Here is a 57,671-nt window from a genome sequence, read left to right as displayed (position 1 = left end):
AAGCTCATTTTACCTTATATTTTTAATTTTCATTGCCCCTTTGCTTGTGCTTTCTGTTCTGAGAGTGATGAAGACAGAAAAAGGGTAATTATCGGAGAGGCTCATAAGGTAGTAGATGATATTGAAGGCCTCATTGAAAAGTATAAAACTAGTTATTTTTATTTTTTTAATAATGCTGCCAATGCCTCCGGAAAGTTTATTGACGAATTTTGTAATCACATAATTGATAGAAGAATAGATATTAAATGGTCTGACTGTGCCAGATTTAACAATCTTACCTTTGAAAGATTAAAGCTGATGAGGGACGCAGGGTGCCAGAAATTGGTATTTGGTTTTGAGACAGCAAGCCAGAAGCTTATTGATTTGGTGGAAAAGAAAATTGATCTTTCCCATGGAGAAAGAGTTTTGAAATGGTGTAAGGAGCTGGGGATTATAGCTGATTTAGAAGTTATAACAGGCTTGCCTCAAGAAAAGGATGAAGATTTTCAGGAAACGGTACAATACGTAACTAAAAATAAGCCATATATCAACTACATGACAATTAACGAATTCTTTGTAGTACCCAACAGTAAAATAGGCCGCTATCCTGAACGTTATAATATAGAATTAATAAGGAATGTAATAAGCTATAGTAAAATCCTTGAAAGAAGCTGGAAATATTTTAAGGAGATGAAGGGTAAACAAACAGGAAATTTCAAGGTTTATAAATATAACGAAATTGGTGGTCGCAACTATAAAGAGGTTGCAGATAAAACAAAATCATATATAAAGGCTTTGAATAATTTGCAAAATAAAGAATTTGCAGAAGTGGAATACGTCTACCGTATTCTTGAGCAAAAATCATAAATAATTAAATTAAAAAACAGATAGGAGAGGTTTAATAATGATGGATGAGAAGAATGGTATGGAAATGCAGGAAGATAGCTCTGGAATAAAGATGGTGATAATACGCATTTTATCAGACGAAGACTTCAAACAAGAATTAATTGAAGATCCTGATACAGCCCTGGAAGGATATGAACTTACAGAAGTTCAGAAAATACTTATTAAATCATTAAGCCCGGAAGATCTGGACAATCTTTCTCCAGATAACATTGAAGAATATTTTTCTGCTGATGCTGCTGTATATACACCTGACGAGGGTGCAAGTCTTGATGAATTTGACACCTTTGAGGGTGATGACTTATTAGATGAGGATGAAGATAAAAAATAAGAATAGGTGGTATTTAGGATGCGATATATAACCAAAAAGGATGAAGAGCTGATAAAGACAATCAACTTGATTTTTAATTTTCCAGTCAATTCTGAAAAAATTCTGAACGAATTAGAAAAGAATTACAAGAAAAATACTGATGACCCCGAGGCAGCTTTCAGCTTTGGTTTTTATAACTTCCTTATAACTTCCAGAGTGAAAAATTCTACTATTGGAAGTGAAAGAATAGAGCTAATATTTGAAGCATATAATGATGCACTGCGTATTGCACCTGATTATTGGCTGGTTTGGATGTTTAAAGCCATTCTTTTACTTGCCTTACCGGAGGTTATGAGGGATGAGGATGAACTGGTAAGAATATTGGAAAAACTGATATCGGATCAGCAGATGTCAGAAAAACAGCAGCCTTACTTTATAGTTCCATACATAATTTATGCTGATTACAATTTTTCCTGTAATAACCCTGATGGTGCTTTAAAGCTAATTGAAGAGGCAAGAAAAAACGTTATTAAAAAGCCTGTTGGGTTCAAATATTTGAATGATTATTTCTCTATGCCCTTCAAGGATTTCCTCAAAAGACTGGTTCGCTCAAACGAGAGGGCCCTGGCACTAATGATTATGGAATTGGGCAGAGAATTTTTCCCCGATGATATAGCTTTTAATCAATCAATCGAGAAGGAATGGTTATGAAAAAAATACTGTTTGTTACATTAGGACACCTTTCGGCAGGAGAGTTCACCATTGCATTTGAATTTTGTAAAAGGCTTCCGCCAAACAAGTTTGAAATTTGCTTTCTAACTTCAGCCAAGGGCCAGAATTATCTGGAGCAAAACAGAATTAAACATGTAGTTTTGAAGCAGACAGGAGCAAACTCCATGTCGGAGGACAAGTTGGTCAATAAAGCTATTACAGACAGGCTAATGTCTGAATTCAGACCTGATTATGTTATAGCCTCAGATGTATATACTCTTTGGTACTCATCGACGTGGTCAGGTGTTAATATGGAGACTTTCAGAGAATATGGTGTCCCTTTTGGAAGCTTTGACAGCTATGAATTTGATTCTACAAATTATGTTCAAGACTACTATGGTGGATATAGGGCTACACTGCCTGATTATATAAGGCAGTGTGATTTTGTAATCAGGTATTGTCCAATAAATAAACTGCAACCAGCCGATAAAAAAGTGAAGTTTACATATTTCTATGATAGACCAGAAGGTATGACAAAACCTGAAAGGCTTGAATTTGAGTCTGCTTTTAGACCTTCTGGTCAGGAGAAAGTAATCTTCATGGCAAATTCAGATTGGGAAAACCTGAATGTAAACAGGTTGCCGGCTCTATCAAATTTACTTTGTTGGTGTCCCAAAATGATAATGCATTATTTAGCTGAACTTGATGAAAAGGTAACAATAATCCATGTGGGACCAAGGAGTTGGGAGCAAGAATCAGGTAATAAAAAACACATAAAATATTTTCATTTTAATCATATAAATCCTCAAGACTTTGATAAGTATCTTGGGGCCTCGGACTTGTTCCTAACAACTAATATAATATCATCTACACTGGCTAAGGCAGTGTATGCTTCAGTGCCCTCTATCGTTTTGCAAAATGATAAGCTGGTTAATTTCTCCAGAATTTCGGAACAGCTTTTGAAAATGCCAGATTGGTATCAGGAAATGGCAAATGACGTTAAGGTTGCTTATCCGTATAGGTTGTTTCCTTTTGGATGGTTTAATTTTTTAAGCAGTGTACTTGAGAATAATGAATATGTTGATACTTTTATATCTACATCGATATTTCAGAAAGGTAAGACATTGAATGCTTTAAGAACATATATTAGCGACAAAGATTCTCGAATAAGTCTTCAGCATAAACAAAATATGTATATTAATAAGATTTTACAGTTGCCGTCATCAGCTGATGTGATTGATTCATTAGAAAACTTGTAATAAAAACCATTTATTAAGGGGTGAACCGGGTTGGAAAGTTTATATAACATATTAGATAAACCGCTGATAATCGAAAAACATTTTAAGCCTCAGGACAGCCGGGCATTCAAAATACGAATGGATAACTTATATCTGAATTCAATGGGTAAAGTATACAAACGTCAGCAACTTGACTCAAGATTTACAAGAGTTATCAATCATGTTTACCAGGATGCTATTGCCTTTGTTACAAACAAGTGGGATACAATGTCATTTACAAACAAGTTGCCTAAAAAGCCGGATGTATCAATAGACTGGACATTTATGCAAAAGAGGGAATTCTATTCACATATGATTTTATCAAATGAACGGCTAGAGGAGATAAAAGCCAAGAATAGAAATATTGTAAATTCTGAAGATTATAAAAAGTGTTTTGATTCCATTGAAAAAACCTTTAGTGGACTTCCAAAGCTACCCTCAATATATCTTGCAGTTATGCAGACTTTTGACATATTGGCATTTGATAATTATTTATCATATATATATGTACATTCGTATACCAATAAAGGCTGGAACCTTGACCAGTGGGTAAAAATTACACCACCGGAATTGGAGCATACGCAAGATGCTAAAATAGGACTTGGTCTGTATTCGGATAATTCATTTTTTAGAAATGGCAATTTTTATTTGAAATTTACGGGGTACGGAAAGGCTAATAATAAGTTTTGTGCTGTTTTTGACTATTACTGTGATTACTCACAGGTTAAAATGCAGGAAAAAAATGCATCTAATATTCAAAGAAACGGAACATCCTATTATCATGGTCAGCTCTGGGTCAGCTTAGACAGCCATGATATTGAGAGAGGTACAATGTTGGAGAGCTACATAGCCTTGCAGGAAGGAAGCGTAAAAACACCTGTCCATATAAGGCGAAGAGTGCTATGTGAATCTCTTGCATAGTGAGGAGATGGAATGAATACAAAAACTGATTTTTACAAGAGAATACCGCAAATGGTTTTATTCGAAATAACCACAAAGTGTAATCTTGCATGTAGCTACTGTGTTGCCAGAAAATTGATAAAGGACCCTTCAGATTTACCAATAGAAAGAATTATTGCAATCAAAGATAATATTTCCAAGTTCGATTATATAGCCCTTTGCGGCTTAGGTGAATCATTGGTTCATAAAAATTTTTATCAGATACTGGAGATATTCAGTGACAAAAAGATTGTACTTGTAACAAATGGTTCTGTTCCTATTGATTATGAGAAACTTATGGCGCATGGCAATATAGATGCTGTTTCTTTTTCTGTAGATGGTGCATCTGAAAAGGAAATGAAAAGGGTTTGCAGTAGCTATAGGTTTGATGTTCTGCTTAATAATCTGGAGAACTCATTAAAGTACAACACTAATATCGCTTTTAATTGTACCTTAGTTAAGGAAAACATGGAAGAACTGGATGCTTTGAAGGAGATGGCAATAAAGTATAAGGTTAAACGTTTTAAAATAGGTTTTCCTCTAGGACAATCAAGATGGGTAAAAGCTAATATTAATGACATTGATACTAAATTGTGTAGCCTTGAAGAGGGATTAAAAGAAGCGGGTATCGCCTATGAAGGGCCATTTGAGGCGAAGTGTACCTTTAATGATGCACCTATTGCAGTAGTATCAAAGAATGGAAATGTATATACCTGCTGTGATTATTATTGCGGTCGCCCACAGGTTGGTAATTTATTTCATGATGATTTCCAAAAAATGTGGGATAAACGTTCATATGAAGAGTTTAGAACAGGTCGCTTCTGTGTGAAATGCAAGCAATATCACAACTTGAAGGATTTGATTTATTCCAATACATGATGTGAGATAGTTGAAAGGAGAAATCAAAATGAAAATTGATTCGTTCTGCCTAATACAAATGCCTAGTGAGGATGCTCTTTTTGGTGCCGTAGGGACAAGAATTCTACCTTTATCACTTGGTATTATTACCGGCTATCTTCGTCAGCGGGGAATAGATGTTGACCAATTTGATTTACTTCCCCTAATGGAGGAAAAATGCGGATCCGGGATTGAACATAGTGAATTTGAAAGATTTTTTGATAAGGAAGCTGTTTTTAATTATATAAACGGGGGAGATAACCAGTTTTTTGATGAATTTGTACAGACTATGTTAAAAGATATTAACATAGCGAAATATGACATGGTTGCTTTATCTGTTGGACCTCATCTTTCTTGGGTACAGACTTTTGCAGGCTTAATTTTTGGTGAATACATAGAAAGGCATTGGCAAAAGCCTTTAGTGTTTGGGGGATTTAATTTGTCCTCTATGATAAACTACCGGCCTATATATGATGAACTGTTTGAAGTATGGCTAAAAAGATTTCCGTATATTATCATAGGGCCTGGAGAGGAATCTCTATATAAGCTTATACAGGCTTTGCGAAATAACGAAGGGGATGAAGAAATTCATAAGATAAACGGCTTGTGCTATCTAAATTCCTCTGGGAACCTTGTTGCGAATCCATCGGAAAAACGTCGTATTGTTATGCCTGATTTTGATGGACTCAAATTAAAGGATTATTATAATTGCATTAAAAAGGATGGATATGATGAAAACATGATTTCATTATTCCGATATCCATTTGCATTCACTAAGCCTTTAAGAAATAAAAGTGAGCCGACAGAGGAAGGCTATGAAAAAACTCTTATTATTCCCTACATATTTAATTATAACTGTCCCTATAACTGTGCTTTTTGTGTTGAGAGTGATCCTGAATCGCCAACTCCTGTTATTGCTAAAGTTGAGCAGGTAATTTCGGAGTTAAAGATAATAAAACAAAAATATAATACACCATATTTTTATTTCATTAATAATGCGGTTAATCTGAGTAAGAGATATATAAGAGAGCTTTGTAATGGGATTATTGAAAATAATCTCAATATCTACTGGTCTGATTGTGCCCGCTTTGATAATACTGACTACGAAATAATTAAATTAATGTATAAGGCCGGTTGTCGTAAACTGGTATTTGGAATGGAAAGCGGAAGTGAAGGCCTGATAAAAAGGATAAATAAAAAGATTGATTTGAAACAGGCTGAGCAGGTTATGAGTTGGTGTAATGAAATTGGTATCTGGCCTGAACTGGAAATTATACTTGGTATGCCTACAGAAGGACAGGAGGATTTTCTAGAAAGCTATAATTACCTTAAGAGAAATCTGGAGAAAATCAGCTTTATGACCATTAACCACTATATACCTATGCCGGGAAGTGAAATGTTCAGATACCCTGAAAAGTACAATATAGAAGTTTTTTCTGATATTACATGGGAGGACATACTTACAAGGGATTTACAGCTTTTTAAGAATGGAAAAAACCCAATACACTATAACAACATGATTAAGGTATATAATTTCAGGGAAATAGGCCAAAGGGATTCACAGCAAATATTTAATGATACTGTGGAGAAGATTAAGAGGACCAAAAAACTTATGGATGGAAAACTAATGCAGGAAGCAATGAAGTATGTTCAGCAAGGAGTTATAAAAATGAGTGATCTACAGGGTATACAGAGGCTTTAAAAAAAATGCGTGTTGATATTTAATTACATAAAAGGTAGAATATACATAAAAATACACTACCTGTACATATCATAGAGGTAATGATAATGAAAAAAATCGGATTGCTAGGGTTATTTGGCATTAATAATACTGGTGATAATTTAGAGGCCATGGCAACAAAATCCTTACTTGAAAAAGAGCTGGGTGATGTTGATATTTCATGTTTCTCCATAAATTTATCAACAATGGCTCGTTCTTTACTGGGACAGCAGCGAAGAGGACCATTAGAGTGTATTACGCAGCCTGCATATTTGTTAAAAGAAGAATTTTGGGAAAGTATTTACGATTATGATGCACTGATAATGGGTGGAGGTGGGCTTCTAGTACCTCTTCCGGAGTATGACCCAATTCTTCTATATGGTTCCCAAATAAAACATGAAAGGCTTCCCAAAACAGCCTGGAATGCAGTTGGAAGTATATGGTCGCCATTAAATGATAAAAAATTGTCCGAATGGTATCTTAAAATTAAAGAAGCTACAGAAATTATTGATTATACCAGTGTCCGTTCAATAACCACTCAGCGGTTGCTTGAGCTGGCGGGATGCGCAACTGAGATGATAAATCGTGTGCCTTCTTTAGTTACTGCAATGGAGATGAGTTGCCCGGAACTTATAAATGAGATTGAAGTAAAGTATAATCTCGACAAAAACAAGTATCTTATAGGAATATCCATTGGTTCGGAAATAACACGACCACCACTGAAGCAATTCTTGGAGGAGCTTGCAAAAACTTTGAACCAACTCCAGCACAGTATTTCGGAAGGCGCTAAAATAATTATTTTTCCTGTAGGAGAAATGTATGATGATGGTGCTGCATGTAAGATACTTGCCGACCTTTGTCCCGATGCATACCTTGTTACTGAAAAATTGACTCCAACTCAGATATGGCTTCTGGTTGGTCGGATGGATGCATACTTATCAATGAGGTATCACAGCATTATTTCCGCCATTGCGCAAAGCGTTCCAACTCTTGCATTGGATTGCTATCTTGGAAACGAAACACTAGGAAGTAAGCTGCGAGACTTGATGTGGGAATCAGAACTTGAAGAGTTCTATTTTTCACCTATTATTGAAATATGTGGTGAGCCACAATTAAGGAGTTTTGCTAAAATACCACAAAGCAACAATATATCAAAACGACTTACACAACGGATTACATATTTGCTTTCTCCTGAAACTAAAGATAGATGGAGTGCTGTTACTAAAAAACAAAAGGCAAAGGCTTTGGAACACCTTCATATGATGATAAAGTCTCTATCTCTGGATAAGTAATTATTATACTAAAGGGGCGAATGTATTGAAATATCTTGATAAAAATGATGAAGAATTACTTAATACAATAATCCTAATGAGCAATTTTCCTTCACGATCTGAAAGAATTGAGGCTCAGATGGAGAAATATTACATAGATAATCCTAATAATGCCGAAGCGGCTTTCGCATATGGGTTATTGAATATGATTAAGAGTTCGAAAAAAGAAAACTCCTTGTCTACCCAAAACGTAGATGTATTCTTTGAGGCGTATGAGAGAGTATTAAAAATTATTCCTGACTACTGGTTGGTTCATGCTCTTAAAGCTAATGTCCTTCTTTCAATTAGTGAAATTGTACGATACGATGAAGAATTGCTGGAAACTCTGGATGCCTTGTTGCAAATGCAGGATTGTACAGAACAAAAAGAAGCGTATTTTATATTTCCGTACATATGTCGTGCAGAGTATGCTTTTATTATAGAAGAAGATCGGCAAAAATGTGTTGATTTTTTAGCTAAAGGAGAAAAAGCTATTCCAATTGGAACTATAAAATTTCCTATATTAAAGAAATACTTGTTTGCCAGAATTCAGGAATTTATGAAAAAGATTCATAATGCCAATGATTATGAAATAGAAAGTAAAGTAAAGATATTGGCTAAAAAGTATTTTACCAGTGACAATCAGGGGCATCAAAATGTTACTAAATTAAGGAGTGATTATTTGTGATAGAGCTTAAAAATGTTTATAAATATTATAATAACAAAAAAGTGGTAGATGACTTGTCTCTTACAATTGAACAAGGGGAATTGTTTGGTTTTCTGGGCCCGAATGGAGCAGGTAAGACAACTACTATAAGAATGATGATTGGTTTACTGAAACCTACGCAAGGTGAAATATGGGTAAATGGTCATAACGTTCTTACAGAAAAAAAGAAAGTTCATACGGATATAGGAGTGGTATTCGAGCTTCCAAACCTGTATGTGAGATCTTCCATAAAAAAAAATCTGAAGCTTTTTGGCGATTTGTATGGAGTAAGTGATTCTCAGGTTAACAAGGTTATGGAGGATTTACAGTTAAGCAGTCAGCAAGATGTAAAAGTTGGTACACTATCAAAAGGGTGGAAGCAAAGAGTTTTAATAGCAAGAGCCATGTTGCATAAACCCAAGATAGTAGTTCTTGATGAGCCAACAAGTGGTCTTGACCCAAATACAGCAGCGTTAATACGTAATTATATTAAAGAGCTTAACAAACAGGGGACAACAGTTATATTGACTACACATGATATGCATGATGCTGATGAATTAAGCACTCGGGTAGGTATAATGTATAATGGAAAATTGGCGGCTATTGATAAGCCCGAGAATTTAAAAAGCAAATATTGTAAAAAAGAAGTTTACATTGAGTATATGAAGGAAGATAAATTAGTAAAAGAAAGTTTGCCAATGGGTACTGATGAGACAGAAAAAAAGATTGCGCAGTTGATGAGCGATGATAAAATTGTCAGTATGAAAAAAGGTGAAAATTCACTGGCAGAAGTATTTGCAACTATAACAGGGAGGGAATTAAGTTGAGACAGATAATCGTATTAATGAAGCATGAAATTAAGGATTTATTAAAAAATCCTGCCATAATAGTAGTAATACTTATGCCAATATTTATGTCAAAGGTTGTTACTGCTGCAATGAGTAAGTCAAATGCAGGTTTTTTACTTCTTTCTATTTGGATTTTGTTTGCCCAAGTGATGGTAGGCATTATGCTGACAGGGCCTAATCTTATTGAAGAAAGGGAAGGCAAGACAATAGATGCTTTGCTGTGTTCACCGTTAAATTTCAGGCAGATATTGATGGCAAAGGGCTTAACTATTTTATTATTCTCCATATTTTCACAAATACTTGTATTTATTATAAATGAAGGATTTAAATTAGTAATACTAAAATTATTGCTACCCATGATTATCGGAGGCATTATATTCGTAGAAATAGGTGCAATTATAGGCTTTAAAATAAGTTCATCAAAAAACGGTTCAGCGGTGTCGGCTGCTGTAATGGTCAGTCTATTCTTAATTGTATCCGTATATAAGACTTTACCGGGATGGACGTACAATATCTTTGTTTTTATTCCAAGTATCGGTATTACGGAAGTTCTTAATAATCTAATCCAGAACGGATGTTTTTTGTTGAAGGAATCAATTTTATCATTGGCATGGACTATAGGATTGGGATTTTGGTTAACATTAATTGGAAGAAAATACTAATACATAAGAAAATAAAATAAATAGTTTCAAGGGGGTATAGCTATGAAGCCTTTGATTGGTTATATACCAGCAGGTGGGCGTGGTATGAGAATGAAGCCTTTTAGACTATTGAAAGAATTATTGCCTGTATTTGTACCAAGCGAACAAGGTAATGATGTTGTTCTTTTAATTGAAAATGCCATTCAGACGCTGGTTATTGGAGGAGCAAATGATATAATATGTACAGTAAGCAAAGAAAAAGAAGCAATAATTCAGAGCATTAATGATTATTATGTAGGCAATACAAAAGCTAATTTTGCATTCGTATATCAGAATCTTTGCAACAATGAGTACGGTATTCCTTATGCTATAAATGAATCAGCCCCATTTTTAAGGGGGCATACAGTATTTATGAAATTTCCGGATACCATAATATATCCACAAGATAGCTTTAAACAACTTTATGAATTTCATACCAAAAAAGGTGCTGATTTGACACTTGGGGTTTTCCCAACCAGTCATGCTGAAAGGTTGGGGCCTGTAATTATGCGGGATGATGGCAGAGTAATAAGAATAGAGGACAAGCCTCAAAATCCGTCAGCTAACAATACCTGGAATATATTAATATGGGAAGACAGCTTTCTAAATTTATTGGTTGAATATGTTGAAAATACACGTAATAGTACAAGCGTCAATAAGGAGCTTCTAATGTACGATATTTTTTATAAAGCAATAGAGAGTAAACTAAATGTATATGGGTACACTTTTGAAGATGGCTTTTGCCATGACATATCATGCCTGGAGGATGCAAAAAATATCTGGAGTCAATCGGGGAATGCATTTTAGCTGATTTAGAGAGTTTTTATGTTCCCCCAACCTACGGTTTGGGGGATTTTTGCTAGGAGGTAAAATATATGAATACTAAACTGATTGTATATTATTCACTTTTTCAAAGTGGCTTGTGCAGACTAAAACTTTTCTGTCCCAAAGAAAACATCATTGAAGAATTTCTTTGTAGATTCGGCACCCATGGAATTCTTAAATACATTTGTAGATACTCCTCCGCTATCAACCAGCTTGTTTACGTAATCTCTTGTAATCTGGCATTTGACCTTCTTTTCGCTTTCTGTAAGAATATCAGTTTGCTGTTCTGTTTCGATAAATGTATGTAAATTTTCATTGAAAATAGAAAGCATAATATCATCCTGTGCAATTGTAGTTTTTTTGGCTATGCATACAGTTTTTAATGAGTCATACCAGCATTCTTTAAGTTTCATATCAGGTAAATCTTCATATTTATCTTTTATAGCCCGGAGTTTGTCAAGATATGAATTATACAGCGAATCCTTTTCACTTACCAAATCATAATACTCAACTAAAAAATTCCGTTTTTCCCCGATAAATAAATAGTCGCTTGAGAAAAGAGGTAAATTTTTATAGTAAGGTGTTATAACAAAAGAAAGCATCTGTAGCTCAGGTGAATCTTTTGATTCCATCAACAACAGATTACCAACACCAACAATTTCATACTGTTTGATATTATATGCTATATTTTGTATCTGGAGATTGGAAAACTGCCCACAGTTTATTTCATTAAGCTTATAACTATTATTAAGAATATTCAGGCCATCTTTGATTTCTTTTTCAATCATTTTTTTATTAGAACTAAAAACAGAATTATCTCTCATACAATCATTCCTTTAATCATTCATTTTAGATAGGTTGCTTACCTAACTAATTCATACCTTCTTATAATATCAGAATATTTTGGCTTTGATAAGTTCAATTATTTAACATATTTGGCAAGTTAAAACTATAATGAGCAATTGTTATTGGGATGCTGAGAGTTTTGAATTATTTCTGTAATTATCAAGGTTTTCCTATATTTGTTAATTAAATTGCAAGGTGATATAATACCCCTTACACATCAACTTACCATATAATACCAAAATTTTGGTTATGAAGGGAAGTATAAATTTATGAGTAAAATAGTGGATTTAATTATTGTGGGTGCCGGTCCGGCAGGACTTATGGCTGCAAAAACAGCAGCCGAAATGGGGCTTGGGGTTGTAATAGTTGAAAAAAATAAAAACTTTTATCACCTGAAACGTGCATGTTCTGCACAGATGATTCTGGATGATGGATATGAAAATGAATTTGTCCATGTAAATGACGGAAAAATAATCTTTGAAAGGAATAATTTCCAGGTTAAATATTCTGGGCAATTGAAAAATGTTATTGACAAATACTATTGCTCTCCCCATGGGCATAAAATTCATTTTGCCCATCCTGACAAGAAGCCATTTGCTCTTAAGTTTGATAAGAACAAGCTTCTTCAGGACTTATGCAAAGAATGTGAAAATCTTGGGGTAGATATTCGAATGGCAACTCTGGCTTACGGAGGTTCGGATATGGGAGACCATGTGAAAATAGCCCTAAAAGCCAATGATAAGCATTATACCATTGAAGCAAAGAAAGCAATTATTGCTGAAGGCGTCAATGCAAAATTAACCGGAGTATTCGGTCTCAATAAAAACCGACAACAATTTGCAACAGCTCACGTTGTAAAATACATTCTTAAAGGGGTATCTGGATACATACCTGAAAGCTGGAACTTATACTATGGAAAAGCATATCATTCCAATGCAGCAGTAATTGTAGGGCCAAGCTTATATGGCGATGATACTGTTGAATTAACACTATCCGGAAGTGCAAATATGAGGCCTGTCTCTATTTTTGAAAACGTTATTAGAAACAGTCCCCTTAAAAACCAGTTTGTCAATGCAACTGTAATAGATACTCATGGGTGTGCAGTTAAAGCATTTATGTCTCTGAAGAAGCCATATACGGATAATGTTCTCTCTATAGGGGACAGTGCCGCCTTTGTTGAAGTTGAGGTACAGGGTGCCTTAATGTGTGGGTATTATGCGGCAAAGGCTATAAATAGTGAGCTTGATGGTAAGAATGGCTTTGAAAATTATACAAATTGGTGGAATGAGTCTTTTGAATTTAACCGTGATGAATATCTCAAAGTTTCTCAAGGCTATGCACTGGTTCCGACATATACAGATGATGAACTGGATTACTTGTTCTCTTTAGTGGAAGGCAAAACACTGGAAGGTACATATAGCCAATATAAAACCCCAAAGCTTATCTGGGATTCCATTTTACAAAATAAGGATCAAATTAAAACTGAAAGACCTGAAGTATTTAACAAAATATTGAATATGAATCAATTGACACTAACGGGGACATTTTAAAGCGAAAGGGTAAATACATATATGAAAAACTTATTTGATTTGGTAGTAGTAGGCGCAGGTCCGGCAGGGCTTATGACTGCAAAAACCGCAGCCGAAATGGGACTTAAAGTAGTAATTATTGAAAAAAAGCGGGACATCAGTAAAATACGGAGAGCTTGCTGCGCTCAGTTTGTTATGGATGATGGATATGAAAATGAATTCCTGCAAATACGGGATGGATTAATATCGTTTACAAGAAACAATTTTGACGTTCCTTATACCGGTCGTTTAGTAGAAGTCACAAACAATTACCATTATTCCCCTAACGGTCATAAAATACATTTAGCTCATCCCGATGGAAGACCATTTGCAATCAAGTTTGACAAAGGGCAGTTGCTTCAGGATTTGTGGAAGGATTGTGAGAGGTTGGGAGTAGAGTTAAGGTCGGAAACCTTGGCATATGGCGGCACGGATATGGGGAATTATGTAAGGTTAGAGCTTAAATCTAAAGAAAACATTTCTGCAATTGAGGCCAAAAAGCTGGTAATAGCTGAAGGTGCCAATGCAAAACTAACTGGCACATTTGGCCTCAATAAAGATAGAGGCTTATTTGGAACACCATTTGTTTTAATATACACAATTGAAAAAACTTGCGGCTTTGAGCCCGGGAGCTGGAACCAGTATTATGGAAGTGCATACCATCCTTACGGAGAAATAATTGTTGCCCCAAGTCTGGAAGAAAATGATACTGTAGAATTGACTATTGTAGGAAACAAACAGTTATTGCCGGAAACATTTTATGATGGCATTACAAAAAATAGTCCATTGAGAGAGAATTTTGCAAGCTCACGGATTGTTGATAAACAAGGATGCTCACTAAGGTCTTACGCACCTCTTAAAAAACCTTACTTAGGTAACGTAATTACAATAGGTGACAGTGCAGCACACGTTGAGGTTATTGTTCAGGGCGCCTTGATGTGCGGATACCATGCTGCCAGGGCAATAAAGGATGAGCTTCAGGGGAAAAATGGTTTTGAGGAGTATACCAGTTGGTGGAATAATGCTTTTGATTTTAACCGTGGTGAGTTCAACGATTTTATCAGTCTGTACGGCAGTTTGACAATGATGCCTAAATATACTGATGATGAGCTTGACTACTTGTTTTCATTGCTTGAAGGTAAAGTGCTTAATGGCGATTTTAGTCAGTTTGAAGTACCAAAGAAAGTCTGGAGCTCTATATTAGAGTATAAGGAGCAGATCGAGACTGAAAGACCGCTATTATTCGAAAAAATAAAGAAAATCGATAAATTAAATATTTAAGAAAGACCTTCAAAGAAAGGTCAGCTGACTAATCTTATTTTTATAAGATAATTCATGAATTTTTTAAAATAAATATTCCAGATGCTTGCGTAAACAAGTGAAAAGGAGAAAAAAATCAATAAAGTTAAAGGTGCTGATAACTTACCGGCTACATTTGCAAAGGCCGGAATACCTACTATATAAGTTAAAAATATCATCCCGAGAGATAATGCTACGCTTGAAAATATTACAGAAATCACCATTCCCTTTCTATAAAGTAGTATCCCGATAACGGTCCCTAGCAGCCCTGTGGTAAATAGCAGGATTATTGTTTCCTGTGCACTGACTATAATAAGAATTAATGCTGAAGAAAAATAGACAGTGAAACAAAGAGAAATATTACAAACAGCAGCTATCGCAATAGGCAGAGTACTTAACGGACTTAAGGCCAACCCGATTGTGGGTAAAAATACGGGTGCTGATTGGAACAGTACAGTTATTGTTGTGAGTATTCCTCCAGTGCAAATAAACCTGCCTATATTCATTTTTCTCAATTTATATGCCTCCTATCAGGTGATACTAACAATATAGAAATAGGGAACATGATTACTGTTTTGTTTGAATTAAGGGAATTTATTTCTACAAATCATGGAACGATTTCAAAAACAGTACCTTGGTTAAAATCAGTTACATTCATTGAGCCATAAACTCCAAGATATATTTTGGTTTGATTCATATTGGTTCCCAAACTGGTATAATAGGCTGATTGAGATTCAAAATTATAATAGGTTTCAATAACACTAAAATCATTTAGTTTACAATCCGATCTTGCCCTGGTATAAGCTAAAACCCCTCTAGCAGGTGGTTGAGACCCTTCATCCCGGGCAAAGTCGGTAAACACAATGCAACCTGTTAAATCTGGGATTTCATTTCCCATATATGACTGGACTCCCGTAAGTGCAGTTGCCCCAAACTTATCTGGTCGGGGATCTTTATGGAAATAACTGATCAGAGGCGAAATTCGCTGGGTTGAAACCTTTACTGCATCATTGAAATAGGCAATTGATTCCTCATCCAAAGCCGGATTTCCGGAGCAGCCTGATATTATCGTAGTTGGAAAAGCACCTTCCCATCCTCTCCAGCCAAAGTTAATAAATCCTTCCGGGTCAGGTTCAGTTTGCATTAAAGAAGCTTGAATGAGCCGGGGAACCGGTATTGGTTTATAATGAGTGAAGGAAAATATTGACTCCACCAGATCCTGCCCTACAATTCCTACATATTTGATATATCGGTCACGAAGCCTTTGAAATGCGATGCCTGTTATATTTCGGGTGCCTTTAGCAATGACCGTAAGCATTTCCTGAATAGGCAGGGGAAGTTCATTAAAACGTGTGACTACAGGCAGATTATTGATAAACGTATTCCTTGCCACATCAATTTCTATTATTTTACCGGCGATTTCCATATCATTCTGGCTTAAATTAAAAGGATCATAGCCTGAGCCGCCATCTCCCACTGTTAATACAAGTTTACCGGTTTCAGGTGAAAAGTTTAAGCTATTAATACCGTTATGATTAAAAAATGGTCTTCTTATATTAAGTAAAGTTCGGCGTTTTTGAGATTGTCCATTGGATTGGAAAATCCATTCTTCGACGGTATCAATATGGTCATAATTAACTTCTCTATTTATCCACTTTTGGTTTAAGGTTCTTGGGTCACATGGGTTAGGCTTGAAAAATTCAGGAAGACCCTGTCTTGAAACCTCTGAACTGGGGAGGGCTCCCGGGCCTTGTGTTCCGGCCACTGAATAATGAAGATAAAAGAGACCGTTATAATAAAATTGGGGATGAAATGCCAGCCCTATCAATCCGCGTTCATCATATTTACCACCGGAAAAACCTAGCTTTAGGATTCGCGGGCGAATATCTAAAAAAGTTCTTGGGACTCCGTTACCTATGTAAAAGATTTCTCCTACCTGGGTCGCAATAAATAATCTTTCCATTGAGTCACTAGGAAGCATAGCAGTTTTCAAAACAGTGGGTAAATTTATCTTGCTGACAATAGGCCGCAAACCGACTTTAATTTTTTTCAACTGACTTTACCTATCCTTATATTCTTTTCTTTTATAAGGATATGATTTGAACTGTTCTATTAGTACTGTTCGGGGCGAGGGAGTGTAATGATACAGTATACTATTTTGTGGATCAGAAATATATAAATGCAAAAAAGGACAGATTGAGATAATCAATCCGCCCTTTTCTGACGTAAAATTAATAAAGACGTACTTCAAAAATTCTTGCTGATGAATAACCGTGTGTAGATAACACAGAAATACTAACCTTGTCAGCTATTACTTCTGTCGGCAAACTAAGAATATTGAGACGTTGGTAATTTCCTTCTACGGTCTTGGAGAATGTTTCTTTACCCCCATTATAGAATGTCACGGTATAATCCTTTACTAATTCCTCCGGAAGCTCTTTGACCTGACGACTTCTCACCTGATTGGTAATGGATGGCATAATTTCCCTAGTGAGGTTAGGATCAAAGGTAATGCGCAGCTCATGAATCTCCTGTGGATTATCCAGGGCTAGCGATAATGTTTCTCCGTCTTCACCAAGGGGTGCCGATTCCCAGCAATTGCTCTCACTGCCGATAGTACGGGCAACACCGTTTATAACTTTTTCGGGTTCGCAGCCCGGGATAAAGCTGGTAGCCGATACAGCCGCATTGCGTGCGAGGTCGCCCGAATCGGTGTTCCTATAGCCGGGGATATAGCAATCGTCTTTTAGAAGAGTTTGCTGTAATTCATCCATATGGTTTGAAATATCCCGTGGGGTACAGTTGTACTTAACTGCCATTGCTGCTGCCGTACCTGCCGCTTGACCACCTACTGCACAGGTGCCCATTACACGTGTGCTTCCAAATGCCATTTTAGAGGTACTTATGTCCCTTCCTGCCATCATAAGATTTTTTACATTTTTGGAATAATAGCAACGGTAAGGAATAGTATAAACGCCCTCAAAATTAAAAATTCTGGATGGATACTTATCAAAATCAAAGATTCCACCCGGTACATGCTCATCCATAGGCCAACCACCGTAGGCAACAGCATCTTCAAAGACTTTATTGGAACGTACATCGTTTTCATTCAGCAGGTAATCTCCTACAAGACGGCGGCTTTCACGATATCCCGGTACCATACCAACCCAGGTAAGGTCGTAGTTTTCAGCTCCATGGTCACCGCAGTTTTTAATATGATCCCATACACCGTACACACACTTTACCAATTCGTCACGAATTATTTCACCCTCAGCGATGATATCATCATTTTGCCCACCCAATTCAATCCACCAGTAGCCGGCATCCATGGCATAAAATTCAGGCAGGTTCTTCATTTCTCCTGCAACGAATTCAGCAGGGGCACCGCCTTCTCCCAGTGCCATTGTGCTGTTATAATGGCGTCGGTGCTCTAAGTCTTCTTCCGAAAAGCTGTAAGCCCAAAAAGGTTTTTCAAATTTAACAGGCTCCCCGCGGTCTACAGCCTGGAACATAAGGGTGTTACCCATAGTGAATTCGTTGGCTTCCTCGGGAGCGTTGGGCTCATTAAATTCATAGCGTGATTCACTGCCAATCCTTGATTCTGCACCTGCTAACATACCAAGGGTACCGTGACCTGTTGCATCAATGAAAACTTTTCCGGACAGCTTAAAGTCTGTTTCGGTGGTGGTTTGATGGCAGAGTATTGACATAATCTGGTCGTTTTCATATTCAGCACTGTTTAGGTTGGTGTTCAGGAGAAGGTCCAGATTTTCAGTTTGTCTGGTTTTTTCCAAAAGAACGGTGTCCCATAGGCTAAAGGTCTGGGCTGCGTTCAGATTTTTATTTTCCAGCAAAAGCTCTTCAAGTATTCCGGTTTCCGCATTGTTGGGTTTAGCCATATGGCAGCTTGCCCCGACAACATGCATACGGATTTCTCCGCTGGAGTTTCCTCCTAAAACCGAACGGTTTTGTAATAATACGGTTTTTGCTCCGTTGCGTGCTGAGGCTATAGCAGCGCAAACACCTGCAAGACCGCCTCCGATTACAACTACATCATAACATTTTTCATAATATCTATTCATAATTGACACGCTCCTTTTAGTACGCTCGGATTTCGAAGATTCTCGCATTTGAGTACCCATGTGTTTCAAGAACAGTTACATCGATGCGGTTGCCGCAAGTACTCTCAGGTAACTCATGAATATTGAGACGTTGATAATTGTTTGTGACTTCTTTAAAATAAGTAAGTTCATCTCCGTTGTATACTCTTATTTCATAATTCTTTACAAGCTCTATAGGCATACCTTTTATCTGGGATTTCCTTACACTGTTGGTCATTGAAGGAATGATTTCCTGATTTAAATTAGAATCAAAGGTTAGCCGTAGCTGCCTCATGGCCGTGGCTGAAGGTACCGTTACGGAAATTGTTTCACCTTTTTCAGAAATCTTATTTGATTCCCAGCAATTTTTTTTGTCACCTACAGTTCTCGTCATGCCATTTATTACATTATCTGGCTCGCAGCCACTAATGAAACTTTTAGCAGATACTGAGGCATCCATCAAAAGGTCTGCCGAAGCAGTATTTATATATCCCGGAATATAGCAGTCATCCTTCAGAAGAGTCTGTTGCAGCTCATCCATATACAGAGCTACCTCTCTTGGAGTGCAGTTATATTTTACTGCGAGTGCAGCAGCGGTACCAACCGCTTGTCCCCCAACGGAACAGGTGCCCATAACACGTGTAGAACTTAATGCCACTTTAGTTGTGCTTATGTTCCGACCCACCATCATTAGGTTTTCAATATTTCTGGAATAATAGCAGCGGTAGGGAATGGTATACGCACCTGGGAAGTTAATATCCGGCTTTGGGGGGCCTTGACGGAAAATTCCCGTCTGGGGATGCTCATCTATAGGCCAGCCGCCGTATGCAACAGCGTCGTTAAAAATTCTGTTGGTATATATATCATTTTTATTTAGTATATAATCACCCACGAGGCGGCGGCTTTCACTTCCGCACGGAACAGTTCCCACCCAGGTAAGTGCATAGTTTTCTGCCTCATAGTCTCCTGAGTTTTTGATATAATCCCAGATACCGTAAATGTATTTGTAGATATCTTCATTGATGCGTTCATGGTCGCCAACAATATCCCGACTGAATCCTTCAAGCTCAATCCACCAATAACCTGAATCCGTGTCGTGCTCTTTAACTCCGTTATTGTCATGACTGCGGAATTTCAACTCCTCCTTATCAAAGGAATAAGCCCAGGATGGTTTTTTAAATTTTACCGGTTCACCCATATCTTCTGCAATAAACATGAGAGTGCTGCCAATTTTGTATTCATTTGAGTTCTTTGAAGCATTGGTCTGATTAATGTTATCACTGCCAATTTGGTATTCGGCACCTGCAAAAAAACCTAGTGTTCCATTACCGGTAGCATCTATAAAAATGTCTGCTGAGAAATTATAGGTGGTTTCAGTAGTGATTTGATGACAGATAACGCTTTTAATTTTGTTATCACAGGTTTCCACACTATCCATTGAGGTGTTTAAATAACAGTCAAGGTTATTCTGAAACCGAACCTTTTCCCATAATACGGAATCCCATATGGAGAAGGATTGATAAGGATTACGCTGCTTATTTTCCAAAAGGAGTTCCTCTATAATACCTGTTTCAGTTAAATCTTTTTTGCTAAGGTGACAATTGGCACCGGCAATATGCATACGTATTTCTGAACTGGCATTTCCACCCAAAACCGGGCGTGCATGTATTATAGCTGTTTTTGCTCCATGCCTTGCTGCTGCTATGGCGGCATTAATACCCGACATACCACCGCCTATGACGACAACGTCATATTTTTTATCATAACATCGTTGTACTTTCATAATTTGCTACCTCCAAAATAATTGGTTTTATAACTTGAATGGAGAAAAAAATTATTTCCTCTATTGATTTCAACGAGGCGGGAGATATGTGCCCGTCATCTATCGCCTTGTTATAATTGTAAGAGGTTTTTTTACTGCAAACCTTAAATAAATTGCATATAATCTTTGTTATTCTGCAAATGATAAATCTTTAAAATTCTGCTTTATCTATTACAATCCTGCGATTTTGGTATGGAAAGCTGAAAACCGCATATTTATTCCTTTGTGAGGGCAGGCGATATATGATAAGATTTTACTAAAACAACATTATGTTTACTGATGGATGTGATAATTCATGAACAGATATTTTAATGTTTTAGAGTATATTAAAAATCTTACCTTAGAGCTTAACTGCCAGATTGCCATTAAGGATTTTGTCGGTTTTATTGAAAAGGACCCGGATGTGGCTCAGTTACTAAATCCATATTATATACACAAGTCATCCTTTTGTATGTTTATAAAATTAAACAGAGAAATGTGGAAGCGCTGTCAGGATACAAGTAAACTGCTGCACAAAAAATGTGAAACCTCTGACGGTTATTTTGTTGGCACTTGCTACTGTGGGTGCAGTGAAATGGTAATTCCGGTTAAATACAACGGCAAGGTTATTGCAGCCATAGGTATCTATGGCTTTGAGCTTAATGATAAACGAGCAGTTCACCGTATTGCAAAAGCGGAAAAAAAGTATGGGATAGACAAAGATAGGGCACTGCGCCTTTATGCTAAGTCTGTGAAAGACGGTAACTTGGATGTCAATAAGATTTTGATGAGATGCGGCATATTGGTGGATTTTTTTCGGATGTATTACAAAGCCCTTATAATCGCAGGAACAGTAAGCCCGCATACCGTTTATAGCACTGACACAAACAGGGCTTATATTCTATCCAATACCATTGAGTTTATACGTCTGAACTATACAAACGATATTCGCATGGCTGATATTGCGGCATTCTGCCAGTGCAGCGAATCCTATATCAGCCATATTTTTAAAAAGAGTATGAATCAGAATATCAATCAATTTATTAATCAAGTTCGTATAGACAAGGCCAAGCAACTTATCGCAGAGACATCGTGCAGCTTTTTAGAGATATCAGGTAGATGTGGGTTTTCTGATCCGAATTACTTCTCATCGGTTTTTAAAATGCATACCGGACTATCTCCATCTATGTATAAAAAAAATATTAAGACAGAGAAGGTGCAGATTTGAAGATTATAATGGGGCGGCTCTCATCCCGGATTTTTATCATAATTGTATTTTTAATATTAATTCCATTTACACTTATGCTCCAGTATGTAAAGGTTGAAATGGAATCCATCCTGCGTAAAGAAATAAGTGTTAAAATTATACAGAATCTGTCCAAAAGTGAAAATGAAATAAACCAGAATTTCAATAAAATGATAAGCATTTCCAATGTCTTTTATAATGATTCTAAAATCGCCGAGGTTTTCAGTAATGACTCATACACTTATTATGATCGTACCGTGGCCTTTAATAATATGTTGAATCAGATTTCAATGCTAAACCTTTACGATGATAGTATAGATTATATGAAAATCACTTTTTTTGACAAAGAGCATCAGGCATATGCCAATTGGAGCTTGAATAACAACAACTACTCATACCTTTTAGAGCAGGACTGGGTACGGGAAAGTATAGAAGCTAAAGGGTACATTATTTGGAGTATGTCATCTAAAGGTTATGAAAAAAGTGATTTAGGGAATACTAATCAGATTTCTCTTGCCCGTTCAATTATGGACAACAATCATTTTGACAAAATGCTTGGAACAGTTCTTATAAGCATTGACAAGCAGAAGATATCTGATATCCTTGATAGTTATAAATACTCCGAGAAGGATTCTATTTTTGCATCTACGCAAGAAGGTCAGGTTTTGTTTCACAACAATGATAGTCTTTCCGAAGATGAATTTAATAAAATTGCTATGGAGCATACACATGAACAAAATGGAAGTACTGTGCTAACCGTAAATGGAGGGAAGCGTCTGCTGAGTTTTTATACTGTTAAGCTTTTTAGCAAGTACTCACATAAGCAGCTAAAGATTTTTTATCTTACAGATTATCAAAAGTTGGAGAGCCAAATACACAAGTTGACTGTTAAAATTACCACTATGTGTATATTTTTTATTGCGGTCATATTACTGATTGCCTTTATGATTGCAAACCGGATAGCAAGTCCAATCAGGGTTCTTTCCAACCAAATGAAAAACTACAGGGTTGGTGAATCACCGACTGTATTGAAAAAAGAAAGAAAAGATGAAATAGGGGAAATATACTCTGTATACTATAACATGTCGGTGCATATTAATGACCTGTTCGCAAAACTGCGGCAGGAACAGGTGACGAAAGAAAAATATAAATATGAATCCTTGAGGTCTAAAATGAGTCCTCATTTTCTATTTAACACATTGAACAGTATCCGATGGATGGCTATCATAAGAAAGGCTGATAATATAAGAGAGAGCATAGACTCGCTGGCAGAGATTCTGAAATACAGCTTGACACAGGATGACGAAACAGTTGACCTTGTAAAAGAGCTTGAAGTCATAAAAAGTTATTGTTATATACAAAATATGCGTTTTGGTAATAGCTACTCGTTAGTGGTGGATATGCCCCAATATTTGGAACAATGCCAGATTATTAAATTTATTCTTCAACCTTCCGTTGAGAATATCTTTAAGCACGCATTTTCTCCTAATTCGACGGGGGGAGTTATTACTATTTCATCACGAATTAAAAATGGCACCCTTGAAATTGCTATTTCGGACAATGGGAAGGGATTCTCAGAAGAGGCTATTTATACATTTAACAGCAAAAGAGAAGGTAAAGCCAGTAAAATAGAGGGTTCTGGTATAGGACTTGGCATTATCAATGAGAGAATAAAGGTATCTTATGGAAATGGGTATGGGATAGATATATCCAATAACAATGAAAGCGGTGCACGGGTGAACTATTATCTCCCGGTGATTTATCCTGAATATGAAAGGAGAGAAATATAAATGAAGCGGGTCATGATAGTAGACGATGAGTATATTGTCCGTATTGGTGTTAAATCCATGATTGATTGGGAGAAATGGGGATATTCCGTAGTGTGCGATGCTATCAACGGTCAGGACGCAATTGAAAAAATATCTCAGTATTCACCTCAGATTATTCTTACAGACCTTATGATGGAACCCGTAAACGGACTTGAACTTATTGAGTACTGCAGCAAAAATGCTTTGGATATAAAAATCATTGTTTTAAGCAATTACACTGATTTTGAGAAGGTAAAAATGGCTATGAAACTTGGCGCAAGGGATTTTATATTTAAACTGACCATAAACGCAGATGAACTTCTTGCCATTTTGGACAATGTGTCCAAAGAGATAAATGAAAGAAAAATGTCAGGTAAAGATGCGGAAATGCTGCTGCGCAATAATGCCGGTGTAATAAGGGAACGGCTAATTAACATTATGATTGAGCGCAGTTATTTAAATAAAGCTGATTTGATGAAAGAATTGTGTCTGGTAAACGTTAAATGTGATTTTAATAAAACTTATGCAGTTTTGTTTTTAAGCGTAGCAGACTACAATATTGTTCATTCGTCAGGGGAGACACTGGAGCCAGATTTGTTCTCGGCATCTCTGGAAAATATAGTAGGAGAAGTAATGGACGAAATTATTATTTCTCAGACATTCCGATATGAAAAAAATCAGTGTATCGTTACGATAAATTTACCCAGAAGACGTCTCGACAGGGAGTTCATCGGCAAGGTCCAAGCAGGGTTCCTACGCATAGTAAAAAGTGTTGAGCTCTATTTTGGTATGCAGATATATGGAGTCATGAGCAAGGAAACTGTGGGTCTGGAGAACTTATCAAATGCAGTAGCTGACTGTAGAAGAGTAATGAATGAACGTTTTTTTATGAAAGAAAACAAGCTGCTGCTATGTACTGATGAAAAGCCAAAACAGCAAGGATTTCATATGCCTTCGGATTTCAGGTTATCAGACTGGAGAGAGGCATTAGAAGATTTCAATTTTTCGGAAGCGGATACACTTTTGAGAAGGACCATTAGTTATTTTTATGAGAAGGAAGGTATAGAACCTTACCATGTGAGAGAAGCACTGTATGAGCTGTACAGGGTTATAAAGGCAGATGGCCTTACAAAAGGAATTATGGTGGACAAGCTGACGGATGACAATGGCATGACTCTTTATCAAGCAATTTTTGAGTATGATTTGCTTATTAAAATTGAAGAAAGTTTTTTGTCAGTGCTTGGGTTGTATGTTAAGGAGAGCAGTAAAATCGGAAATAAAAAATTAAAAAAGGAAATTGCAAAAATTGTAGCTTATGTTAAAGAGAATCTTAGCAGTGAGCTAAGTGTTGCAACCGCTGCCCGTGTTATACATATTAGCGAAAGTCACTTTTCCCATTTATTTAAAAGTGAAATGGGGGTATCTTTTGTAGATTATGTAAACAGACTTAGGATTGAAAAAGCAATGAAGTTGCTTATAGAAACTGATAAGAATATTAATGAAATATCTTATGAGGTTGGAATAAATAGTCCGAATTATTTCAGCATACTTTTTAAGAAAATTACCAAAATGCCACCAAATGAGTATAGAAACAGCAAAATTACAGAATAGTTATACTAATCTAAAAATAATAAACGTCAAAAGTGGAAAACAATACCTAAATATAATTTAATGCAAATGTCTGTATAGATAATCAGCAGAAAAATAAATATGAAAAGTAGTTCAGTTAATTAACATATCAAGAAGAACGGTTTACGATATTAATGTGCTTAAAACGTACGAATCTATTTATAACGGGAGGAAAGAAAATGTTAAAGAAAAAGTGGACTATTTTCATTGCGGCATCGATGCTCATTACAATGCTTGCCGGCTGTGGCGGTAATTCAGGAGAGAGCAATCAAACATCTAGCCTGGACTCGTCAGGGAAAACTACAACTCAATCTGATAAACCCGTAGTACTTAAATTCTGGGGTGGAGTTCCCGCAGAATATGGACCGCAGTTAACAGTGGACGCCTTTAACAAGGAATTTAAGGATAAGGGTATTCAAGCGGAATATATCAGGTTTGTTAACGATGACACAGGTAATATGAAACTTGATACAACATTATTGGCCGGAGGCGATATTGATGTCTTCATGACCTATACATCAAGTAATCTTGTAAAAAGAGGAACCGGCGGTATGGCACTTGAAATATCAGATAAGCTTTCCAAGGCGGGTTTTGATCCTGCTAAGGAGCTGGGAAACAGTGTTTCTCCATATATTTATGATGGAAAAGTGTATGGTCTTCCAACAAAAATGGAAAATTACTATATTTTAGCTAACAAGAATATGTTTGATGAAGCAGGTATCCCTCTTCCTGAATCATGGACTTATGATGAATTCAGGGAAACAGCAAAAAAACTCACAAAGGGTGAGGGTCAGAATAAGGTTTATGGTATGTACTGGAACACTATAATGGAAATTTTCAGACCTTCTTATATTGCCCAAACCGTTTTAGGCTCCGATTTTCTTTATAAATCAGGCGGCAAGGAAACTAACCTGGATAATCCTGAGTTTATAAAGCTCAATCAAATGATTTCCGACATGATGTGGGTAGATAAGTCAGCAGTAACCCATACAGACAATGTAACACAGAAACTCTCTGTTGAAAGCGTTTTCCTTGCAGGAAAGAGTGCTATGTCATTAGGTGTATGGACAATCCGATCAATAAAGGATTTAGAGAAGTACCCTCACGATTTTGTTACAGCATATCTTCCTGTTCCTGTATCTGATAAATCCGCAGCGAAGTATTCTATAGGCGAAGGTGCTGCTGGTGACTTTATCTGTGTTAATCCAAATTCAGAAAATATTGATAAGGCTATGGAATTTGTAATGTGGTATACCAAGGGTGGTATGTTGTCAATGACTCCATATGGACGTGTGCCGATGTACCAGGGTATTGACTCGAATAAAATTGTTGATGAATATATGAAGAATGGCGAAAAAATCCTTGATAAAAATACAGTTGTAAAATTCCTTGAAAAGAAAGATAATCTTGCAGTTTCTACTGAAACTAAAAAACTCCCTGAAATTCAGAAAGTATTTAATGATGCTCTGGAGTCAATTTATACAGGGAAAAAGGATGCTGCTTCTGCATTGAGCGAGGCTAAGATAAGTGCAGACAAATTCTTGAAATAACAGACAACAGCTAAATTGCTATAAGAGTTATATGGGGACGCTTTAATAGCGTCCTCATATACTCTAAGTACTTTAGCAGAAGGAGGTAATGTATTTGAAGCTAAAATTAAGCAGGCAGCTAAAAACAGACATAACCGGGTACACCTTTATTTTGCCAAATATACTCGGTATGATAATATTTACACTTTTCCCTCTTTTGTTTTCCCTCTTTATAAGCTTTACTGACTGGGATTTTACAAAAGGACTTGGAAATTGGAACTTTAATTTCGGTGCTAATTATATTGAGATGTGGAAGGACGGATGGTTTACATCTTCTTTGTTTAACACAATTTTATATTCATTAATGGTTGTTCCCATATCAATTTTTCTTGCATTGGTACTTGCTGTAATTCTTGAATCATACTGTTTTGCAAAAGTTCCCATGAAGCTGGCAATGTTTATGCCGTATATTTCTAATATAGTTGCTGTTGCAATTGTGTGGGTTATGATGTATTCACCTTGGGGTCCTTTTACACTAATGATAAAGGCACTTGGATGGGAGACCCCTCCGGCATGGCTGGGTGACTACAATTGGGCGTTAATTGCCGTTACTATCATGTCAATTTGGAGCAGTATAGGGTATAACATTCTGATATACTCATCAGCTATACAGGGACTGCCTCAGGATGTATACGAGGCAGCTGATGTGGACGGTGCAAGTGAGATAACTAAGTTCTTTAAGATTACAATACCATCACTTTCACCAACAACATTTTTCCTTGTAATAACTACTTTAATAAATTCGTTTCAGGTATTTGCACCTATTCAGATAATGACAAGAGGCGGTCCGGGAACATCCACCAGCGTGCTGGTATATTATATCTATACAACCGGGTTTACCTTCTTCCGCATGGGTTACGCCTCTGCGATAGCATGGGTACTATTTTTATTACTGCTTATCGTCACATTGATTCAATGGCGTGGACAGAAGAAATGGGTTAGTTATGAATAGGGAGATGATAAAATGAAGAATAAAGATTTACAAAAATTCTACTTTATGAAAAAGTTAATTATTCGCTTCTGTTGTACTGCATTAATCATCGGAATTTCTCTGGTCATGATTACACCGTTTTTGTGGATGCTTTCGGCATCAATGAAGACTTCAGCCGATGTTTTGAAGCTGCCGATTAAATGGATACCGGATTATTTCTATCCGGACAATTATATATCGGTGTGGAACATTGGAGGTAAGGCAAAGGTTGATTATCATTTTGGCGTAGCATATTTAAATTCACTTAAAATTGCTTTTATAAATCTGTTCGGTTCGGTGCTTACAAGCACACTTGCGGGTTATGCATTTGCGAAGATTAAATTCCGTGGAAGTAATGTAATTTTCTTACTATATCTGGCAGCTATGATGATACCAACACAGGTTACTTTGATACCCAGATTTACTCTTTTCAATTCGCTGGGTATGATGGGAGGACATCTGCCACTTATTCTTCCGGGCCTTGTTACTATTACCGGAACATTTTTAATGCGACAGTATTTTATGCAGATACCAAATGAATTAAAGGAAGCGTCATTTATTGATGGTGCCAATGAATTTCAAATTTGGGCACGTATTATGGTTCCCGTTGCAAAGCCCGGTATGGCATCACTGGCAATGCTTGTTTTTCTGTGGAACTGGAACAATTACTTAGATGCCCTGGTTTTTCTTTCAGACTGGCGTCAATACACAATCCCTGTAGCACTTACAAATTTCGTTGAAGAGAGCTTAACAGAATATAATCTTGTTATGGCTGCGTCTGCATCAGCACTGATTCCGGTATTTGCTGTATTTTTAGCAGGCCAGAGATTCTTCGTAAAGGGTTTGGTTGCAGGAGCAGTCAAAGGATAAAAGGAGATTTTTATGAAATACGGTATCTATTATGCTTATTGGGAAAGACAGTGGGGAGGAGAATATCTTCCTTATGTAGAAAGAGTTGCAGGGCTTGGCTTCGACATTCTTGAAATTTCTTGTGCTTCTTTACTTGAAATGAGCGAACGACAGATTGATGACCTTCGCCATGCTAAAGATAACCATGGTATAACCCTTACCGGCGGTTATGGCCCGAAGGCAAGCGAGAATATCGCATCAGACAATCCCGCTGTTGTGGATAACGCACTTAGATTTTGGAATAAAACATTTAAGATTTTGGAAAGGCTGGACATCAGTATGGTAGGGGGTGGGCTGTATTCCTACTGGCCTGTTGATTATTCCAACACCATTGACAAAGAGGCAGACCTTGTACGCAGCATCCATGGTGTGAAGAAAATGGCAGCAATGGCAGCTGATTATGGTATAACCCTTGGAATGGAGGTTCTAAACCGCTTTGAAGGATACCTTTTAAATACCGCAGCAGAGGGTGTAGAATTTATTAAAGCCGTCGATAGTCCCAATGTCAAGTTAATGCTTGATACCTTTCATATGAATATCGAAGAAGACAGCCTCGGTGATGCAATACGCACTGCCGGTAAATATCTCGGACACTTTCACACAGGTGAGTGTAACCGCCGGGTTCCGGGCAAGGGACGCATACCGTGGCAGGAAATTGGCTGTGCCCTGCGGGATATAGGATACAACGATGCGGTTGTTATGGAACCCTTTGTTCTAATGGGTGGACAGGTTGGTTCTGATATTAAGGTGTGGCGTGACCTTTCGGAGGGAGCGTCTTCAGAACAGCTTGATATGAACGCGAAAGAAGCATTAGAGTTTACTAAACATGTTTTTGAAGGGGGTTTTTAAATGTTACAGGCAATTATGACAGAACCTGGAAAAATAGTATATCAAGAAGTTCTGATACCGGAAGTCGGAGATAATCAAATAAAAGTTAAAATGAAAATTATCGGTGTATGCGGTTCCGATGTTCATGTAAACCATGGTAAACACCCATACACAAAATATCCGGTTGTTCAGGGTCATGAGGTTTCAGCGATAGTTGAAGAGGTTGGCAGCTCAGTCACCAACGTGAAGGTCGGCGACAGGGTAACCATTCAGCCTCAGGTAGTGTGTGGCGAATGTTATCCATGTACTCATGGTATGTACAACGATTGTGAAGTCTTAAAGGTCATGGGTTTTCAGACTACCGGAATGGCCAGCGAATATTTTGTGGTAGACGCAGAGAAAGCTATAAAGCTGCCGGAGGGAATGAGTTATGATCATGGTGCCATGATTGAGCCTTTGGCTGTGGCAGTACATGCTGTACGTCGCTATGGAAATATTCAGGGCAAGTCAGTGTTGGTGCTGGGTGGTGGCCCTATTGGCAATCTTGTGGCACAGACCGCTAAAGCAATGGGGGCTGCTAAGGTAATGATGTCCGAGCTTAGCGAATATCGTCTGAATACGGCTGAAAAATGTGGTATTGCAACTGTAAACCCCAAGGAGAAGGACTTAAAGGAAGCCATAATTAACTTTTTTGGTGTAGACGGGGCAGATGTAATTTTTGAATGTATTGGAATAAACGCTACCATGAAGCAGGCCATTGAATACGCAAGAAAAGGCAGTGACATTGTAGTAGTTGGTGTATTCGGAGATCTCGCTACCATAAATATGGGTTTTGTTCAGGACCATGAACTTCGTCTCATTGGCACGGCCATGTACAGGGTCGAGGACTATATAGAAGCTATCCGTCTTGTAGGAGAAGGCTTGATTGAGTTTGATTCATTAATCACCCATAGAGTGCCCTTTAGTGAATACGAGAAAGCATACAAAATCATTGACGAGCAAAAGGATAAAGCTATGAAGGTGCTCATAGAAATGGATTAAAAAATAGATTAGTACGGTGGGATGCTTACCTAAATAAATATAAATTGTAAAGGGATGATTAATATATTTGATGTAGTAGCATTAGGCGAATTATTAATAGATTTTACACCAACAGGGAATTCCTCTGCAAACAATTTACTCTTTGAAAGAAACCCGGGTGGAGCACCGGCCAATGTACTTACGGCTGTTTCAAAACTGGGAGGAAAGTGTGCTTTTATAGGAAAGGTAGGAAATGATCAGTTCGGAAACTTCCTAAAGAGTGTGCTGGAGGATAACCATATAGAGTCCAGAGGTTTAAAATTCTCTGAAAAAGTTAATACAACACTTGCCTTTGTACATCTTGATGAATATGGGGACAGGAGTTTCAGCTTTTACAGAAACCCTGGAGCGGACTTAATGCTTACACACGAGGATCTGGAGCTAGATATTATAAAAGAATGTAAAATTTTTCACTTCGGCTCTTTATCAATGACTGATGAACCGGCAAGAAGTGCTACCTTAAAGGCAGTGGAATATGCAAAAAGTGAAGGGAAAATCATCTCCTATGATCCCAATTGGAGGCCGCTCCTGTGGAAAGATGACAAACAAGCAAGGGCTGGTATGATGTTAGGCTTAGAATATGCAGATATTTTGAAAATATCGGAAACAGAACTGGAATTTCTGACAGGGGAAAGTAATCTGGATAACGGAAGTAAAATACTTTTTGACAAAGGTATAAAGCTTGTACTTGTTACACTTGGTCCCAAAGGTTGTTTTTTCAGATGTTCTGATGGCTGCGGTCATTTGAACACATATGATACAAGGGTTGTGGATACTACCGGTGCAGGTGATGCTTTTCTTGGTGGACTCCTGTATCAAATAAGCAAAATAACGTCACCCCTAGTCGAAATTAATAAAACAATGATATCGGATATTATTGACTTCTCTAATGCGGTAGGAGCCCTTTGTGCTTCAAAAAGAGGGGCAATTCCTGCGATGCCTTCCTTACCTGAGGTAGAGGAATGTATAAATAAAATTCGAAAGGTCAATTAAATAACTTTAGTTATAAAAACCCGTTGGATATATTCCAACGGGTTTTTGACTTTAGCATAATAATAGTACATATTAACCTATAGTATATACCATTGCAACATTGTATATACTATTTTTGTATTGTATAGACAATTTAAATGTTGTAGTATATAATGAAGTTAATAAAGTTAATGAAGGGAGGATAAAATTGAAAGCTATAATAAACGGGAAAATTATCGTAGAAAAAGAAGTATTGGATAACAGAATTCTACTGTATAGTGATAAGATTATGGGATTCATAGAGAGTAAAGCGGCTGGCGAGTTGCTTCAGAACTGCCAAGAAATAGTTGATGCAAAAGGAAACTATGTTTCACCCGGGTTTATTGATATGCACATTCACGGCTCAGGTGGATATGACATAATGGATGGGACAGAAGAGAGTTTAGCCACAATAAGCAGTATTGTAGCCAAAAATGGAGTTACCGGAATTCTTGCAACAACTATGACAATGAATAGAGAAAAGATATATACCGCACTTGATAATATAAAACATTTTATGGGAAAAGAAGCACAAGGTGCAAAAATTCTAGGCGTCCATTTAGAAGGACCCTTTATAAATAGAAAATATAAGGGAGCACAAGCTGATGAATTCATCATAGAACCAGATTTTAGTTTTATAGAAAAATATGTGGATATTATAAAAGTGATGACTTTAGCTCCTGAAATGGATGAAAATTATAAATTTATAAAAGAAGTAAAGGAAAAAACTAAAATTATTTTATCCATGGGACATTCAAATGCGGAATATGAACAAGCCGTAAAGGCAATAGAAAATGGTGTAAGTCATGCAACCCATACCTTTAATGCTATGTCTCCCTTAAATCATAGAAATCCCGGCGTTGTCGGGGCTGTTTTAAATTCGGACATATATTGCGAACTGATTGCGGATAAAATACATGTACATCCTGCCATATTTAATATATTAGCAACCATTAAGGGAATGGACAAGGTTATATTAATAACAGATTCTATGAGGGCCGGCTGCCTTCATGACGGTATTTCAGAGTTGGGGGGACAAAAGGTTATTATTAAAAATAATACTGCAAGGCTTGAGGACGGTACACTGGCAGGAAGTACATTACGGTTGAATCATGCAATTAAAAACTTTATGGATTATACCGGTAATGGAATATGTCAGGTTGTCAAATTGGCTTCCTTAAACCCGGCAAAAGAGTTGGGTATTGAGAAAGATAGAGGCAGCCTTGAGGTTGGAAAGTATTCAGATATAGTGATTCTGGATGAGGAATTTAATATTTTGAAAACTATTGTAGAGGGAAAAACAGTATACACATATTAAACAGCCACTGGGGGGACTTACAAATGAAAATAATTAAAGTTGACAACTACAATGAAATGAGCAGGAAGGCTGCAAATATATTGGCGAGCCAAATCACTTTAAAATCCAACAGCGTTTTAGGACTGGCAACAGGTGATACTCCTTTAGGAATGTATAAAGAACTAGTAAAGCTTTATAACAAAAAAGAATTGGACTTTGCAGAAGTAAAAACATTTAATTTAGATGAATACTATGGACTTTCAATAAAGAATAGTCAAAGTTATTACTACTTTATGATGAATAACTTATTTAATCATATAAATGTCCCACCTGAAAATATAAACATACCAAACGGAAACACTGAAAATATAGACAAGGAATGTTTAACATACGAAAATAAAGTCACTGAAGCCGGTGGAATAGACATACAAGTACTTGGAATAGGTGTAAATGGACATATTGGATTTAATGAACCAGACGTTAATTTCGAAGCAAAAACACATTTAGTAATACTTGATAATATGACAATAGAATCAAATTCCAGATTTTTTAAAAATAAAAATGAGGTGCCGACCAAAGCTATAAGTATGGGAATAGGCACAATTATGAGCGCTAAGAAAATATTACTTCTGGCTTGCGGAGAATCTAAGGCTGATATTATTGCTAAAGCAATAAGCGGGAAAATTACTCCAGAGGTTCCGGCCTCTATACTACAACTTCATCAGGATGTTACGGTGATTGTAGATAAGGATGCGGCTGCAAAACTATAGTAAATATTGTGGAAATAATATAAATACAACCATGAATCCCGGAGGTAAAAAATGAGTAAACTGGCTATAGGAATAGATATTGGGGGTACAAATATAAAAGCTGCTCTTATTGACAGTACAGGAAGCATTTCAGATTTTTGCAGAATTCCTACTAATGGAAAGGAAGGCTTTAAAAAAACATTTATTTCAATACAAAACCTAATCCAAAGATATATTGATTCTATTGGGAAGGATAATATAGTGGGGATAGGATGTGCTTGCACAGGTCAGGTTGACAGTGTAAGTGGTAAAGTTGTATATGCAGCAAGTACAATACCGGAATTATCAGGATTTGAGCTAAAAAAAGAACTTATAGCATTTGCCGGACTCCCTGTTGAAGTTGAAAACGATGTGAATGCATGTGCATTAGGGGAGAAATGGTTAGGCGCAGCAAGGGATGTTAAAGATTTCTTATGTATAACCCTTGGGACAGGAATTGGCGGAGCCATTTATAAAAATGGTGGTATTGAACACGGATACAGAGGTGTAGCAGCTGAATTTGGACACATGAGCATTGATATGAACGGAGAACAATGTAACTGCGGTAATAAGGGCTGCTTTGAAAGATACGGTTCCGTTACGGCTCTGATTAAACATTTCAAGGAAGAATTATTAAAAGGAAATAAGTCTATTGTCACGGAAATGGTTAATGGACATACAGAAAATATTAGCGGTGAGATTATTTATGCAGCAAAGTCTTCAGGCGACCCTCTTGCTACTAAAATAGTTAAAGAGTATAATGAGGCTATAATTTGTGGAACGGTATCACTTGTTCACATTTTTAATCCTGAAGCTGTAATTTTCGGAGGTGGGATAACCACTTTAGGGGATATCTTTATAGAACCTATTAAAAAAGAATTGTTATCCAGACTTATGCCCGTGTTTAGAGAAGATTTAATAATAAGAAGGGCAGAATTAGGAGATAATGCTGCTATTTGCGGAATAGTAAGAGAACTTTTTTAAACATAATTATAGGGGAGAGGGATAAAAATGATATTTGATAATGTTAGTAACTGTAAAAAATATGAAGCCCTTCATAGTGATTTTGAGAAAGCATTTAGCTTTTTAAAGAGAGCGGACTTAGATTCTATAGCACCCGGTAGATATGATATAGATGGAAATGATGTATATGCTTTAGTTCAGGAATATGAAACTAAGAGTTTGGCAGATTCTATATATGAAGCACATAGAAAATATATAGATATACAGTACCTGATTGAAGGTGTTGAAAACATGGGGTATTCACAAATAGAAAAACTAAATGTTTTATCACCTTACAATGAAGAAAATGATTTCTTAACACTTTCAGGAGAACCCAGGTTAATATTGTACAATCCGAGGGAATTCTTTATATTGTTTCCGGAAGATGCCCATATGCCGGGGATATCACATGGAGAAAAGGGAAAAATTAGAAAGGTAGTTATAAAGGTAAGAGTTAAGTAATTTTATTCTTAGTATGGGGGTATTTTAATGATAGATAAAAACTCATCGGTACCTATTTATGCTCAATTAGAAGAGTATATAAAAAAAAAGATAAAAGAAAAAGTATATCTTCCGGGAGAATCTCTGCCAACTGAACGAGAATTAACAGAGCTGTTTGGCGTTAGTAGAATGACTGTCAGACAAGCCGTTACAAATCTTGTTCATCAGGGAGTTTTATATAAAACCCATGGTAAGGGAGCCTTTGTTTCAAAAGAAATAATAGAAAAGAAGCTTGAAATAGAGGGTTTTAGTGAAGACATGGAGAAACGAGGTCTTGCTCCAAGCAGCAAAATCTTATACTTTGAGAAGATTACACCGGATAGTCAGATAGCTCAAATGTTGCAATTGTCAGAAAATGAGCAGGTATATTTCATAAATAGGCTGCGTCTTGCAAATGACGAACCTATGGCAATTGAATATAGCTATCTGCCTGAAAAATATTTTCCTGATTTAATGAAATATAATTTGCAAAAATGTTCACTCTATACACTTATGAAACAAGAGTATCATGCTGATTTTAATTATATGAAGCAGAATATTAAGGCAGTAACTATAAGTAAAAAAGAAGCTGAGCTTTTATTGAATAAAAGCAGAGGTTTTGGACTTCTTTCTTTAAGGACGATATTTACTGAAGATGATATACCTATTGAATACGCAAAAACTATTTATAATCCCGATAGGTATACTTTTAATTTGACGATGTATAATAAGAGCGTTTAATAAAATATATGTAAACAAATAAAAACTCCTTTTTGAAATTACAAATTTCAAAAAGGAGTTTTTTGTTTTGCATAAGTCAGTCTAAACATATAAAAAATTGTATATACAAAATGTAAGATTGTATAGACAAAACATATTTACGGTGCTATAATGATTTCAGAAGCAAGGAATCAACAAATTAGCTAATGAAGCTAGGGTATAGTGTTTTTTACATTATATTAGGGGGTAGCAAAATGAGACATTGGAATCAGGCAATTAATCAAATAAGAGGGGGGATGATAGTATCCTGTCAAGCACTGGAAAATGAACCTCTGCATAGCTCAACAATAATGATGCGTATGGCTAAAGCAGCACAGGTGGGTGGTGCTGTAGGAATCAGAGCTAATTCTCCACAGGATTGTTCAGAGATTAAGAAAAACGTTGACCTGCCTTTGATAGCTATATATAAGAAAGTGTACGGACAGAGTGATGTTTTTATTACTCCTACAATTGAAGAGGTAAAAAGTTTGTTAACTGTAAAGGCTGAAATTATAGCAGTGGATGCAACTAAAAGACCAAGACCGGATGGAAAAACTCTGGAACAATTTGTAAATCAAATCAGAAAGATATATGACGGTCTTCTTATGGCCGACATATCAGATTATGAAGAAGCAATAGAAGCTGAAAGATTGGGCTTTGATCTCGTATCTACTACATTAAGCAGTTATACAGACTATACCAAGGATAGAGAAAAACCTGATATTACACTAATAGAAGATTTAGTAAAAGTATTAAAGATACCTATTATTGCAGAGGGAAATGTTGAGACTCCGGAACTGGCCGCAAAATGTATCAAAGCCGGAGCATGGGCTGTAGTAACAGGTGGGGCAATAACAAGGCCGCAGCTGATTACAAAGAAGTTCGTAGATTCAATAAGGGCTGTAAAAATTTAAAACGGTATTATTTAAACAAAATAATATATACTAATGAATTTGAGGAGGATAACAATGAAAACAAAAAAGGTTTTAGTATCATTAGTGGCTATCTCAATGATTGCAAGTATGTTTGCAGGTTGTGGTAAATCTACAACAGAGTCTACTACATCAACTTCATCAGCCCCTTCGTCAACTGCAAAAGCAGAATCAGTTGAAATTACTTGGTGGGATTATCCAAACTTCCAGTCCGGTACTGCAGGGGATTACGAAAAACAGTTGGTAGCAAGTTTCAACAAGAAGTACCCCAATATTAAAGTTAATGTAGAAATGATCGATTTTGCCAGTGGACCGCAGAAGGTTAATACTGCAATTGCATCTAACTCGGCCCCTGATTTGATTTTTGACTATCCCGGTAGAATTATTGATTATGCCAGAAATGGTGTAATGGCAGAACTAGATGATCTGTTTAGTGATTCCTTAAAAAGTGATGTTTCTACAAAAATATTAGATGCTTGTAAACTAGACAATAAATATTACATGTACCCTATAAATACAGCTCCAAATATGATGGCTTTTAATAAAACTATGCTTGACAAAGCCGGTTTGACAAACATGCTTCCTCTAAATAAAGAAGATAGATTGTGGACAGTCAGCGAGTTTGAAGCATTGTTAAAGGCAATAAAAGAAAAAATACCAACATTGACAGCACCAACTGCTATTTTTGCAAAGTCAAGTGCCGGAGATCAGGGGACCAGAGCTTGGATATCCAACATGGGCGGTGTTTCTACTATAGCACCTGACTTATCAAAATATACTATAAACGATCCTAAAGATGTTGCTGCCCTTCAATGGATAGTTGACAGCGTTAATTCAGGATTGATATTAAAAGGTGGAGAAGCACTTGCATCAAATGATGTAGTTGATATGTACCTTGGTGAAAAGATCGCATGTGTTCCTCTGTATAACAAAACATTACTTGCATCAAGTGCTGCTAAGAAAACATCAAACTTTGAAGAAGTATTTATTCCTTATCCAACTCCAGATGCATCAGTTAAGCCTCAGTTTGAAGCATATATAGGCGGATTCGGAGTATTTAACAATAATGATGTCAAAAAAGTTGAAGCAGCTAAGAAGCTTGTTGATTTTATAGCTAATGACCAGGATACAGCAAAAGAGACCTTGAAGCAGACAGGAAGTTTCTCAGTCAGATCTTCAATTACAGGTTTATATGATGATGCTGAATCAAAGTACTGTGAAAGTATGATCAAATATTTAGGAACATATTACAATCAGGTTCAGGGTTTTGCTGAAATGAGAACTTATTACTTCCCGGTTTTACAGAATATATTATTAGGAACACAAACACCAAAAGCTGGTTTGGACGATTTTGTTAAAAAAGCAAATGAAACTTTAGTTAAGAAATAATAATAGTATTCCATCCATATGGAGCATTTATCTGCTCCATATGGATAAAATAAAAACGTGAACAGACATAAAAGCAGTTTTCATAAACGGGGGGGTTCGCATGGAAAATATACGCAAAGGCAACAACCTATCGGTTAGAAGAAAAATAAATAAAACTAATCTGAGAGAATGGACTACAGCCTATTTGTTTCTGGCTCCTATGTTGGTTTTCTTTATAGGTTTTGTTGTTTATCCAATGCTTAAAGGTATTTATATAAGTTTCTTTGATTATTCACTTAGGAATTTCAAATTCGTTGGTTTAGATAATTATATTTCCTTAATAAACGATAAAATATTTATTAAATCTTTGTTAAATACTTTAATTTTAGTTATAGGTAATGTACCAGTTGTAATTCTTATCTCATTATTTGTATCGGCTAATATTTACAAAAAATCTCCGGTTGTGAGGTCATTATTCAGAGGAATTTTTTATCTTCCAACAGTATGTTCTGTTGTTAGTATAACAGTTGTGTGGGGGTGGATTTATCATCCAAACTTTGGTATATTGAATTACCTTACTTCCTTATTTGGATTTCAGCCTATCGGTTGGCTGGGTGACCCAAAATATGCATTGGGTTGCATGATTGCAGTTCTTGTTACTTTATCAGTAGGACAGCCTATAATTCTTTATGTTGCGGCTCTGGGTAATGTACCTGAATCATATCTTGAAGCTGCAGAAATTGACGGAGCAAAACCTTGGCAGGTATTTAGGCATATTACATGGCCTTTATTAATGCCGACAACATTATATATTATAATAATAACCACCATCAACTCTTTCCAATGTTTCTCAATAATTCAACTTTTAACTGCAGGTGGTCCATCTTATGCAACATCGACAGTAATGTATATGGTTTATGAAAGAGCGTTTACTTTGAATAAATACGGACTATCATCAGCAATGGGAGTTGTACTTGCAATAGTTATAATGATTATTTCAATAATTCAATTCAAATTCTTTGGCGATGAAGTTGATTATTAAGATAGGGGGGGAGAACTGATGAAATTTTTCAAAAAATACACTTTACGTGAAATAATATTTATGGCATTAGTAGTATTATTATCTGTAATATTTATGTTCCCGTTTTACTGGATTGCAACAGGTGCTTTTAAGCCACAAAACGTAACAGTTCAGATACCGCCTGAATGGTGGCCAAAAAATCCTACCCTACAAAACTTTAAGCAGCTGTCAGAATCACCACTGTTACATTGGACTCTTAATAGCTTTATAATTTCATTAGGTACTATGCTTATAGTTTGTACAGTTGCAACAATGGCCGGTTTTGTTTTGGCAAAGAAGGTTTTTCCGGGCAGAAACCTGATATTCTGGTCATTAATAGTTGCTATGGCACTTCCTAAACAGGTCGTTATGATTCCTTTGTTTACAATTTTATCAAAACTGGATTGGATAAACACTTATCAAGCTCTGATACTTCCTGCGGCAGGTTGGCCTTTCGGCGTATTCCTCATGAAACAGTTCTCGCAAGGTATTCCGGGAGAATTACTGGAAGCAGCTAAAATTGACGGATGTACGGAATTAAGAAGCTTCTGGAGTATTGTAATTCCTATGGTAAAACCGGGAGTTGGTGCTCTTGCAATATTTACATTCATAAATGCGTGGAATGATTACTTCATGCAATTAATCATTATAAGAAGCGAAAAAATGATGACATTGCCTTTAGGAGTAGCATTACTTCAACAGGAATTTACTACGAACTATGGTGTTATAATGGCTGGAGCAGCGCTGGCATCACTTCCGATGATAATAGTATTTATAATTTTCCAGAAGTACTTTACTCAAGGTATAACAATGGGAGCCGTAAAAGGATAAAAATATAAAGGAAGGTACAATACAATGAATTATAATAAAGAAGACTTAAAGGGAATATTTATAGCATTTTATGCTTGCTTTGACAAGGAAAATAACATTAGCAAAGAGGCAACAAAAAAGTTGGCAAGGTTTTATGCCGATAAAGGTGTAAAAGGCTTATATGTCGGTGGAAGCTCAGGTGAAGGCTTTCTTCTTACGGTAGATGAAAGAAAGCAAATGCTTGAAGCGGTTATGGAAGAGGTAGGACAGGAACTTAAAATCATCGTTCATGTAGGTGCAGCAGCAACAAAAGACAGTATTCAACTTTCAAAACATGCCGAAAAGGTTGGTGCATATGCACTTTCAGCAGTACCTAGTGTGTATTATGGGTTACCGGAAAGAAGCATAGAATTGCATTGGAAAAATATAATGGATAGTGCAGACCTTCCGTTTATAATATACAATATTCCTCAAACAACCGGATACAGCTTATCAAACAATTTATTAAAAAAAATGCTGACCTACCCTAAGGTTGTGGGAATTAAAAACAGCAGTATGAGTACGTTCGACATTCAGAGGTTTAAAGCTATCGGTGGAGAGAAGCTTTTAGTGTTTAATGGCCCTGATGAACAATATATTTCAGGCAGAATAATGGGAGCTGATTCAGGAATTGGCGGTACTTACGGTGTAATGCCGGAACTGTTCCTCAAAGCTGAAAAGTATTTTTCAAACGGCAAACTTGAAAAAGCCCAGGAGTTACAATTTGTAATTAATGATATAATAATTGACTTGCTTTCTTTCCCATCACTTTACGGTGCTGCAAAAGAAATTGTAAAGTTGAGAGGTATAGACATAGGAACTACAAGACTTCCCTTGGAACCTGTAGATGAGCAGGATATGCCTAAGATTAAAGTTTTATACGAAAAGATAATGAATGCAATTGCAAAATCTACACTTTAATTAAGGGTAATAAATACTGGAGATAAAAGGACGGATTAGCATGAATAAGAAAAAAATAGTCTGCTTCGGTGATTCAAACACATGGGGGTATAATGCAGAAACGGACGGACGTTTTGACGATGATGTCCGCTGGACGGGTGTTTTGGGTAATGAATTGGGAAGTGATTATAGCGTTGTTGAGGAAGGCTTGAACGGGCGTACAACTGTATTTGAAGATCCGTTAAATGAAGGCCTGAGCGGAATTAAACATTTGTTTCCGACAATTATGTCCCAATCACCTATGGATCTGCTCATAATAATGTTGGGTACAAATGATACAAAACAAAGATTTTCTGCTACACCTCAAAATATCGCTGATGGTGTAGATCGTCTGATAAAAAAAGCCGTTATATCAAATGTATGGCGTAACGAACCTAAGATTCTGATAATTGCTCCAATCATTATAGATAGAATGTGTTACTTTTCCCATGTAGCCGGAGGGATGGGCTCCCTTTGTGCAGAAAAATCACAAGACTTACCTGCACTAATGATGAAATGTGCTCAGATGAATAATTGTGAATTTATGGATTGCAATGACTATGCAAAAGTAAATGAAATAGACTATATGCACCTTGATGCTGTAAGTCATAAAGTTTTTGGCAAGGCAGTGGCCGAAAAAGTTAAACAAATATTATAATAATCCCCCTAAAAAATATATATTATTACAACCTTTGGTGCTATTATAAAAATGTAAGAATGTCCATATATAGAACATTCTTGCATTTTGTAATAGTATTTTTTTTTACATAACTATAGGGTGAAATCAATGAAAAAAAAGCTCAGATTTTCAAAAAATAAAACAATCATCACAATTGCACACCGATTGGTTACGGTTATGGAGTCAGACTATATAATAATGCTACAAAACGGTCAAATAACAGCCCAAGAAGATTCGGACGAATTAATTGAGCAAAACGAAGACATTGCTTCGTTATTTCAACTTAAAATCTAGTTGATAGAATTTGCTGAATTGTTTAAAATTGTAAAATACAACATTTATAAACCCAAATACGGAAAGGATATGATATTGATTGAATAATAAAATGACAACAAGAACCAAGCAGGCAATTGCATCAAAAAATAAAATATATAAGTGCGGAGAAAATCTAATTCGGAAATATGGCTTTGATGCTGTAACAGTAGAACAGATTGCAAAAAATGCCGGTGTATCGGTAGGTACATACTATTATTACTATGAATCTAAAATGGATCTTTTAAGAGAGGCATTCAATAAGGCTGATAAGTATTTCCTGGAAGAAGTAGAAGGTAAATTAACCGAAACAGTATGCAAAAAGCGAATAGTAGAATTTTTCGACATTTATGCAGACTATACTTTGAAAGATGGAATTGATGTGATAAAAAAGTTTTATACGTCAGAAAACAAAATGTTTATTGTTGATGGTAGGGGTATGCAGAATGTTTTGACAAATATTATTAGAGCCGGGCAAAAAAATAATGAAATAAGCAATGATTCAGACCCGGAAACTTTGACAAAGATGCTTTTTGTTGTTGCAAGAGGTATCATATTTGATTGGTGTTTATACGATGGAAAAACTGATTTAAAAGTGGAAATGAAGCAAATTATGGAAATAATGACAAAACATATATAGAAGAATATCCAATTACTAATACTTATAGCTTCAAACACCAATTTATACTTTATTTTCCATAACTGTTATGATATTATTTATCTAATGGATTCACCGAATGTATTCAGTGAAGCTTCGAAAAACATGTTCTGGATATCTTAGGGGATTCAAAGTTACTATCGTACTAAACGATAGACATATTAAGGAGGAGATTAATATGAAAAAATCCAATTTTATCACGTTCCTGTTGTTGGCGGCATTAATTACTTTTTGCTTACCAACAACTTCATTTGCCGCTGATACCGGCAAAATTTCAGGAAGTGAAGTCCTTGTAATCGGAGATTCATTTTTGGCATTGTCTCATGATATTACAAGCAGACTGCAACAAAATGCAAGAAACGATGGTGTCCTGGCTTCAACCGACAAGTTCAGAGATCTCTCGGTAAGCGGAACTATGTTAAGTGGAGGAATATCGCCAAATATTCCCACACAGTTTCAGAATGGTGTAAATGCAGGTACTGTAAAATACGTAATAATGGATGGCGGTGGAAATGACTGCATAGGTGGAAGCGTCAGTAATGCGGTTACTGCAGCAAGAAGCTTATTTGAACAGATGGGAAGAAGCGGAATTGTAAAAGTGTTTTATCTGTTTTACCCAGATGCTCAAGGAGGATTGGCTGCTACGTTAAATCCAAACCTTAACACTCTCAGACCTCAGATTCAGAGTATTGTAACTAGTTCAACATCACCAAAAGGATATTTCCTTGATTTAAGGCCTACTTTTGAAGGAAAATATTCCTCATACATTTTGTCTGACGGAATTCATCCAACATTGGCAGGAAGCAATGCTGCAGCGGATGCCATATGGGCTGAAATGAAAAAAGTCGGCTTCTTTGGAAGCACTACACCAACACCAAAAGTCGGAGATTGTAATAATGACGGAAATATCGATGCTATAGACTTTTCACTATTAAAACAGTATATAATGAATGGTGGAAGTACATATAATAATTTAATGGATTTAAATGCTGATAATACAATAAATGCATTAGATTTTGCAATTATGAAAAAATACTTGTTGGGAATGGTAAGTACACTCCCTGCTGTGTAAGTAAGTGTTTATCACAAATAAAAGCTACAATTGAGGAATTTATATACTTAGACGTGGAAGTTATGCTTTCACGTCTTTTTTTAAAAAAAATATATGTAGTTCTGCGTTATTATAGTACTATAAAAGACAGTTATACGTGTATATTAATTATTCGCAATCATTGTGGAAATAGTTTAAGAGAGAGGTGTAGAAAGTGAATTTGGAAACTAAAAGGTTAATTCTGCGTCCGTGGGATGAACGGGATGCTGAAGAATTATACAAATATGCAAAAGACCCAAGAGTAGGGCCTGCTGCAGGTTGGCCGGTTCATACCGGCGTTGATAACAGCCGTCAGATTATAAAGGATGTTCTATCGGCAGAAGGTACTTATGCGGTTGTATTAAAAGATAATAAGGGTGTTATTGGAAGTGTAGGTCTCATGATCGGCGAAAATAGTAACCTTGGCATAGAAAAAGATGAAGGCGAAATTGGTTATTGGGTAGGGGTACCTTATTGGGGACAAGGGTTGATTCCTGAAGCGGTAGTTGAATTAATGAGATATGGTTTTGAAGACATTAATTTAAAAACCATCTGGTGCGGATATTTTGACGGGAACGAAAAATCAAAACGTGTTCAAGAAAAATGTGGTTTTCAATATCATCATACTGAGAAGGATAAAGAATGGCCCCTTACTAATGATATAAAAACACTTCATGTTACAAGTATTACAAAAGTGCAGTGGCAGGAGCTTTGCTTTAAAAGGTAGAAATAGCACAAAATTTGGTATATAATCCTTTTACAGGAGGTGAATTTATTGAGATTTATAAATAAATGGTCATATTCTTGTGCAAAGGGTTTGGCAAGTGTTCTTGAAGAGAGTCACCAGAAAAAGGCAGAATATTATTTCGGCTTTCAAGTAGCCATCGGCAGTATTGTTAAAACTGCCTTATTAGTAGCTGTTTCAACGATTTTAGGGGTACTGATTCCTACATTGATAGTATCGATATCTTTTGCATTACTGCGGAAGGTGGCCGGAGGCTATCATATGGATACATATGGTAAATGCCTGTTGGTGTCAATAGGATTTTTTGTTGCTGCAGCACTGATTGCAAAGCATACATATCGGTATTGGAGTATTATATGGTTGGTTATTCTGATTACCTTAACATTTACCATAAGTCTCTACATATTAAAAAAATACGCACCAAAGGATACTCCCAATAGGCTGATTACAGACCCCGGAGAGAAACTCAGATTTAAGAAATTATCCATTGTGTATATCTGTGTATGGTTAATGGTAGTTACAATATTAACCGTACTCGGTATGAAAATGTATACACTGTTATTATGTTTTGGTGTTTTGCAGGAAATATTTGCAATAACGCCTACAGGACATAAATTTTTTGACATAATAAAATATGGAATGGATACTAAGTAAAAGCCATTTAAACATATCTATTCAGAAAAAGTCAATTTAAAAAACCATAGGCCGTGATCCGTGAAGTTGTCGAAAAATACAGCTTTTATGAGATTGTTCGGTCTTTTTCTGAATGTATTTACTTTCAAAATAATATGTCATAAAATAGAAATATTGAATAAATTTGTAGGAGATGTGTCTTATATGGTAATGAATTTGAATATTTTACTTTTAGTATCATTGCCCGAAGCATTTTTAAATTTAATAATAGCATTGCTTATTACCGGACGAAAAGAAAACTTAAAAATAAATAGTAAAAATATTTTGAAATTTGCTACCGCTATAATATTAATGCTTACCTCATCATGGGTTATCCGACCTATATCGCCTAATATTGTAACAAGTGTTACATTGCATGCTGTTGCATACTCACTAATATTTATTATACTTTATAGGATGAAACCAACATACGCCTTACTTGGTACATCATTTTTTATGTTACTACTGACTGTAATAGAAGTCTTATACATGCCTTATGTAATTACATATGCTTTCAAAGGAATGGTAAATTATCAAAATGCATATCACTTGTACGTATTACTTTCCTTACCACAACGAATTGGTCAGGTGATTGTTGCAATATTTTTATGGAAATATGAAATTTTACTGGCTACACGGATTAACCGCCAATTTCACAGATTGTTTGTAGGAGTATTTTTATTGCTATTGTTTGGAGAGCAATTGCTCTATTTTGTATTTCTCACTGTTTTTGATAAGTTAAAGTTGGTTTATCAAATTACATTTTCTGTATCTATGTTTGTAGTGTTTTTATCACTTAATATATTGATGTTTAAACTAATTTATATGGTAATAGGAAATTTGGTAGTAAAATCATTTAATAAATATAAGGATTTTGAAGATGATGTCATATATGCTTTAGGCGAAATCCGAAATTTATTAGCTCAAAATCAAGTGGATGAAGCAGTTAAACTTATAGATTATCTTAATGAATAAGTATTAAAACGGAGGGGAGGGTAAGATAATGAAGTCAAAAATAAAATTTTTGCTTGCACCTTTGTCACTACTAGTTACACTTCTTGCGCTATCAGGTATAAGCTCAGCATGTTGTACATCCTTTTATCAGCCGAAAGCTCCAAAGCATTTGACGGCACGCAGAAGTCATTAATGAATTTATCAAAAACCATGTATTTGAGTCAAGACAAAAACACCTTATAATTATTTAGGGTGTTTTTGTTTTTTTCCCTGCTTGATAAGCTTGTTTATAGGGTTTTTGAATGAATTAATATCTAAATGTGAATCCTTCATACTTACTGCCAGCTGAAGATAAGGTATAAAATCCTGATTCTTCAAATACTTTTCAAAGGCATATAATTCCGGACTGTAAGGTTTTCTTTTCCCAAAAGCTTTGTTTTCTATATGATCAGTGATTCCCAACATATAGTCAGAGGATACATTAAAATGCTTTGAAAATAATACAAGCGCATCCGGATCCGGCTCTCTTTCGCCAAGCTCATATTTTGAAATAGCTTCTCTGCTTTTACCTAAAGCTTGTCCTAATTCTTTTTGGGATTGTCCTTTAACATTCCGTAAACTTTTAATTCTCTCCGGCAGAACATGCATGTTAATCACCTCAAGATATTATTATAAATATCCATACCAAATTATGCAATATTTTTTATTTATCGACAAATATATTCACTACATGACTGTAATATATTTTAAATAATTACAAAATAAGGTTGACTATACAAAATACCGGTAATATAATTAATGGTACAAAGTGTACCAGCTTTGAAAAGGCATATACGACAAACTATCTTTAAAAAGCACTTTATTATTTAAATCAAGGTTGGTACACTTCTTTTATATTAAGTTTATTTTTGTCTTATTAATAATTTTGTTTATTAGCTTTTCAAATTGTTTTATTTCTATATTGGAATCCATCATACTGACTGCAAGTTGTAAATATGGGATGAATTTTTCATTTTTAAGATACTTTTCGAAGGAGTATAATTCGGGGCTGTATGGCTTTCTTTCGTCTGTTGCCAAGTTTTCTGTTTGTTCATTTATTCCCAATAAATAATCTGCAGAAACATTAAAGTGTTTTGCAAAAAGTACAATAGCTTCCGGATCAGGTTCTCTTTCACCCAGTTCATATTTTGAAACGGTTTCCCTACTTTTACCTAAAGCTTTACCTACTTCGTTTTGGGATTGTCGTTTAGCACTTCGTAATTTTTTAACCCTCTCTGAAAGAACAGACATTCTAATCACCTCAATGAATAATTATATATATGGTGGTTTAAGAACGCAATATTAATTATTGTACTACATATGAAGCAGCTACCATTCCAAAATATTGGTAAATATATTGACTAGCCTGGTATTTCATATTATAATTTGATTGGTACTAAATGTACCACGTATATAATACCAATAAACGTAAAAAGGTACTTGGTGTTAGATAAATGGAAGGACAGCAAAGGTGAAAACAGGAGGAGTAAATTTAAGATATAGAAAGAAAAGATATGCCCTTAATTAAGGATTTTAATGCTAATAGGATAGTTAAATATGCCGCCTGCGATAAAAACCCAAAGAATAAATAGATGGTCATACATGTGATTTTCATTAGAGAGGTTTTGTTTTAAATAGGTGGCACTAAATATACTCTATACTCTGCACTCTTCCATTTTAACAAACCTCCTGCTTTTGACACTCACTAATGGGTGTCTTTTTTTATTAAATCATTTAACAATTGATTAACAATAAACATATTATACTTATAGAATTTGATTTTTATAGAGGATAATAAATATGAATAAAGGATGTAATAATGGATTTTTTTCACTAAGCCCAAGCGAACTTACTTTACTTGCTACAGTAATATCAATTGCTGTCTCAGAAGAATTGGACAACTGTCAGCGCAGTGTATTTGGAAATTTTCTGTTATCTGTAGGACAGAATATTTTGACCTTTGATTCCCAGGCTAGCTGCCTTCAAGAACAAAACAAATAGAATACACATTCCGGAGTTTACTTGTATTACAAATGTTGATAAAATATACAATAATGATATATTTTATGGAATTGTTTGGAGGTTTTTTTATGAAGTCAGGCCCGATGAAAGTTCTTATTACAATCGTAACGTTAATACTTGCAGGAATATTAATATTATTTGTTGGAAGTGTTAATGTTTCAATTACAAATAATTCTGTTAGTGTCAAAGGTACTTTTGTTAGTGGAACGACTATTCCCTTAAATGAAATTACTTCTATTGAGTATGTGGATAGTTTAGATATTGGAGCAAGGCAGTTTGGAATGGGAACTTATAAAATGGCTTCGGGCACATATAAAAATGAAAAGTTTGGCAGTTACAAGCTATATTCATATTCTAAAGTAAATGCATTTGTAATAATACACTACGATGATAAAATACTTGTATTTAATCAGTCTGATGTGGAAAGTACAAAGAAGCTTTATAACCAAATTAAACAAATTAAACAAATTAAGGCAGAATAAATATACCAAAAACTTTTTGTATCAGCAATTCTTTAACTTCATTTCTTGACAATTGAATAGTTCTCATACGTTTTACTCCTAAATAAAGTGAAAATTTCTTTGTACTTTAGACTTACAATTTATAGTAAATATTACATATTATTGGAACGGAGGGATAAAGTGAATAAAAGAAAAATACTGGGTATAGTATCTTTTTTAATGATAATATTGTTGTCAGTACTGTTCTGTGAAAATAGACATAATTTTCTGCTGGGCGGTTTTATTTTGAAAAAGATGGGTGTAAGGGTGTGGTCTAACGGAAACTCAGGTTTATACTATCCAGGTGTTATAGCCGCAATATTAATAATACTAGGGATTGTGGGGATAATCCAATTTAAAGAAGATGTTTACAGAAACTTCGGTAAATTTGTTGTGCTGTTTTTTATAGTATGGTCTATTATATACCAACCGACATATGATTTAGCCTATGGATTCGTTAGATCAAATTTAAATGGTTTACGGTCCATAGAGTACATAAAAGATTCAAGCTGGATTAATTTTACAAGTCACGGAGAAGAAATATTATTTAACGGAAAAATAAGATTAAAAAATTACAGCAGTGATAAGAAAGAATTTTATATTAAATTACCAGTAGTTAAGGATGAAATGGCTGTAAATCCTCAATTTATACCAGTCACTAATACCAAGAAGAAACCCACCCAATATGTTATTTCGCCCAACAAGCAAGTTGATTTGGATATTAATTTCTCCATCCAAGAACAAAAGTCAGCATGGCAGAATGGAAACTTAATTTCGCCAGATATAATAATATATAATGAAACGGAGGAAATACACGAAGGGAAAAGGTAAGCGGTTTATACATTGACAAATTTCGGTTTGATTCATATAATATTATCATATCGAATATTTTAGATATGAGGTGTAAAGTGATACTTAGTGAATACGAAAAAAATGCAAGAGTTTTTAAAGCATTTTGTGATGAAAATCGCCTTATGATTCTGGAATTGCTTCAGACAGGTGAAAAATGCGCCTGCAAACTGTTGGAGGATTTAAAAATCGGTCAGTCCACATTATCCCATCATATGAAAATATTATGTGATTCAGGTGTTGTAAATGCAAGAAAAGAAGGAAAATGGACTCACTATTCCATAAGCGAAGAAGGCAGTGCCTATGCTAGAGAACTGCTTGGTAAAATTACAGAAATATATACGGCCATCGAGTGATGGCTTTATTAAAAATTAATATATCGATAAAAATAGATATATTAATAAAAAGGAGATATGTATGGAGGCTTTAAAAGGAATAGGCCTGTTTTTGCAGAATCAGGTGCTTGGAATGAAATGGCTTAACACACTTATACACAATTTACTTTCATTATTTGGCCTTGATATGTCCGGAAAGCTTGGTGGCAGTATTCAGTTTTTTATATACGATATAATAAAAATTACAATATTACTATGTCTTCTTATTTTTATTATTACATATATTCAAAGCTATTTTCCGCCGGAACGGAGTAAGAAGATATTGACCCGTTTCCGTGGAATCGGAGCAAATACTATAGCGGCACTTTTGGGAACTGTTACGCCTTTTTGCTCCTGTTCGTCCATTCCGCTTTTTATCGGATTTACCAGTGCAGGACTGCCACTGGGATTAACATTCTCATTTCTAATCTCTTCTCCTATGGTAGACCTTGGTTCACTGGTAATCTTAATGAGCATTTTTGGTGCAAAGGTGGCTGCAGCCTATGTTATATTAGGTCTTATTATTGCAATTATCGGAGGCACAGTTATTGGAAAAATGAATATGGAAAAGTATGTAGAGGATTTTATACTAAATGCCTCAGGTGTGGATATTGAGTCACCGGATTTAACAAAAAAAGAACGTATTACCTATGCAAAAGACCAAGTAGTAGCCACCTTTAAAAAAGTATTTCCGTATATCCTAATAGGTGTAGGAATCGGTGCGGTAATTCATAACTGGATACCCGAAAGCTGGATTGAAACCATTCTGGGAAGTAATAATCCGTTTGGTGTTATACTTGCTACGTTAATTGGTGTTCCTATGTATGCAGACATTTTTGGTACTATACCTGTTGCAGAAGCGTTACTGTACAAAGGAGCAAATTTGGGAACTGTTCTGTCATTCATGATGGCGGTAACAACACTCAGTTTACCATCTGTCATTATGCTGCGTAAGGCTGTAAAACCAAAGCTTTTGGCATTGTTTATTGCAATTTGTACAATAGGTATTATTATTGTTGGATATCTGTTTAATGCATTTCAATATTTATTACTATAAAATAAACTTATCAGGAGGATTTTATTATGTCATTGTTTAAAAGGAAGAAGGAAGAACTAAGTGAAACAGGTGCTAATGGTGATGCATATATAAAGGTGCTTGGTTCAGGATGTGCAAAATGCAATCAACTTGAAGCCGCTACAAAAGAAGCATTGTCAAAACTGGGAATGGATACTACTATTGAGCACGTTAAGGATTTTGCACAGATTGCTGCATATGGTGTAATGACAACTCCTGCCTTGGTTGTAGACGGCAAAGTCGTTTCATACGGTAAAGTCTTGAAAACTGAGGAAGTAATCAGTATATTAGAAAAAGTAAGGAAGCGGTAAAATGGGAAAGGTTAAAGTAGCATTTATATGTGTTCATAATTCCTGCCGTAGTCAGATTGCGGAAGCACTGGGCAAACAGCTTGCGTCAGATGTATTTGAAAGTTATTCCGCAGGCACTGAAACAAAGCCTCAAATTAATCAGGATGCGGTCAGGCTGATGAAACAGATTTATGGAATTGATATGGAGAAAACACAAAAATCAAAGCTTCTTCAAGATATACCAACCGTTGACATTGTGATAACAATGGGATGTAACGTTCAGTGTCCGTCTTTACCGTGCAAACACAGGGAGGACTGGGGTCTGGAAGACCCAACCGACAAAAATGATGAAGAATTTATTAAAGTGATTAAAATTATTGAAGAAAAAATTATGGCTCTCAAAAAGTCACTAGACAATTAGAAGCAGTAAATGACAGGAATTTGTACTACCGCTTTTTGTAAAATGATAATGCAAAGGAGGTGATTGAATGGAATGGGTTCGTACTTTGAATTACGCTATAGACTATATCGAAGAACATTTAAGTGAAAATATAGTTTGTGATGATATTGCCCAAAGTGCTTTTTACTCAAGCTTTCATTTTCAGAGGACATTTTCATTACTGACAGGAATGACAGTGAGTGAATATGTAAGAAACAGAAGGCTCTCACTGGCGGCCCAAGATTTATTAAACAGTAATTCAAAAGTTATTGATGTTGCTTTAAAGTACGGATATGATACTCCCGAAAGCTTTACAAAAGCATTCCAACGGTTTCACGGAGTAGTGCCGTCCCAGGCCAAAAAACACGGGACAGAGCTCAAATCATTTAATCGTCTCACACTGAAAATTGTTTTGGAAGGCGGTAGTGTTATGGATTACAAAATTGAGAAAAAGGATTCATTCAGAGTAGTTACTAAAACAAGAAAGTTCACAGAGGAAAATAGAACTAACGGAATTCCGATGTTCTGGCAAGAATATTGTGCAGAAGGGTTGCACCAACAGGTTTGTGGTATGTTTGGAATATGTCTGCCCGGTGAACCCGGTTGTCATGAATTTGTATATGGTATAGGATGTGAGGAAAAGTGTGTAAAGCAGAAACCGGAGGGTTTTATAACCATTGACATACCATCCTACACATGGGCAATATTCAAGTGCGTAGGTCATATGCCGGATGCTATCCAAAGCATGTGGAAAAGGATTTATAGCGAATGGCTTCCACAATCAAAATATGAATTGATACCCGGATATGACATAGAGCTTTACACAGAAGGGGACACAAAGAGTGATGACTATGTCAGTGAAATATGGATTCCCGTTAAGGAAAAATAATACTTAAAAGCTGAAACCACACCTAACCGGTGTGGTTTTTTAATGTCTTTGTGTCAATACAAAGTCGTCAAAGCTTAAGAACATTGACGGCAGGTATTCTTAAATACTAAGAATCGCTTTTTCTTCTAGTAGTATATCTCTTACTTCCGCACTGTTAACCGAAGAAGGGAGGATATTCTTTTTAGTAGAAAGAGAAGCGCATACTCCGGCAGCTTGTCCAATTGCCATACAGGTAGTCATTACCCGGGCACTGGCTAATGAAGGTGCATCCATGGAAATACATCTTCCGCTAAGTACCAGATTATTCACATCACTACTGATTAGGCAGCCCAGAGGAATTCCATATGGCCCTTCAAGGTCAATAAGGTCGGTAGAACTATTCAGACCGTTATGAATGTCTACTTTGTAGGAGCCAAGAGCAATGCTGTCCTCAGGAATAACACCATTGGTCACATTGTCTATAGTAAGTCTCTTAATGCCGAAAAAACGGCGGGTTTCACGAATACCTATGGAACTGTTAATGTAGGAAACATAAGAGTCTTCAAAGCCCGGTATATATTTTTTAAGAAACTCAGTTATATTTATGATTTGCTGCATACCTTCTTCGCCGCCCCGGGTTAAATCCTTGAGATCAGTTCCGTCAAAGTTTAAAATACGTGTGGCATTAATGCAAATCTGACCCGGATGTGGGGTTTTAATATATATTAGAGTATCTCTTTTAAATGGATTTAAGTTTTGTTCACTCATTCGTGTCAATGTGTTTCGCAGACCGAGGAATACATAGCCCGGGTGGCTTCTGAAAAATTGTACATCATATCCGTTGGATACATTCATGCTTTCAGCGGGAATCAAATCCTCAGGATGCTCTTCTAAGAAACTCCAGAACTTTTCTTCATTAAAATTGCTAAGAGTGAAAAGTAGGGAAGGGGGTTGTAAAATCCCTGTTTCCTGTTGACCCTTTTCATATGTAGCACCTGAAAGATATGCAACATCACCGTCGCCTGTGGCATCTATAAAAACGGAAGCTTCAATATCATAGCGTGTGCCTTTACCCATGAGATACACCCTGTCAATTCGGCCATTTTCAACATTAACATCAATAACCTCGCAGTGTAGTAAAACCTGAATTCCAGCTTCTCTGCACATCTCAAAGGCAAGAACTTTCATCATTTCAGAGTCAATGATTGTAACTGAATTATGCAGTGGGCACGGGTTATGACCCAGACACGCACCACGCAATGTTAATTTATCTACGATTTCTTGTGCAATACCGCCTGTTACCTGGTTTCCATTTTTATCAAGAAAACCGAGCAAAGGAAGTCCTGAAGCCATGTTACCTCCAAGATACTCGTTGCGATCTGCAAGAAAAACTCTGGCGCCGTTTCTGGCGGCTGCCAGTGCTGCAGCAATTCCGGCGGGTCCACCTCCGATAACCGCAACATCACATTGTAACTGTTGAATATTCATAAAAAATCTCCTCTCTTGTTCTGAATGAATTATAATTATTTTTATAGCGTATGTTGTAAGTAAAATTTAACGTTCTATTACAGAGGAACCATGGGACAAAGTTGGTGGAATTCCTAACCAAACGGTATTTGAACGCGGCTTTTCAATCCTTTTCAGGAGTGCACGACATGCTTCTTCACCCATTTTCTCCTTATGAGCATCAATAACAGTAAGCTTGACAGGAGAATATTCAGACAGGATAGAACTTTCATACCCGATAAGAGACAAATCCTCCGGAATATTAACCTTTTGATCAAACAAAAACCTCATGGCGCCGGAAGTAATACCGTCGCTTGCTCCGAAAATAGCATCCGGTCGTAATCCGGATTCCCAAATTTCTTTTAATGACTTATAACCATCCAAACCGGTGTAACCTGAATTAACTACATATAGACCTTTGGGATCTACATTGTATTCGGAAAAGGCTCTTTGCATTCCCGAAAGTTTTTTTTGAGAATTACTGCTGTTAGCAGGACCGTTTAGAAACAGAATTCTCTTATGGTGTTTTTCAAGAAGCTCCTTGCACGCAAGGTAACCAACCTGTTCCATTTCGGAGAAGATGGAATCCGTTCCGTTGTATTGCAGACCGATAATTACAGTCGGAAGATTAATTTGCCTTAAATGTTCAATGAGGTCAGACGTAAACAGACCTCCTATGAGGAACACACCGTCAATTCTGCGGTTCATAATCAATGACGGTAGTGCATCGGGATTGCTGACAGATGAGAACCGTTCTGTAAGCAGTGCATAATCCGTATTTTTAAGGCCGGTATATATTCCATTGCTGGTGTCATATAAAAGTGTTTCTGCCACAGAATCAAAAGCATAGGCCTTTTTAAAATGATTGGATGTTAAAAAAACTATACCCAGAGTGTGTGTGCGACTGGTGGTTAGTTCACGTGCAGCTAGATTTGGTGTATAATTTAGCTTCTTTATTGCCTCACGCACCTTATATTGTGTTTCAAGCTTAACGGCCTTTGAATTATTAAGGACAAGCGAAACAGTGCTTTTGGAAACATTTGCTTCCCGTGCAACGTCAAGAATTGTAACCTTCATTCAAATCCCTCCTTATATATGAAAGTCTGTGCTCGGAAACTCCGAGGGCTTTACAATATATTTTATCAATATTAAAATTTACTTAGCTGATTTAACAATGCTTAGATAAACTTCATTAAACCGTTCCAATTAAAATTATATAACCTGCAGTAAATAATGTCAATATTGTTGACTCAATAATAAATTATTCCAATAATAATATTGTTATAATTCGACAAAAAATAAAAAAATATTTCAAAAAATTTATGCAAAATGTATTGACTTCGATTAGCATATGAACTAATATATAGACATCAGATTGATGGAACGTTCCAAAAAACAATAAACAGTATTTAGAACGTTCCAGATAAAAATGTTATACATAGTATATATACAAATTGTTCAATAAAGTCAGCTGATTTTTAAAAAAATTATACAATATGCATAGTAATTAGAAGGAAAGAGAGAAAATGTATTTTTAAATTAAATTTGGAATGTTCCAAATTTTACATTTATTCGATATCATTGTCTGTTGTTTTGAAAAAATCTGAACACAGCTGATGTTATATAGAAGAATTTTTACAACATGGGAGGTGTTTATTTATGTCCACTTCAAAATCCCTAAAAGACAGGGGACAAATAGCGGGCAAAAAAACTCTGGGTAGAAAAATAGTCGAGTTCCAGAAACCTTATTTATTTGTATTACCAATTCTTATTTTTGCGGTAGCGTTCTCCTATTATCCATTTATTCGAACGCTGTTATATAGTTTATCTGCTGTAAACAAACAGGGTGAGATTGTAAGATTTGTCGGCTTAAAAAACTATTTGGGTATTTTTAGTCGTGAGGAGTTTATGAATGCGATTGGGGTAACGCTTGAATTTACCTTACTTTATGTACCACTTGCAGTTATTTTACCATTTACTCTTGCATTGATTGCCAACAAAAGAAAGCTTTTTTCAAATATTTATCAAACCTTGTTTGCATTGCCTATGGCGGTATCAGTATCTGCCTCCTGTTATATTTTCCAGCAATTATTGCACCGTAAAATAGGTTTGGTCAATTACTTTCTTGAAGTTATCGGTGTAATGCAAAACAAAACCAACATAGACTGGCTTAATGATAAAGTCTGGGCATTGCCTTCTTTATCTGTAATTATGGTATGGATTCATATCGGATTTAACTTTATGCTCTTGTTGGCTGCGGTACGTAATGTGCCTGATGAATTGATTGAATCAGCCAATCTTGAAGGTTGCGGCTACTGGAGAAAGGTTTTCAAGATTGTTATACCCATTACATCACCAACTATCTTCTTTGTTTTTTGTACACAAATGGTTGCAGGAATAATGATGAATGCACCAACCATGATTCTTACAAAGGGCGGCCCGGTCAATTCTACATCCACAATGATTTACTATGTATATACTACCGGTTTCAGAAGCGGCAATTACGCACTTGGTTCTACAGCCAGTATTGTAACTTTCTTGCTTGCATTTATATTCCTGATGTTCAACTTCATGTATGAAAAGAAAGGAGTGGTATACGATTGATTCCCAATAAAATTATAAAGGCTAAAAGCATTGTTGAATCGGTTTTCTCTTTGGCTTTAGGTATCCTGATTGCATTCCCTCTTTTTTATGCTTTTATGTGCGGGTTTAAAGACGATGCTACATTTGACAGCTATCCGCCGACAATTTTTCCAAAAGATTTTACTTATTTTGATAATTTCAAGCACGTTCTGTTTGACTCACTGGTACCGCGGTTTATGCTGAATTCACTCTTAATAGCAGTGGTGGTTACACTGGTAAGATTGTTGCTTTCAATGTTTGCGGCATATTCCTTTGCATTTTTCAACTTCAAAGGCAAAAATGTTCTGTTTTTCATAATAATAGGTACAATGATGATACCAACGGAAGCAGTTTTAATCCCGAACTACATTACTATAAGCAAACTGGGTCTGCTTAACTCATATGTAGGTATCATGGCAGTCTATTTTGTATCAGCGATTCAGGTGTTTATGTTCCGGCAAAGTTTCAAGACAATTTCCAGCTCCCTCCGTGAAGCGGCATTTCTTGACGGCTGCGGAGACCTGCAATTCTTTTTCGAGATATGTATTCCGGTTTCAAAAGCTACCATTACCGCTCTTTCGTTAAATTCCTTTGTTGCGGTGTGGAACACATACCTGTGGCCTCTGCTTGTTACCAACAGGCCTGAAATGAGAACGGTACAGGTTGGTATAACAATGCTGGCAGCAGATGATTCTGGTGTTAAGGCTCCGATTT

The 57,671-nt window shown here is 36.0% G+C and carries 59 protein-coding genes (2 of these 59 cut by a window edge); 50 read left to right on the top strand and 9 right to left on the bottom strand.

From position 1 onward, the window contains the following. From L323_RS33735 to L323_RS33680, 12 genes are all read left to right on the top strand, one after another. Positions 1–846, top strand: partial view of a B12-binding domain-containing radical SAM protein gene (locus tag L323_RS33735; RefSeq protein ID WP_020816081.1) — the 3' portion only. The gene continues 825 nt to the left of window position 1, outside the view; 846 of the gene's 1,671 nt are visible here — the last part of the coding sequence; its start codon lies off the left edge, out of view; its stop codon occupies positions 844–846. Positions 847–883: 37 nt separating this feature from the next. After that, positions 884–1,213, top strand: a complete 330-nt coding sequence (locus tag L323_RS33730; protein WP_020816080.1) for an Os1348 family NHLP clan protein — start codon at positions 884–886, stop codon at positions 1,211–1,213. A gap of 18 nt (positions 1,214–1,231) precedes the next feature. After that, a complete protein-coding gene (locus tag L323_RS33725) occupies positions 1,232–1,903 on the top strand; it encodes a hypothetical protein (protein ID WP_020816079.1) in 672 nt (223 codons plus the stop codon). Continuing rightward, positions 1,900–3,162, top strand: coding sequence for a DUF6365 family protein (locus tag L323_RS33720; protein WP_020816078.1), 1,263 nt, complete (start codon positions 1,900–1,902; stop codon positions 3,160–3,162). The genes L323_RS33725 and L323_RS33720 overlap by 4 nt, the downstream gene beginning before the upstream one ends. 30 nt (positions 3,163–3,192) lie before the next feature. Then, positions 3,193–4,101 carry a hypothetical protein gene (locus tag L323_RS33715; RefSeq protein ID WP_020816077.1) on the top strand — a complete coding sequence of 303 codons (909 nt, stop codon included), beginning with the start codon at positions 3,193–3,195 and terminating at the stop codon, positions 4,099–4,101. Positions 4,102–4,113: 12 nt separating this feature from the next. Continuing rightward, positions 4,114–4,998, top strand: coding sequence for a radical SAM/SPASM domain-containing protein (locus L323_RS33710; RefSeq protein WP_020816076.1), 885 nt, complete (start codon positions 4,114–4,116; stop codon positions 4,996–4,998). 28 nt (positions 4,999–5,026) lie between these two features. Then, on the top strand, positions 5,027–6,718 hold the full coding sequence (locus L323_RS33705; protein ID WP_020816075.1) for a B12-binding domain-containing radical SAM protein: 1,692 nt from the start codon (positions 5,027–5,029) through the stop codon (positions 6,716–6,718). Between the two features lie 86 nt (positions 6,719–6,804). Continuing rightward, positions 6,805–8,028: a polysaccharide pyruvyl transferase family protein gene (locus L323_RS33700; protein WP_020816074.1), complete on the top strand. Its 1,224-nt coding sequence runs from the start codon at positions 6,805–6,807 to the stop codon at positions 8,026–8,028. Positions 8,029–8,053: 25 nt separating this feature from the next. Continuing rightward, positions 8,054–8,734, top strand: a complete 681-nt coding sequence (locus L323_RS33695) for a hypothetical protein (RefSeq protein ID WP_020816073.1) — start codon at positions 8,054–8,056, stop codon at positions 8,732–8,734. Continuing rightward, complete coding sequence (locus tag L323_RS33690; protein WP_020816072.1) at positions 8,731–9,579, top strand: ABC transporter ATP-binding protein; 849 nt, start codon at positions 8,731–8,733, stop codon at positions 9,577–9,579. Before L323_RS33695 ends, L323_RS33690 begins: the two co-directional genes overlap by 4 nt. Then, positions 9,576–10,262: an ABC transporter permease gene (locus L323_RS33685; protein ID WP_020816071.1), complete on the top strand. Its 687-nt coding sequence runs from the start codon at positions 9,576–9,578 to the stop codon at positions 10,260–10,262. Before L323_RS33690 ends, L323_RS33685 begins: the two co-directional genes overlap by 4 nt. A 42-nt stretch (positions 10,263–10,304) precedes the next feature. Beyond that, entirely contained in the window at positions 10,305–11,087 is a 783-nt protein-coding gene (locus tag L323_RS33680) for a nucleotidyltransferase family protein (RefSeq protein WP_020816070.1), read from the top strand. Between the two features lie 122 nt (positions 11,088–11,209). On the opposite strand, the gene L323_RS33675 is transcribed toward L323_RS33680, so the two are convergent. After that, a complete protein-coding gene (locus L323_RS33675; RefSeq protein ID WP_020816069.1) occupies positions 11,210–11,929 on the bottom strand; it encodes a Ferredoxin-dependent bilin reductase in 720 nt (239 codons plus the stop codon). Positions 11,930–12,220: 291 nt separating this feature from the next. Here L323_RS33675 and L323_RS33670 point away from each other — a divergent pair, with 291 nt between their 5' ends. Both L323_RS33670 and L323_RS33665 read left to right on the top strand, forming a co-directional pair. Continuing rightward, complete coding sequence (locus L323_RS33670) at positions 12,221–13,501, top strand: FAD-dependent monooxygenase (RefSeq protein ID WP_020816068.1); 1,281 nt, start codon at positions 12,221–12,223, stop codon at positions 13,499–13,501. Positions 13,502–13,522: 21 nt separating this feature from the next. Next, the gene (locus tag L323_RS33665) at positions 13,523–14,800 is read left to right on the top strand and encodes an NAD(P)/FAD-dependent oxidoreductase (protein ID WP_020816067.1); all 1,278 of its coding nucleotides are present in this window, start codon (positions 13,523–13,525) and stop codon (positions 14,798–14,800) included. A gap of 20 nt (positions 14,801–14,820) precedes the next feature. On the opposite strand, the gene L323_RS33660 is transcribed toward L323_RS33665, so the two are convergent. The 4 genes from L323_RS33660 to L323_RS33645 all read right to left on the bottom strand — a co-directional run bounded on the left by L323_RS33660 (position 14,821) and on the right by L323_RS33645 (position 20,701). Next, positions 14,821–15,324, bottom strand: coding sequence for a hypothetical protein (locus tag L323_RS33660; protein WP_242835304.1), 504 nt, complete (start codon positions 15,322–15,324; stop codon positions 14,821–14,823). 101 nt (positions 15,325–15,425) lie between these two features. Next, positions 15,426–16,871 carry a PQQ-dependent sugar dehydrogenase gene (locus L323_RS33655; protein ID WP_020816065.1) on the bottom strand — a complete coding sequence of 482 codons (1,446 nt, stop codon included), beginning with the start codon at positions 16,869–16,871 and terminating at the stop codon, positions 15,426–15,428. Positions 16,872–17,049: 178 nt separating this feature from the next. After that, entirely contained in the window at positions 17,050–18,900 is a 1,851-nt protein-coding gene (locus L323_RS33650; protein WP_020816064.1) for an FAD-dependent oxidoreductase, read from the bottom strand. 16 nt (positions 18,901–18,916) lie between these two features. Continuing rightward, on the bottom strand, positions 18,917–20,701 hold the full coding sequence (locus tag L323_RS33645) for an FAD-dependent oxidoreductase (RefSeq protein ID WP_020816063.1): 1,785 nt from the start codon (positions 20,699–20,701) through the stop codon (positions 18,917–18,919). A 334-nt stretch (positions 20,702–21,035) separates the two neighbouring features. Between L323_RS33645 and L323_RS33640 the strand changes: the two genes are divergently transcribed. The 26 genes from L323_RS33640 to L323_RS40845 all read left to right on the top strand — a co-directional run bounded on the left by L323_RS33640 (position 21,036) and on the right by L323_RS40845 (position 46,566). Then, the gene (locus L323_RS33640; protein ID WP_020816062.1) at positions 21,036–21,947 is read left to right on the top strand and encodes a helix-turn-helix domain-containing protein; all 912 of its coding nucleotides are present in this window, start codon (positions 21,036–21,038) and stop codon (positions 21,945–21,947) included. Then, positions 21,944–23,755 (top strand): sensor histidine kinase, encoded by a 1,812-nt coding sequence (locus tag L323_RS33635; RefSeq protein WP_020816061.1) that lies wholly within the window; start codon positions 21,944–21,946, stop codon positions 23,753–23,755. Before L323_RS33640 ends, L323_RS33635 begins: the two co-directional genes overlap by 4 nt. Further along, the gene (locus L323_RS33630; RefSeq protein ID WP_020816060.1) at positions 23,756–25,384 is read left to right on the top strand and encodes a response regulator transcription factor; all 1,629 of its coding nucleotides are present in this window, start codon (positions 23,756–23,758) and stop codon (positions 25,382–25,384) included. Positions 25,385–25,581: 197 nt separating this feature from the next. After that, positions 25,582–26,952, top strand: coding sequence for an ABC transporter substrate-binding protein (locus L323_RS33625; protein ID WP_020816059.1), 1,371 nt, complete (start codon positions 25,582–25,584; stop codon positions 26,950–26,952). 88 nt (positions 26,953–27,040) lie between these two features. Then, positions 27,041–27,943, top strand: coding sequence for a carbohydrate ABC transporter permease (locus tag L323_RS33620; RefSeq protein ID WP_020816058.1), 903 nt, complete (start codon positions 27,041–27,043; stop codon positions 27,941–27,943). A 12-nt stretch (positions 27,944–27,955) separates the two neighbouring features. Next, positions 27,956–28,831 carry a carbohydrate ABC transporter permease gene (locus L323_RS33615; protein ID WP_020816057.1) on the top strand — a complete coding sequence of 292 codons (876 nt, stop codon included), beginning with the start codon at positions 27,956–27,958 and terminating at the stop codon, positions 28,829–28,831. Positions 28,832–28,843: 12 nt separating this feature from the next. Beyond that, entirely contained in the window at positions 28,844–29,719 is an 876-nt protein-coding gene (locus tag L323_RS33610; protein WP_020816056.1) for a sugar phosphate isomerase/epimerase family protein, read from the top strand. Then, on the top strand, positions 29,720–30,739 hold the full coding sequence (locus L323_RS33605; protein WP_020816055.1) for a zinc-dependent alcohol dehydrogenase: 1,020 nt from the start codon (positions 29,720–29,722) through the stop codon (positions 30,737–30,739). It begins immediately after the preceding gene. 54 nt (positions 30,740–30,793) lie between these two features. After that, positions 30,794–31,771: a carbohydrate kinase family protein gene (locus L323_RS33600; protein ID WP_020816054.1), complete on the top strand. Its 978-nt coding sequence runs from the start codon at positions 30,794–30,796 to the stop codon at positions 31,769–31,771. A 187-nt stretch (positions 31,772–31,958) separates the two neighbouring features. Beyond that, a complete protein-coding gene (gene nagA, locus L323_RS33595; protein WP_020816053.1) occupies positions 31,959–33,107 on the top strand; it encodes an N-acetylglucosamine-6-phosphate deacetylase in 1,149 nt (382 codons plus the stop codon). Positions 33,108–33,130: 23 nt separating this feature from the next. Beyond that, complete coding sequence (gene nagB, locus L323_RS33590) at positions 33,131–33,856, top strand: glucosamine-6-phosphate deaminase (RefSeq protein ID WP_020816052.1); 726 nt, start codon at positions 33,131–33,133, stop codon at positions 33,854–33,856. A 51-nt stretch (positions 33,857–33,907) separates the two neighbouring features. Further along, complete coding sequence (locus tag L323_RS33585; protein ID WP_020816051.1) at positions 33,908–34,858, top strand: ROK family protein; 951 nt, start codon at positions 33,908–33,910, stop codon at positions 34,856–34,858. 27 nt (positions 34,859–34,885) lie between these two features. After that, complete coding sequence (locus tag L323_RS33580) at positions 34,886–35,338, top strand: YhcH/YjgK/YiaL family protein (RefSeq protein ID WP_020816050.1); 453 nt, start codon at positions 34,886–34,888, stop codon at positions 35,336–35,338. Positions 35,339–35,365: 27 nt separating this feature from the next. After that, entirely contained in the window at positions 35,366–36,097 is a 732-nt protein-coding gene (locus L323_RS33575; RefSeq protein ID WP_020816049.1) for a GntR family transcriptional regulator, read from the top strand. A gap of 233 nt (positions 36,098–36,330) precedes the next feature. After that, positions 36,331–37,029 carry an N-acetylmannosamine-6-phosphate 2-epimerase gene (locus L323_RS33570; protein ID WP_020816048.1) on the top strand — a complete coding sequence of 233 codons (699 nt, stop codon included), beginning with the start codon at positions 36,331–36,333 and terminating at the stop codon, positions 37,027–37,029. 54 nt (positions 37,030–37,083) lie between these two features. Further along, positions 37,084–38,436, top strand: coding sequence for an ABC transporter substrate-binding protein (locus L323_RS33565; RefSeq protein ID WP_020816047.1), 1,353 nt, complete (start codon positions 37,084–37,086; stop codon positions 38,434–38,436). A 100-nt stretch (positions 38,437–38,536) separates the two neighbouring features. Further along, positions 38,537–39,457 (top strand): carbohydrate ABC transporter permease, encoded by a 921-nt coding sequence (locus L323_RS33560; RefSeq protein ID WP_020816046.1) that lies wholly within the window; start codon positions 38,537–38,539, stop codon positions 39,455–39,457. An 18-nt stretch (positions 39,458–39,475) separates the two neighbouring features. Continuing rightward, entirely contained in the window at positions 39,476–40,306 is an 831-nt protein-coding gene (locus tag L323_RS33555; protein WP_020816045.1) for a carbohydrate ABC transporter permease, read from the top strand. A 24-nt stretch (positions 40,307–40,330) separates the two neighbouring features. Next, a complete protein-coding gene (locus L323_RS33550; protein ID WP_020816044.1) occupies positions 40,331–41,245 on the top strand; it encodes a dihydrodipicolinate synthase family protein in 915 nt (304 codons plus the stop codon). A 40-nt stretch (positions 41,246–41,285) separates the two neighbouring features. Further along, positions 41,286–41,921 carry a GDSL-type esterase/lipase family protein gene (locus L323_RS33545; protein ID WP_020816043.1) on the top strand — a complete coding sequence of 212 codons (636 nt, stop codon included), beginning with the start codon at positions 41,286–41,288 and terminating at the stop codon, positions 41,919–41,921. A gap of 394 nt (positions 41,922–42,315) precedes the next feature. Beyond that, positions 42,316–42,894, top strand: coding sequence for a TetR/AcrR family transcriptional regulator (locus L323_RS33535; RefSeq protein WP_020816041.1), 579 nt, complete (start codon positions 42,316–42,318; stop codon positions 42,892–42,894). A gap of 196 nt (positions 42,895–43,090) precedes the next feature. Beyond that, the gene (locus tag L323_RS42015) at positions 43,091–43,984 is read left to right on the top strand and encodes a dockerin type I domain-containing protein (RefSeq protein ID WP_020816040.1); all 894 of its coding nucleotides are present in this window, start codon (positions 43,091–43,093) and stop codon (positions 43,982–43,984) included. 193 nt (positions 43,985–44,177) lie between these two features. After that, positions 44,178–44,729 carry a GNAT family N-acetyltransferase gene (locus tag L323_RS33525; RefSeq protein ID WP_020816039.1) on the top strand — a complete coding sequence of 184 codons (552 nt, stop codon included), beginning with the start codon at positions 44,178–44,180 and terminating at the stop codon, positions 44,727–44,729. Positions 44,730–44,777: 48 nt separating this feature from the next. After that, positions 44,778–45,401: an accessory gene regulator ArgB-like protein gene (locus tag L323_RS33520; RefSeq protein ID WP_020816038.1), complete on the top strand. Its 624-nt coding sequence runs from the start codon at positions 44,778–44,780 to the stop codon at positions 45,399–45,401. 183 nt (positions 45,402–45,584) lie between these two features. Then, positions 45,585–46,394 carry a hypothetical protein gene (locus L323_RS33515; protein ID WP_020816037.1) on the top strand — a complete coding sequence of 270 codons (810 nt, stop codon included), beginning with the start codon at positions 45,585–45,587 and terminating at the stop codon, positions 46,392–46,394. Positions 46,395–46,422: 28 nt separating this feature from the next. Further along, positions 46,423–46,566, top strand: coding sequence for a cyclic lactone autoinducer peptide (locus L323_RS40845; protein ID WP_020816036.1), 144 nt, complete (start codon positions 46,423–46,425; stop codon positions 46,564–46,566). Between the two features lie 50 nt (positions 46,567–46,616). Here L323_RS40845 and L323_RS33510 read toward each other — a convergent pair whose 3' ends face one another. Together L323_RS33510 and L323_RS33505 are read right to left on the bottom strand one after the other, a co-directional pair. After that, on the bottom strand, positions 46,617–47,021 hold the full coding sequence (locus L323_RS33510) for a helix-turn-helix domain-containing protein (RefSeq protein ID WP_020816035.1): 405 nt from the start codon (positions 47,019–47,021) through the stop codon (positions 46,617–46,619). A gap of 243 nt (positions 47,022–47,264) precedes the next feature. Then, positions 47,265–47,663, bottom strand: a complete 399-nt coding sequence (locus tag L323_RS33505) for a helix-turn-helix domain-containing protein (RefSeq protein ID WP_020816034.1) — start codon at positions 47,661–47,663, stop codon at positions 47,265–47,267. A gap of 549 nt (positions 47,664–48,212) precedes the next feature. Here L323_RS33505 and L323_RS33500 point away from each other — a divergent pair. From L323_RS33500 to L323_RS33465, 8 genes are all read left to right on the top strand, one after another. Continuing rightward, positions 48,213–48,413 carry a hypothetical protein gene (locus L323_RS33500; protein ID WP_020816033.1) on the top strand — a complete coding sequence of 67 codons (201 nt, stop codon included), beginning with the start codon at positions 48,213–48,215 and terminating at the stop codon, positions 48,411–48,413. 89 nt (positions 48,414–48,502) lie between these two features. Continuing rightward, positions 48,503–48,916 (top strand): PH domain-containing protein, encoded by a 414-nt coding sequence (locus L323_RS33495; protein ID WP_020816032.1) that lies wholly within the window; start codon positions 48,503–48,505, stop codon positions 48,914–48,916. A 159-nt stretch (positions 48,917–49,075) separates the two neighbouring features. Continuing rightward, positions 49,076–49,765: a hypothetical protein gene (locus L323_RS33490; RefSeq protein WP_020816031.1), complete on the top strand. Its 690-nt coding sequence runs from the start codon at positions 49,076–49,078 to the stop codon at positions 49,763–49,765. A 77-nt stretch (positions 49,766–49,842) separates the two neighbouring features. Continuing rightward, on the top strand, positions 49,843–50,139 hold the full coding sequence (locus tag L323_RS33485) for an ArsR/SmtB family transcription factor (protein ID WP_020816030.1): 297 nt from the start codon (positions 49,843–49,845) through the stop codon (positions 50,137–50,139). A 61-nt stretch (positions 50,140–50,200) separates the two neighbouring features. Then, positions 50,201–51,214 (top strand): permease, encoded by a 1,014-nt coding sequence (locus tag L323_RS33480; RefSeq protein ID WP_020816029.1) that lies wholly within the window; start codon positions 50,201–50,203, stop codon positions 51,212–51,214. A gap of 26 nt (positions 51,215–51,240) precedes the next feature. After that, positions 51,241–51,543, top strand: a complete 303-nt coding sequence (locus L323_RS33475) for a thioredoxin family protein (RefSeq protein ID WP_020816028.1) — start codon at positions 51,241–51,243, stop codon at positions 51,541–51,543. 1 nt (position 51,544) lies between these two features. Continuing rightward, on the top strand, positions 51,545–51,943 hold the full coding sequence (locus L323_RS33470; RefSeq protein WP_020816027.1) for an arsenate reductase ArsC: 399 nt from the start codon (positions 51,545–51,547) through the stop codon (positions 51,941–51,943). Positions 51,944–52,010: 67 nt separating this feature from the next. Next, positions 52,011–52,850: an AraC family transcriptional regulator gene (locus tag L323_RS33465; protein WP_020816026.1), complete on the top strand. Its 840-nt coding sequence runs from the start codon at positions 52,011–52,013 to the stop codon at positions 52,848–52,850. Between the two features lie 99 nt (positions 52,851–52,949). Here the strand turns inward: L323_RS33465 and L323_RS33460 are convergent, their stop codons facing one another. Both L323_RS33460 and L323_RS33455 read right to left on the bottom strand, forming a co-directional pair. After that, complete coding sequence (locus tag L323_RS33460) at positions 52,950–54,317, bottom strand: FAD-dependent oxidoreductase (RefSeq protein ID WP_020816025.1); 1,368 nt, start codon at positions 54,315–54,317, stop codon at positions 52,950–52,952. Positions 54,318–54,383: 66 nt separating this feature from the next. Then, on the bottom strand, positions 54,384–55,412 hold the full coding sequence (locus tag L323_RS33455; protein WP_020816024.1) for a LacI family DNA-binding transcriptional regulator: 1,029 nt from the start codon (positions 55,410–55,412) through the stop codon (positions 54,384–54,386). 582 nt (positions 55,413–55,994) lie between these two features. Here L323_RS33455 and L323_RS33450 point away from each other — a divergent pair. After that, positions 55,995–56,939: a carbohydrate ABC transporter permease gene (locus L323_RS33450; protein WP_020816023.1), complete on the top strand. Its 945-nt coding sequence runs from the start codon at positions 55,995–55,997 to the stop codon at positions 56,937–56,939. Beyond that, positions 56,936–57,671 carry the 5' portion of a carbohydrate ABC transporter permease gene (locus L323_RS33445; protein WP_020816022.1) on the top strand. 101 nt of this gene lie beyond the right edge of the window, so the window shows 736 of its 837 coding nt (coding positions 1–736); it begins with the start codon at positions 56,936–56,938; the stop codon falls past the right edge of the window. The genes L323_RS33450 and L323_RS33445 overlap by 4 nt, the downstream gene beginning before the upstream one ends.

The organism is Ruminiclostridium papyrosolvens C7, assembly GCF_000421965.1.
Classification (GTDB): domain Bacteria; phylum Bacillota; class Clostridia; order Acetivibrionales; family DSM-1351; genus Ruminiclostridium; species Ruminiclostridium papyrosolvens_A.
Note: the sequence above shows the minus strand (reverse complement) of the source record. Positions and strands in the feature narration are given on the sequence as shown.

Excerpts from the sequence above, each read along its gene's own strand:
- L323_RS33730 (WP_020816080.1), top strand. The coding sequence starts at position 884 with ATGATGGATGAGAAGAATGGTATGGAAATGCAGGAAGATAGCTCTGGA.
- L323_RS33725 (WP_020816079.1), top strand. The coding sequence starts at position 1,232 with ATGCGATATATAACCAAAAAGGATGAAGAGCTGATAAAGACAATCAAC.
- L323_RS33720 (WP_020816078.1), top strand. The coding sequence starts at position 1,900 with ATGAAAAAAATACTGTTTGTTACATTAGGACACCTTTCGGCAGGAGAG.
- L323_RS33710 (WP_020816076.1), top strand. The coding sequence starts at position 4,114 with ATGAATACAAAAACTGATTTTTACAAGAGAATACCGCAAATGGTTTTA.
- L323_RS33705 (WP_020816075.1), top strand. The coding sequence starts at position 5,027 with ATGAAAATTGATTCGTTCTGCCTAATACAAATGCCTAGTGAGGATGCT.
- L323_RS33700 (WP_020816074.1), top strand. The coding sequence starts at position 6,805 with ATGAAAAAAATCGGATTGCTAGGGTTATTTGGCATTAATAATACTGGT.
- L323_RS33680 (WP_020816070.1), top strand. The coding sequence starts at position 10,305 with ATGAAGCCTTTGATTGGTTATATACCAGCAGGTGGGCGTGGTATGAGA.
- L323_RS33675 (WP_020816069.1), bottom strand. The coding sequence starts at position 11,929 with ATGAGAGATAATTCTGTTTTTAGTTCTAATAAAAAAATGATTGAAAAA.
- L323_RS33670 (WP_020816068.1), top strand. The coding sequence starts at position 12,221 with ATGAGTAAAATAGTGGATTTAATTATTGTGGGTGCCGGTCCGGCAGGA.
- L323_RS33665 (WP_020816067.1), top strand. The coding sequence starts at position 13,523 with ATGAAAAACTTATTTGATTTGGTAGTAGTAGGCGCAGGTCCGGCAGGG.
- L323_RS33660 (WP_242835304.1), bottom strand. The coding sequence starts at position 15,324 with ATGAATATAGGCAGGTTTATTTGCACTGGAGGAATACTCACAACAATA.
- L323_RS33650 (WP_020816064.1), bottom strand. The coding sequence starts at position 18,900 with ATGAATAGATATTATGAAAAATGTTATGATGTAGTTGTAATCGGAGGC.
- L323_RS33645 (WP_020816063.1), bottom strand. The coding sequence starts at position 20,701 with ATGAAAGTACAACGATGTTATGATAAAAAATATGACGTTGTCGTCATA.
- L323_RS33640 (WP_020816062.1), top strand. The coding sequence starts at position 21,036 with ATGAACAGATATTTTAATGTTTTAGAGTATATTAAAAATCTTACCTTA.
- L323_RS33630 (WP_020816060.1), top strand. The coding sequence starts at position 23,756 with ATGAAGCGGGTCATGATAGTAGACGATGAGTATATTGTCCGTATTGGT.
- L323_RS33625 (WP_020816059.1), top strand. The coding sequence starts at position 25,582 with ATGTTAAAGAAAAAGTGGACTATTTTCATTGCGGCATCGATGCTCATT.
- L323_RS33620 (WP_020816058.1), top strand. The coding sequence starts at position 27,041 with ATGTATTTGAAGCTAAAATTAAGCAGGCAGCTAAAAACAGACATAACC.
- L323_RS33615 (WP_020816057.1), top strand. The coding sequence starts at position 27,956 with ATGAAGAATAAAGATTTACAAAAATTCTACTTTATGAAAAAGTTAATT.
- L323_RS33610 (WP_020816056.1), top strand. The coding sequence starts at position 28,844 with ATGAAATACGGTATCTATTATGCTTATTGGGAAAGACAGTGGGGAGGA.
- L323_RS33605 (WP_020816055.1), top strand. The coding sequence starts at position 29,720 with ATGTTACAGGCAATTATGACAGAACCTGGAAAAATAGTATATCAAGAA.
- L323_RS33600 (WP_020816054.1), top strand. The coding sequence starts at position 30,794 with ATGATTAATATATTTGATGTAGTAGCATTAGGCGAATTATTAATAGAT.
- nagB (WP_020816052.1), top strand. The coding sequence starts at position 33,131 with ATGAAAATAATTAAAGTTGACAACTACAATGAAATGAGCAGGAAGGCT.
- L323_RS33585 (WP_020816051.1), top strand. The coding sequence starts at position 33,908 with ATGAGTAAACTGGCTATAGGAATAGATATTGGGGGTACAAATATAAAA.
- L323_RS33580 (WP_020816050.1), top strand. The coding sequence starts at position 34,886 with ATGATATTTGATAATGTTAGTAACTGTAAAAAATATGAAGCCCTTCAT.
- L323_RS33575 (WP_020816049.1), top strand. The coding sequence starts at position 35,366 with ATGATAGATAAAAACTCATCGGTACCTATTTATGCTCAATTAGAAGAG.
- L323_RS33570 (WP_020816048.1), top strand. The coding sequence starts at position 36,331 with ATGAGACATTGGAATCAGGCAATTAATCAAATAAGAGGGGGGATGATA.
- L323_RS33565 (WP_020816047.1), top strand. The coding sequence starts at position 37,084 with ATGAAAACAAAAAAGGTTTTAGTATCATTAGTGGCTATCTCAATGATT.
- L323_RS33560 (WP_020816046.1), top strand. The coding sequence starts at position 38,537 with ATGGAAAATATACGCAAAGGCAACAACCTATCGGTTAGAAGAAAAATA.
- L323_RS33555 (WP_020816045.1), top strand. The coding sequence starts at position 39,476 with ATGAAATTTTTCAAAAAATACACTTTACGTGAAATAATATTTATGGCA.
- L323_RS33550 (WP_020816044.1), top strand. The coding sequence starts at position 40,331 with ATGAATTATAATAAAGAAGACTTAAAGGGAATATTTATAGCATTTTAT.
- L323_RS33545 (WP_020816043.1), top strand. The coding sequence starts at position 41,286 with ATGAATAAGAAAAAAATAGTCTGCTTCGGTGATTCAAACACATGGGGG.
- L323_RS42015 (WP_020816040.1), top strand. The coding sequence starts at position 43,091 with ATGAAAAAATCCAATTTTATCACGTTCCTGTTGTTGGCGGCATTAATT.
- L323_RS33515 (WP_020816037.1), top strand. The coding sequence starts at position 45,585 with ATGGTAATGAATTTGAATATTTTACTTTTAGTATCATTGCCCGAAGCA.
- L323_RS40845 (WP_020816036.1), top strand. The coding sequence starts at position 46,423 with ATGAAGTCAAAAATAAAATTTTTGCTTGCACCTTTGTCACTACTAGTT.
- L323_RS33510 (WP_020816035.1), bottom strand. The coding sequence starts at position 47,021 with ATGCATGTTCTGCCGGAGAGAATTAAAAGTTTACGGAATGTTAAAGGA.
- L323_RS33505 (WP_020816034.1), bottom strand. The coding sequence starts at position 47,663 with ATGTCTGTTCTTTCAGAGAGGGTTAAAAAATTACGAAGTGCTAAACGA.
- L323_RS33500 (WP_020816033.1), top strand. The coding sequence starts at position 48,213 with ATGAATAAAGGATGTAATAATGGATTTTTTTCACTAAGCCCAAGCGAA.
- L323_RS33495 (WP_020816032.1), top strand. The coding sequence starts at position 48,503 with ATGAAGTCAGGCCCGATGAAAGTTCTTATTACAATCGTAACGTTAATA.
- L323_RS33480 (WP_020816029.1), top strand. The coding sequence starts at position 50,201 with ATGGAGGCTTTAAAAGGAATAGGCCTGTTTTTGCAGAATCAGGTGCTT.
- L323_RS33475 (WP_020816028.1), top strand. The coding sequence starts at position 51,241 with ATGTCATTGTTTAAAAGGAAGAAGGAAGAACTAAGTGAAACAGGTGCT.
- L323_RS33470 (WP_020816027.1), top strand. The coding sequence starts at position 51,545 with ATGGGAAAGGTTAAAGTAGCATTTATATGTGTTCATAATTCCTGCCGT.
- L323_RS33465 (WP_020816026.1), top strand. The coding sequence starts at position 52,011 with ATGGAATGGGTTCGTACTTTGAATTACGCTATAGACTATATCGAAGAA.
- L323_RS33460 (WP_020816025.1), bottom strand. The coding sequence starts at position 54,317 with ATGAATATTCAACAGTTACAATGTGATGTTGCGGTTATCGGAGGTGGA.
- L323_RS33455 (WP_020816024.1), bottom strand. The coding sequence starts at position 55,412 with ATGAAGGTTACAATTCTTGACGTTGCACGGGAAGCAAATGTTTCCAAA.
- L323_RS33450 (WP_020816023.1), top strand. The coding sequence starts at position 55,995 with ATGTCCACTTCAAAATCCCTAAAAGACAGGGGACAAATAGCGGGCAAA.